This window comes from Escherichia sp. E1130 (genome assembly GCF_005781065.1).
In the GTDB taxonomy this organism is placed as follows: Bacteria; Pseudomonadota; Gammaproteobacteria; order Enterobacterales; family Enterobacteriaceae; genus Escherichia.
Genome location: NZ_VATL01000006.1, coordinates 1 through 56495, shown reverse-complemented (window position 1 = coordinate 56495; position 56495 = coordinate 1). Strand labels below are relative to the sequence as shown.

Below are 56495 nucleotides of genomic sequence, written 5' to 3'. Positions count from 1 at the left end.
GCGCATATCGCGGGTCAGGATCGCATCGGAGTGTTGTGTGCCGTGTTCACGAATATGGGCGATGGCATCGTCAAGATCGCTGACGATTTTGACGTTCAAATCTAATGACAGAAACTCATCGTCATACTCTTCGGCTTTAACAGCCACCACCTTCGCAGGGCCTGGCTGCAACTGTGCCATTGCGGCAGCATCTGCGTGTAATGTCACGCTGCTTTCCGCCATTTGTTTGCTTAATGCGGGCAGGAAGCTATCAGCGATGTTTTTATTCACCAGCAACGTTTCTACCGTATTACACGTGCTCGGACGCTGAGTTTTCGCGTTGACGATCACTTTCAATGCTTCAGCGATCTCTGCACTTTCATCAACGTAAATATGGCATACGCCTATACCGCCTGTGATCACCGGGATTGTCGACTGTTCGCGGCATAGCTTATGCAGACCAGCGCCGCCGCGCGGGATCAGCATGTCGATGTATTTATCCATACGCAGCATTTCACTGACCAACGCACGGTCAGGATTATCAATTGCCTGTACTGCACCTGCCGGTAAACCGCAGGATTTCAGGGCGTCCTGAATCACCGCCACCGTTGCAGCGTTAGTGCGGCAGGTTTCTTTGCCGCCACGCAGGATCACCGCGTTACCCGTTTTCAGGCACAGCGAAGCAACATCGACCGTCACGTTCGGGCGCGCTTCATAAATCACGCCAATCACCCCCAGCGGCACGCGACGACGCTCCAGACGCAAGCCGCTGTCCAGCACGCCGCCATCGACTACCTGCCCCACCGGATCGGCGAGGTTACACACCTGGCGCACATCATCGGCAATGCCTTTCAGCCGTGCGGGCGTCAGTGCCAGACGGTCAAGCATCGCTTCGCTGAGGCCATTAGCACGCGCGTCAGCAACATCCTGGGCGTTAGCGTTGAGGATGCTTTCGCTTTGTGCTTCCAGTTCATCAGCAATCTTCTCCAGCACGCGATTTTTTTCGCGGCTGGAGAGTTGCGCTAATTTATACGAGGCTTGCTTCGCGGCAATGCCCATTTGTTCCAGCATCGGCCTGCTCCTTAACGGGTAATCATGTCATCACGGTGAACGGCTACCGGGCCGTATTCATATCCCAGTATTGCATCAATTTCTTGCGAGTGGTGTCCGGCAATGCGGCGCAATGCATCGCTATTATAGCGACTGACGCCGTGGGCAATATCACGACCTTCGAGGTTACAAATACGGATCACTTCACCACGCGAGAAGTTGCCGGTTACGCTCTTAATGCCTTTCGGCAACAGGGAGCTGCCGCGTTCAAGAATGGCGGCGGTTGCCCCTTCATCTACCGTGATTTCACCCGCCGGTGGCGCACCGAAAATCCAGCGTTTACGGTTTTCAAGCGGAGTCGCCTGGGCATGGAACAGCGTACCGACGGAAATACCTTCCATCACATCACCAATGACGCCCGGCTTGCTGCCCGCGGCAATAATGGTGTCGATACCCGCACGGCAAGCCACGTCAGCGGCCTGCAATTTGGTGCTCATGCCGCCGGTTCCAAGACCTGAAACGCTATCACCGGCAATCGCGCGCAGTGCGTCATCAATGCCGTAAACATCTTTAATCAGTTCTGCCTGCGGATTGCTGCGCGGGTCAGCGGTATACAAACCTTTTTGATCGGTCAGCAGCAACAGTTTATCGGCACCCGCCAGAATCGCCGCCAGAGCAGAAAGGTTGTCGTTGTCACCAACTTTAATTTCTGCCGTAGCGACAGCATCGTTCTCATTAATTACTGGAACGATGTTGTTATCGAGCAGCGCACGCAGGGTGTCGCGGGCGTTCAGGAAGCGTTCACGGTCTTCCATATCAGCACGAGTCAGCAGCATCTGCCCGACGTGAATGCCATAAATCGAAAACAGCTGTTCCCACAGTTGAATCAGTCGACTCTGCCCTACCGCCGCCAGCAGTTGTTTTGAGGCAATAGTCGCTGGCAGTTCCGGGTAACCCAGGTGCTCACGTCCGGCGGCAATCGCGCCCGACGTCACAATGACTATCCGATGCCCGGCGGCATGTAACTGCGCGCACTGGCGAACAAGTTCAACGATATGGGCACGGTTCAGGCGGCGCGATCCACCTGTTAGCACACTGGTGCCGAGTTTTACCACCAGCGTCTGGCTGTCACTCATGATTCTCTGCCATTCAATTTTAGGAAAAATGATATCAAACGAACGTTTTAGCAGGACTGTCGTCGGTTGCCAACCATCTGCGAGCAAAGCATAGCGTTTTGTTGCGCGGGATCAGCAAGCGTAACGGCAGTTGTTTACGCTTTTATTACAGATTTAATAAATTAGCACATTTTAAGAATATTATTAAGCTGTAATATATCTTTAACAATCTCAGGTTAAAAACTTTCCTGTTTTCAACGGGACTCTCCCGCTGAATATTCGCGCGTAAATTAAAATCAGGAAAGAAAATGAAAAAGAGCACTCTGGCATTAGTGGTGATGGGTATTGTGGCATCTGCATCCGTACAGGCCGCAGAAGTATATAACAAAGACGGTAATAAACTGGATGTCTATGGCAAAGTTAAAGCCATGCATTATATGAGTGATAATGATAGTAAAGATGGCGACCAGAGTTATATCCGTTTTGGTTTTAAAGGCGAAACACAAATTAACGATCAACTGACTGGTTATGGGCGTTGGGAAGCAGAGTTTGCTGGTAATAAAGCAGAGAGCGATACCGCACAGCAAAAAACACGTCTCGCTTTTGCCGGATTGAAATATAAAGATTTGGGTTCTTTCGATTATGGTCGTAACCTGGGCGCGTTGTATGACGTGGAAGCCTGGACCGATATGTTCCCGGAATTTGGTGGCGACTCCTCCGCACAGACCGATAACTTTATGACCAAACGCGCCAGCGGGCTGGCGACTTATCGTAACACCGACTTTTTCGGCGTTATCGATGGCTTGAATTTAACCTTGCAATATCAAGGAAAAAACGAAAACCGCGATGTGAAAAAGCAGAATGGCGATGGCTTCGGCACCTCGTTAACCTATGACTTTGGCGGTAGTGATTTCGCCATCAGTGGGGCCTATACCAACTCAGATCGCACCAACGAGCAGAACCTGCAAAGCCGTGGCACAGGCAAGCGTGCAGAAGCATGGGCAACAGGTCTGAAATATGATGCTAATAATATTTATCTGGCAACTTTCTATTCTGAAACGCGCAAAATGACGCCAATCTCTGGCGGCTTTGCCAATAAGACGCAGAACTTTGAAGCGGTCGCACAATATCAATTCGACTTTGGTCTGCGTCCATCACTGGGTTACGTCTTATCGAAAGGGAAAGATATTGAAGGCATCGGCGATGAAGATCTGGTCAATTACATCGATGTCGGTGCTACGTATTATTTCAACAAAAATATGTCAGCGTTTGTTGATTATAAAATCAATCAGCTGGATAGCGATAATAAGCTGAATATCAACAATGATGATATTGTCGCGGTTGGCATGACCTATCAGTTTTAATGAATATTGCCGGATGCGGCGTGAACGCCTTATCCGGCCTACGAAAACCAATATTTCAGGCCGGAATAGATGCGTAAACATCACATCCGGCACATTTCATTCACGCCGTTAACTTCACCGGCTCGTCACGAAAATCATCCGCCGGTTCCAGTTTCAGATTCAACGTCACCAACAGTTCACGCAGCTTCTCGTGAAACTCACGCAAGGTATACTCCAGCCGCTCTACCACTTCGGCATCTTTTACCGGAACACTCGTCCAGTCGCCTGCTTTATCGAACAGACCAAACTGATAGCTGTATGTAAAACGGGATTCCTGCGCTTCCAGTTCCATCCACCAGCCCCAGAACTCACGCACTTCCGGCGCGGGTTTCACGTTGACGCATACAGCCAGACAATCGAAAAAGAATCGATTATCTTCGCACTTACCTTCACGAATATACGGGCCTAGTGCGGTAAATTTTTTGATCAATCTGCTTTTCGGGTGTCCACTCGGTAACGTCATTGCGATCTCCTGTTGTGATGCAACTGTTTTACCAAATTGACAAAATTTAGCAAATTTTTAACACAATCGCTTTTCGATCCAGTTGGTGATTTCCTGAAGCGCCTTGCCAAAATTCCGATACACGGGGTTAAGCGGAATCTCTAACAATTTACCATCCGCAGATGACGACGTGATTAAGCGTGAATCCTCTTCCGGGCTGAACGGATCGTTCTTCCAATACCCTGATAACATTGGCGTTGGGCAACGACGTCCCAGCAATCCTTGCACTTTTAATGAATAGCGATTCAGCTCAACACGCAACGCTTCATCAGAAGCATCATGCATTCCCAGTCGGCTCGCCAGAACGTCAAGATACATTTCCGGCACTTGTTGCTGGCACTTAAAATCACTCAGCAAGGTGTGAACCACCGGGCCAAGACAGGCCACCGCTTTCAAACGTGATGCCTCGAGATAAGCCAGGCGTACAGCAACGTTAGCACCGAAACGAAAACCAAAGGCGGCAACGCGAGTGTGATCTACCCATGGAACGTTAGGCAGCGCCTTTAAGACATGTTGGTGCAGCAGGCTGGAATCCTGGGTGAGTTTCCATTTTGAGGAAAAACCGACTGAAGGCATATCAATAGTCAGCATCGCAATGCCGCGCGGTGCAAAATAGCGCTCATAAAGGGAGTAATAGTCGGTTTGCATCGCATCCAGACCACCACACATTAATACTGTCGGGAATGGACCATCACCTTTTGGCATATGCAAAAAGCCAGTGATGGGCGCGCCCCCCGGAACGGTAAACTCCATTTGCCGCATTGTTCCAGGCAGACGTTGCGCAGCTTCTTCATACGCGCGATTTGACAACGCCTGTACCTGTTCAGCCAGATCATCGCCCTTCAAGTGCGGATAGGCGGCAATATTGTACAACGTAGCTGCGTGCAGCCAGTGACGCCCGCTGAGTTGCGGATCTTCTTCCGCACAGGCTTTCTGTTGCCACACCATCGCCTGGGTGGCCCACTCGTAAATCCAGTTGCCGCCACGGTAGCCAATCACCGTATCGTATAAATCATTGTCGGTGCGTTCAGCATCGCTCATCACAATGCGCGCCTGAACGTCGAGGATTTCACGCGGATCAACACCGCGCCAGATCCACATCAGGCGGTTAATCATGCGATACCAATGAGGAATATTTTTGCCATCGAGGGCCGACTGCACCGACGGTTGCGCACCGTGGTTAAAACGGCGGACTAGCGTCGAGGTTTCAGGATGTTTAAAGCGGGGTTTGAACAGGGTTTCGCTCAGATTAGCCTGTGTCATGGATGCAACCTCCAGGAATACTTACTGGAAGCTATTGTAACCTGCCTGACGTTAAAAAGAACAACGCCCGGCAGTGCCAGGCGTTGAAAAGATTAGCGACCGGAGATTGGCGGGACGAATACGACGCCCATATCCCACGGTTGCTCAATCCAGGTATCTTGTGGGATATCAACCACATAATCATCAACCAGCGGGCGACCAGCCGGTTTCGCGAAGATAGTCACAAAGTGTGCTTTAGGATACATTTCACGAATCGCAACCGCAGTACCACCGGTATCTACCAGGTCATCAATGACGATAAAGCCTTCACCGTCACCTTCTGCGCGTTTCAGTACTTTCAGTTCGCGCTGGTTGTCGTGATCGTAGCTGGAAATACATACGGTATCGACATGACGAATACCCAGTTCACGCGCCAGTAACGCACCCGGTACCAGACCGCCACGGCTTACGGCAATAATGCCTTTCCATTGTTCAGAAGGCATCAGTCGGCTTGCGAGTTTACGTGCATGGATCTGCAACATGTCCCAGGTGACGATGTATTTTTCGCTCATGTGAAGTGTCCCAGCCTGTTTATCTACGGCTTAAAAAGTGTTCGAGGGGAAAATAGGTTGCGCGAGATTATAGAGATCTGGCGCACTAAAAACCAGTATTTCACATAAGTCCGCGTCTTTTTACGCACTGCTACTACCTGTCGCTAGATAAAGTGGTATTCTCAAACATATCTCGCAAGCCTGACTTGTGCTGACAACATTTTCTGCTAACCCTGTGACCTGCAATACTGTTTTGCGGGTGATCGACAAGGAGACTTAACGTGTCTGAACTGTCTCAATTATCTCCACAGCCGCTGTGGGATATTTTTGCAAAAATCTGTTCTATTCCTCACCCGTCCTATCATGAAGAGCAACTCGCTGAATACATTGTAGGTTGGGCAAAAGAAAAAGGTTTCCACGTCGAACGCGATCAAGTGGGGAATATCCTGATTCGTAAACCTGCCACCGCAGGTATGGAAAACCGTAAACCGGTTGTCCTGCAGGCTCACCTCGATATGGTGCCGCAAAAAAACAACGACACCGTGCACGACTTCACCAAAGATCCTATCCAGCCTTATATTGATGGCGAATGGGTTAAAGCGCGCGGCACCACGCTGGGTGCAGATAACGGCATTGGTATGGCGTCTGCGCTGGCGGTTCTGGCTGACGAAAACGTGGTTCACGGCCCGCTGGAAGTGCTGCTGACTATGACCGAAGAAGCCGGTATGGACGGCGCATTCGGTTTACAAAGCAACTGGTTGCAGGCTGACATTCTGATTAACACCGACTCCGAAGAAGAAGGTGAAATCTACATGGGATGTGCGGGGGGTATCGACTTCACCTCCAACCTGCATTTAGATCGTGAAGCGGTTCCAGCTGGCTTTGAAACCTTCAAGTTAACCTTAAAAGGTCTGAAAGGCGGTCACTCCGGCGGTGAAATCCACGTTGGCCTGGGTAACGCGAACAAACTGCTGGTTCGCTTCCTGGCGGGTCATGCAGAAGAACTGGATCTGCGTCTTATTGATTTCAACGGCGGCACACTGCGTAACGCCATCCCGCGTGAAGCCTTTGCGACCATTGCTGTCGCAGCTGATAAAGTCGACGCACTGAAATCTCTGGTGAATACCTATCAGGACATCCTGAAAAACGAACTGGCAGAAAAAGAGAAGAATCTGGCCTTGTTGCTGGACTCTGTAGCGAACGATAAAGCTGCCCTGATTGCGAAATCTCGCGATACCTTTATTCGTCTGCTGAACGCCACCCCGAACGGTGTGATTCGTAACTCCGATGTAGCCAAAGGCGTGGTTGAAACCTCCCTGAACGTCGGTGTGGTGACCATGACCGACAACAACGTAGAAATTCACTGCCTGATCCGTTCTCTGATCGACAGCGGTAAAGACTACGTGGTGAGCATGCTGGATTCGCTGGGTAAACTGGCAGGCGCGAAAACCGAAGCGAAAGGCGCATATCCTGGCTGGCAGCCGGACGCTAATTCTCCGGTAATGCATCTGGTACGTGAAACCTATCAGCGTCTGTTCAACAAGACGCCGAACATCCAGATTATCCATGCGGGCCTGGAATGTGGTCTGTTCAAAAAACCGTATCCGGAAATGGACATGGTTTCTATCGGGCCAACAATCACCGGCCCACACTCTCCGGATGAGCAAGTTCACATCGAAAGCGTAGGTCACTACTGGCGGCTTCTGACTGAACTGCTGAAAGAAATTCCGGCGAAGTAATTATTTGATTTGCTGCCGGATGGCGTTTAATCGCCTTCCGGCAGTTTCATCCTTCATTATCCTTCGATAAAAGCCATCCCTGTGAACGTTCGTCGCGGGTTGCCACGTTTAATCTGGTGATGGAACATTCGCCGCTGCGATTTCAGCACCGCGCTATTTTCCTGTTGCTGTTGTTCTAGCTTCCAGGCGATCAGCAATCGCGCCAGCCGTTTGTTCGCATGCTGCAAATGCTGACGGCAGGTTTTCCTCCAGCCAGCTTTCTTCAGCAACGTCATCCAAAGCTGATAATCGCTTTTCAAATTTATCGGCGTTGTATTTGCGAGCGAGAATATCTGTTTGCCATAGCGCCATGCCGCAGCCGATATCATTGCCGACCAGTGCCGGGTAAAAACGGCCTGCGGAGAAGAACGCTGCGCCAATCGGGTAGCCGCGTCCGGGGTGTAAATCTGGCATCCCCACAACGCGCTGCATGTTGGGTAAATTTGCCGTGGTGTGTAATTGTTGGATCGCTGAACTCTCGATCCACAGGTCATCAGATGCGATGGTAAATACCGCATCGGATAAGGGACGAATATATTTGCCCATGTACCATTCCATTTATGAATAAAAATCAGGAAATGGCAGACGAATCCAGGGCAAGAAAAAAAGGATTAATCCTGGAAAGGTCTGCAAAGAGTCATTGATAAAGGATTTGTCATGATTTACCTCCTTGCAGTTTGTGGAATAAGAAAACGCGCACATACTAGGCAGGCGTTATTTTCATTGCAAGCTGGATTTAATGTTGCGGTTTATATCGCATATAAAAATTAGTAAACCACGCTCCCCGGCATTCAACTCGCTGCTGCTTAACTGTCTGAAAACCATAACGTTCAAAAAAGGGTTTTGCGGTTATGCTGGCATCCACCGTAAGTTCGGATTCAGACTTAATCAAAGGTTTTAACAAGGCGCTGGCGACACCGCGGCGGGTGTATTCCGGGTCAACAAATAACATATCGATATAATGTTCAATGCGGGAAATAAAACCAACCGGTTGTGCATTAATGACTGCAACCCGCACTTGTGATTTCGCGAGTTTCTCCTTCCAGCGAGATTCGTCAATCTGCGCCCAGGCGGCAATTTGTTGTGGAGAATAATGCTGACTGGCGGTCATCGTAACCGCTCTAATGAAAATAGCGCATAGTTGCTGAAAATCGCCAGGCTGATAGTTTCTTATTTGTATGTTATTCATAATCCCAACACCAGTTGTCTTTCCATTTGAGGGTCAAGCAACGTCACATGCAGCCCCACCAGCCGCACACCGCGCCCGCCGCGGCGTTCATCCCAGGTTTTACGCGCGGTGGCGATTAAGTCAGCTTTATTCAGCCGCGGCCAGACGTGCTCCTGAGTGGTTTGCTGAAAATCGTCGAACTTTAATTTCACCCCCTGGCGAGCAATCAGTAAATCAGGTTTTACCTTTGCCAGACGGCGTTCAAGTTCCGGATACAACCGCTCGATAATTGCTTCACATTCAGACCAGTGATGAATATCTTCCGCCATCGTGCGTTCCACGCCGACGGATTTTCGCAACCGTTCGCTGTTAACGTCGCGCTCGTCAATCCCCTGACTACGCTCCCACAAAATGCGGCCAAATTTGCCAAAGCGTTTAAGCAACGTCACCAAATCACACTTTTGCACATCACCGCAGGTTCGTAGCCCCATCGCTTCCAGCTTTGCTGCCGAGACTTTGCCAACACCGGGAATTTTTGCCAGCGGCAAGGTTTGTAAAAATGCCGAAACTTCTGCCGGAGTAATCACAAACTGGCCGTTGGGTTTATTCATGTCGGAGGCGATTTTGGCGAGAAACTTAACTGGCGCAACGCCCGCAGACGCCGTCAGGTGCAGCTCGTTGAAAATCGTCTGGCGGATTTCCTGGGCGATGAGGGTCGCAGAACCGTGGCAATGGACACTATCGGTGACGTCGAGATAGGCTTCATCCAGCGACAGTGGTTCAATGCGCGAAGTGTAACGCGAGAAAATTTCGCGGATATGATTCGAGGCTTCTTTGTAGGCGTCAAAGCGCCCCGGAAGCAAGGTGAGATGTGGGCATAATTTGAGCGCCATCCCAGTAGGCATAGCGCTACGTACGCCAAATTTACGCGCGGGATAATTGGCGGTGCTGATCACCCCCCGACGTTCGCGGCTGCCGCCAATAGCAATAGGGATATCGCGCAGGGCGGGATTGTCGCGCATCTCCACCGCTGCGAAAAAGCAGTCCATATCCACATGAATGATTTTACGCATTGCTCACCTCTCAACACTGGTAAAGTATACAGTGATTTCAGGGTTTGAGAAATGCGTAAAGATTCACCGTTTAACGCGTTCGCTGCGAAAGCACCTGCTGCTTATCCAGCTTTTGCACCAGCGGCTGCACCACTTTATCCCCATGCTGACCAAAGTATTGATACAGCGTATCGGACGCGCTTTTAGTCAGCACCATAATCTCGATGCGCCGATTACCCGCGCTTTGCGGATTTTTGGCGTCCAGCAGCATCTGGTCCGCCATTGCGCTCACCTGCATCACTTTATCTTCCGGCATTCCGGCCTCTTCCAGCACCCGACGAGCCGAAAGCGCGCGATCGCCCGAAAGGTTCCAGTTGTTGTAGATATTGTTTTTGTAGGCCATCGCATCGGTATGCCCGGTAATAATAATTTTGTTATCGAGCGAGTCGAAAACTGGCGCGAGCTCCACCAGCAGCGTTTTAAAGAACGGCATAATCTGCGCGCTGCCGCGCTCAAACATATTGCGGTTCTGGTCGTCTTTAATCAGCACGCGTAATCCCTGCGGGACAATCTCCATCTCCAGATTCGCTTCCATATGCGCATCACGGGCAATAGTGTTAATACTGGTTGCCAGCTCGCCAAGCTCGGTGGCGGATTTCTTCTTCAGCAGCGCCGTTTTCTCGTTGACGTCACGCACTTTTTTCTCCGTCTCTTCCGGCACCGCCACGGTGGCAGGTTTTGGCGGATGAGACGGGCTGATTTTATTTAACGGCGACAGCCCGCCACCGTTAAAAATCGACTGTCCGTGCAGCGCGGCGATAATGCTTTCACGCTCGGATTTACTGACGCTGTTGACAATCCACAGCGTCATAAATAGCGCCATCATTGCCAAAGTAAAGTCGGCGAACGCCACCTTCCACGCCCCGCCGTGGTGCCCGGCATGATTCTTTTTGATCTGCCGCCGAACGATGGTCGTTTTTGCCCCACGATCGCGGCGGTTGCCCGTCTTTCTCATGCTTATTCTTGCTCCAGCATCGCATTCACCCACGCGTCGAGGTTGGCGAAGGTCGGTTTAGATGCCAGATGCAGCAGCTTACGCCCGGCGTCCACCGCCAGCAGCGTCGGTTTGCCGCCTGCCTGCGCCACCAGCACGGTACGCACGCATTCCAGCAAAGAATGTTCCGCCCGCGCCTGTTGTTCCATCGCGTTAGCGAGCGGGTCCATCAGGCAGTAGCAGATAAACACGCCTAAAAACGTCCCCACCAGCGCCGCCGCCACTTTCAGGCCGATCAGGGCGATAGATCCGTCAATTGACTGCATGGTAATGATGATGCCCAGCACCGCCGCGCAAATGCCAAATCCCGGCATCGCTTCGGCGGTACGTTGCAGCGAGCGCGACGGCGTTAACAGCGCCTCTTCGGCGGTGTCCAGCTCCTGATCGAGAATGCCTTCCAGTTCATGAGCGTCAATCTTGCCCATCGCCATCAGGCGAAAGTTATCGGCAATAAAGGTCACCAGCCGTTTCTGAGTTAACACCAGCGGGTATTTCTGGAAAACGGTGCTCTCTTCCGGCTGCTCAATATGCTGATCCAACATCCGCAGGCCACCGTTTTGTACCATTTCGAGCAACTCATACAGGCACATTAATAGCTGGCGCTGAAACTCCGGTCCGAGCTGTTTTTTACTGATTACGCCTTTAATTTGATGGGCGATCTCTTTCAGCACATGCTTCGGGTTACCAATAATCATCGCCCCGAAACCAGCACCTAAAATAATAACTATCTCTGCAGGCTGCCAGATAGCAATTAATTGGCCGCCCGCTTCAAAATACCCGCCGAATACACAGCCGAGCACCACCAGTAAACCTAATATTTTTTGCATGATTTTTTCACTTTAATTCGGATAGACAAAATCACGAATTTTCTGCGCGATCTGTTTATTCAATTGACAAATTCGGGCCTCGGTTAGCCCTAATACCAGCGCAATCTCTTTGAGATTCATCTCATGCTGGTAATACATAGAGAGGATCAGTTGCTCTTTTTCGCTTAATTGTGAAAGCGCCTGTTGCAACATTTGCTGGGTGACAAACTGATCTTCCAGCTCCCTGCCAGCAAGCGGAATGCCAGGCCCTTCACCGTTCAGTAATTCGTCGAGACTGGCGAGCGTTTCCGCCCCTTCCAGTTGCTGATATTCGAGGTAATCTCCATGCGAGATCCCTTCCACGGCCAGTTCTGACCACTCCGGCTCATGTCCCAGTTTTTTACGCGTTTCGCGAATCAGGTCTTTCATCTGATGATATTTCTGTCGCAGCTGGCGTGGTCGCCAGTCGAGAGCGCGCAGCTCATCAAGGATCGCGCCGCGAATACGGTGCACGGCATAGCCCGCAAAACCTTCGTCCGGCAGCCCGTAGCGGCGAATGGCGTTAAGCAGCCCTATTAACGCCGTCTGTTCCATATCCTGACGGTCAATAATGCAATTACACTGCGGCGCAAGGTGCCGCACCACTTTACGCACCAGCGGTAAATAAGCCTGTAAATAGTGGCTCTCCTGCTGCGGGGTTAATACCGGCGCAGCAGCAAATTCTTCTGACTCGAATACGTCCTGTAGCATGTTTATATCCGCCTGGTGATTATTGGAAGACCACTTTTTTCACCAGCAAATCCTTATACGGTGCGCTCATTTTGCGACGCTGAAGATCTTTCTTTAACGCGTCAGAAATCAGTTTGCGGATGGCAGATATTTTCATGCCGCGCAAATCTTCAAATTTCATTTCCGTCAGGCATTCAACCGCAATACTTTGATACAGCGGCTCCTGATGTTTTATTTTTTCCGCTTCTTTATCACTGGCGACCACCATCACTAATTCCGCCGACAAATAATGGTCCGCGCCGTTGTTGTCATGCAGCGTGACAATGGTTTCCGGTAGCGTCACAAATACGCTTTTGCTTTCATCCAGGGTTGCCACCGTTTCCGTCTGCGCGGCGGCCGTCGGTTTTCCTTTTCCAGCATAATGATGCCAGACACCCCATCCAGCTCCGGCCCCCACCACCAACGCCAGAACGGCGCTGACCACGCCCGCCACCACGATTTTCTTCATATTGCCTTTACACTTTGATCAAAACGGATTCGTTCTGTTGAAATTGAGGCGCATCATCAAGCTGTAAGGCGGCACTCACCTCTTCCTGCTGATGGCCCGACTGTTGTTGTTGCTGCGACTGCCCTTCGGAGGAAACCTGTACGTTCACCTCCATAAAATTTTGCGCCGTCAGATGCTGGCGGAGATCGTCGCTAAACTGCTGTAACGCGCGGCAAACTTCACTTTGGTTCGCGCCGATGTGCACCATCAGTTTGCCGTTGTCGAGTTGTACGGCGATCTCGAGCTTGCCAAGCGACGGTGGATCGAGACGGATGGTGGAGATCTGTTGTTGTTTGTTGAGCTGAAAGTGGATCTGATCTTTCAACAGCGTCGTCAGTTTTTCGCCCAGTTCGTCCATCGAAAGCGTGACAGGTTTGGCGACAATCTCCTGATGATCGCTGACCAGCTCCGGCGTCTTAACCTGCAACACCGCACGCGCAATAACCGGTTCGCTGTCCGGCACTTTTTCCGTTTTACGCTCGACCTGCGGTCGCGCGGTCACACGGGTTAGTTCAGGTTTCGGGCGAGCGGGCTGTGCCGATACGCGCGGCTGCGTCGGCGCAATGGCATGTAAATCTTCACTGGCGTAAGTCGCCAGTCTGGCCTGCTGTTCGGGTTTCGCCTGCGGCAACTGACTGATCAGTTCCTGCAGCTGCGGCGGCAACGGCGTGAGTTCCTGCTGTTGCGGCGCGTTTTGCACCACCGCTTTCGTCAATTGCTGGATAACCGGCGATGTTGCGACGTTTCGCGGCTGCGGCGAGTCCTGATGCGGTGTGGCAGGTTGCGGAAGTAACAGCGCCATTAGCGCCTGCATCGCCACTGGATCGTTCTCCTGCGGGCGCGTCGCCTGTTGCTGACTGGTTTTAGCGCTATGAACGCGCTCCGCCACCGCCGCGACCGCCATTTTCGGCAGGGTAAACGCGGGCGCGTTTTCACCGCTCACCGGCGGTAAAATATTCGCTTTCAGCGACGCCGTTTCCGCAAGCGTTCCGAGCGTGGCAAGCAATGCCGGATTCATGACTTCTCCGAAAGTAAATTAACAATTGAGTAGGCCAGTACGCCTTCCTGATGCCGCTGATGCTGTTCCATACGCGCCTTCAACACTTCTGCGCGCTGCTCGCGCCGTTTAATCAGGGCATTAAACGCGCCGTACAGTTGCGCCTTCACCACACATAACTGCGCCGCGTCGGTTTCCACCGCCGCGTAATCGTGAAACTGGCGCATCAACTGCTGATGCAGTGCCGGAAGGCGTCGCCAGCGTTGCTTGTCGAGGGCTTCATTCATCGCCTCAACCAGCGCGAAAAGTTGCCTGCGTTGTTTTTCCATCGTCTTAACCCAGCTTGCCCGAAAGCCCTTCCCAGCCTTCGCGCAGGTTGCTTAAAATCAGCATCACTTCATCGATTTTCTCTGCCGACAGTTCGCCGCTGGCTTCATACAAGCGATACACACAGTGGTCATAGAGGCGCGAAAGGTTGACCACCAGCTCGCCGCCAGTTTCAAACTCCAGCGAACTGGTGAGCGCATTGAGAATGTCGATGCATTTATTGATGCTCTGGGCTTTCTTCTCGAAACGCCGCCCTTCAATATGGCTTTTGGCGCGTTCCAGCTCGTCCATCAGGCCAGAAAACAGCACCAGCACCAGTTCAAGCGGAGATGCCGCCGCAGTACGCGCCGCGAGATCGATCTCTTTGTATTGCGAATAGCCGTCCTGTACTTGGTACATCTTTAGGGATATTCCTTCTGAGTTACGCGAATGCCGCCATGCTGGCTTTCATGGTGTATACCTCGACCAACGTGTTGGTGTACTCCTCGAGATAACGGTCGTAGTTGGCGTTATAGGTATCGGTAAGCTGGTCGCCTTCGTCCTGAATTTTGCTCATCTGATCGTCAATGTTCTGCTGGCGCAGGGTGATGATGCCGTTGCTGGAGTCCGTGTAGGTGTTAATCAGGTCGTCCATCTGCGCCACCATGCTGTTATCACCAACGAAAATAGACGTCAGGCCGTCAGGATTTTTCTTCATTTCATCGTTGAACTGGTCAGAATCAATTTGTAAGTGGCCGTGAGAATCGAGGGTGATGCCATAGTCAACAATCGACACGCCGTTGTAGCTGGCATGGGCGATGTCATCGAGCTGGTTCGCCAGTGAACTGAGTCCGGCGTCGCCCGCAAATACCCCGGCGCTGGTACTGTCATCACCGTGAGTGGTCAGCGAATCAACCGTATCAATCAAGGTGTTATAGGCATCGACAAAGGTCTGTACTTTCTCCTGGCTGGCGCTGGAATCTTCGCTGATGTTAAAGGTGGTGAGATCGCTGTCAGAATCGCTGACTTCGGTGAAAGTCATGGTGACGCCGGGGATCACATCATCAAACGTATTGCTGCTGTTGGTGATCTCAGGCCCTGTGGCGCTGCCGAGATGAATAATCGCGTCCTGGGCTGAGGAAACATCCGTGGCAACGGGCGCGCTGGCGCTATCGTTGCTGGCGTCATGCCCCGTTACGCTCACCGAAAACGCGCTCTGTGCCCCGGTGCTATCGGAGGTGAGCATAATCGTGGTGGTGCCATCGGTTTTTACCAGTGCTGCGAGACGCCCGGATTGTCATCGGAGTCGTTAATCGCATTCACCAGCTCGCTGGCGTCGATAAAACCGTCGCCGTCACCGTTCTGATCCGCCGCCGCCAGGTCGATATCCATGGTGCTGTCGCCCATGGTCAGTTCAAAAGTGCCCGTCGCAGAAAAGGTGTCATCGCCCATACTGAACGTGGTCTGCTGCCCCTGCGCCAGTTGCTCAACGAAAAATGAGTAGCTTCCCGCCTGCGCCTGCGAGTTAGCGGAAACGGTCGCCGAGTCATTATTGCTGCTAGCGGCGAAGGTCACCGGGCCGTCGGTATCGCTGTTCAGCGCGTCGACGGCGCTCTGGAAATCGCTCAACGCCGAGCTGAGCGAGTCCAGGCCGCTGCTTTCAGCATCCAGCTCCGTTTGCTTCTCCTGCAAATTTGCTGCCTGAGTGGCGACATCTGCATAAGCGATTTCTTGCGCAATGGTTCTTGGGTTGATCATTGATGACTCCGGATAACGATGTCAGGTTATTGGCAAAAGGCGTGCCAATATTTTTTATGTGAATAATCAATAGATTGAAAAACAGGCGGAAATGGCGTTTCCGGCCAGGCGGAAGAGTGTCTGCCGCAGAAAGCACAACACCGCCCACAGGCGGTGTTGTGACTGATGACAAACGCAACACTGCCTGATGCGCTGCGCTTATCAGGCCTACAAGGTTTCTGCAATATATTGAATTTGCAATATTTTGTAGGCCGGATAAGGCGTTCACGCCGCATCCGGCAATCCCGCACTACTGCAGCAGGCTGGAAACCATGCTGGACATGCTGTTGGACTGTTTCAGCATGGTGATACCAGTCTGCATCAGCACCTGCTGTTTGGTCATGTTGGACGCTTCCGTCGCGTAGTCGGTATCCATGATGTTACCGATAGCGACTTCGGTGTTGTCCTGCATGCTGGTCAGGTTATTGGCGGTATCGTTCAGACGGTTGATAGAGGCACCCAGCTTGGACTGGATCTGCGAAACATCATCCATCGCAGTAGAAATGCTGGTGATCATCTGGTTAGCCGAGCCAGACGCAGTCAGTTCAGTACCGCCAGACACGCCTGCGGTGCCAGTGGTGTCAGCCTGATCCGCGCTAAAAGAGTTGCTGATTGCAGAAAGGTCAGTCACCAGCGTGTTCAGCTGGCTTGAAATATTCACAGTCATGGTGTCGGAAGATTCCGCGCCCACCTGGAAAGTCACCGCGCTCTGGAACAGACCGTCAGTGCCGGTGTTGCTGGTACCGGAAACACCGAACAGGTTGGTGCCGCCGTAAGTGGTGTTTTGCAGCATGTCAGACATCTGCTGACCCAGTTCGTCGTATTCGTCCTGCATCGCCTGCAGATCGTCGTCGCTGTAGGTGCCGTTCGCTGCCTGAGTTGACAGGTCTTTCATACGGCCCAGCACATCAGACATTTCGTCAAACATGCTGTCGGCGGTTTGCAGCATCGCGGTGGCATCATTGATGTTGCTCAGCGCCACACCCATACCGCTGGACTGTGCAGTCAGACGGTTAGCAATTTGTTTGCCCGCTGCGTCATCGGCAGAAGAGTTAATCCGGTTACCTGTCGCCAGGCGTTCCATAGATGTAGACAGAGAAGAGCTGCTTTTGCTGATGGCATTAACGGCGGCCATTGAGGCGTTATTGGTGTTAATAGATAACATGATACTGCTCCTTGGGATTAATCGTTTTCGTTTCGATACCCTGTAAAAACGACACCTCAGGAGCAAACTTAAAATCGATTTAAAAAATTTTCACGATGCTTTATCTGATGCCACTTTTAGCTAAAAAAAGCAGAAGTTAAATTCAGATAAAAAGATTATTAGCAATATCTGCCACATGGCCAGGTGTCAAAATATGTCGTTATCAATTGCTTGATATGATTAAGATTACTTTCAGTAAAATCGTTTTTTTCTCAATGTACTGATGCCAAAACTTACATTGCGTTGCAAATAGTACACATTTTACTATTGTGACGGACCCGCCATTTCGTTACATTCCACCACATAGTGATTAGGAATAATCCTATTACCATAAAATATTAATTATCACGTAAACAAATCATCTTCTCAGGGACGCATAAAACACTGTTCTATGCAGTGTGCTATCAGGAAACATTTATCCCTTGCTAAGGTAAACTCAACCATGAGTATTATTATCAACAACTGGCGAATGGACTCGTCGCTTAATGCCTTAATACATTGTGAAACGGGTGAAACACGTCGTCTCGGCGAATACCATTTTATTTTGCTGGAAACATTAGCAAAAAATGCCGAGACGGTTTTATCGCGATCTTATTTATGTGCCGAAGTGTGGAAAAACCGTATTGTCGGCGGTAACAGTCTGCCGACGGCAATCCATGCGCTGCGCGTTGCTATTGACGATGATGGCAAGCAACAGAACATTATTAAAACCATCCCCAAAAAAGGTTACTTGTGCAATAAAGAGTATGTGTCTTTGCCGGAGTCATCGCCTGCGGAAGCGATAATTATTACCGATCACGTACAGGAAACTGTGCCGCCTGTTCCGGAAGAAATACAGCCAACCGCACCACCTGTGACGGGAAGAAAAAAACATAAAGGAATGATGGGACTGGCGTTAATTGCGGCAGTTATATTTATTGGTTCGACCGTGGGCTATTCTCATATAAAAAATACGCCTGACGCCCCGCAACTGGTAAAAGAATCCGTTAATAGCCCAAGAATAAAAATATTTCATCTTAGTTCCGGAAAAGAAAATAATTCCATACCGTTACTGTCACAAACCCTCGCACCAGGAAAAGACAAACTCGATAATTTATTGTCAGCGCATAATATGACCATGACAACCTATTATAAATATGTTCGTAACCGACTGGAGAGTGATATCGTTCTGCGTAACCAGTGCAACGGCAGTTGGCAATTAACGTTTAATGTGGAAAGCTGGCAGAATAGTGATATTAATAGCGCGATGTATCAGAATTTAGAGAAGTTGTTAAATACTGTGCAGAAATGCTGATGAGTGCCAATATATGCCGGATGCGACGCTAAACGCGTCTTATCCGGCCTACGAAAATCCCGAATGAAATCAATCGGAATTGCTGATAGTTTTAGTTATTGGTAACTCTAGCTTTTTATTAATGACAGTTTGCCGGATTCGTTCTGTTTTTTTTATTATTCGCCTACGACTTTCAGGGCTTTGCTTATCCATCAGTTGCTTGAGAGTGGCCATTTCATTCCTTTTTTAACCCGCAGAGTTATAGCATATTCTGCACTGAAATGATTTTTTACGACAGCCTCATTTGATAGATTTTCAATAACCCTAACCCAATAAACTCCTCACCGTCTGGCTGGAAATTCGCGCCTGACCGTTCACCGCCTGCAATAAAACCTGATAGTTATGATTGGCGCTATCGAGCACGCCGCCGAGGTTTTCCGATGCCTGCACGGCGTTTTCCGTTTGCGGGAAGCGGGACATACCGTCGATCAGCTGCCGCGCCTTTTCCTGCTGCACCGCCATTTGCGCGCGCTGCTGATTAATGTTTTCCAGCATTTGAGAAATCCCCGCTCCACCCTGTTGCAGGCTTTGCGCTAAACGCTCGGCCTGTGATGGTTCGGCAAAGGTTTTTAGCGGCATAAACGCCGACTTATCGCCATCGGTGCGCACGCTTAAGGTGCGTTCGATATGGGACCACTGTTTTTCGGTGGTGGAGAAGCTGATGCCATCCGCTTGCTGATGTACCTGCACGCCCACGCGGCGCAGAGCGTTGGTCAGCCGCGTCTGATACTGCCCGGCGTTGTCATCCTCAGATAACATTACCGCCGAAAGCTGAGTCTGCCGCCCGTCAGAAACGCTGAACATACGCGTTCCCGGCGTGGGATTGTGCACGAGATTCGCCAGTTCCGGCGAGTGAAAGGTCACCCGCGCTTCCCCCTGCAACACCGGCTGCAACTGGCGGTCCACCGCACCGCCAGAAAGAGTAGTGCGCTTGTCCAGCATCTGCATCAGCGCTGAATTCTGCGCCTGCCCGCCCTTACGCTGGCTATGACGATAATCGAGCAACTGCTGCTCCAGTTGCCCGAGGTAGTGATCCGCCTGCTGCAGCGTGGTGAGCTGATCGTTAAGCTGCACGCTGTAACGCTGCGGGCGAGTGGTAATCAGCGGCGAGGCCGGATATTCACTCGCCGTCGCCGGGAGCTTTTGCCGCACCGCCTGAGTGGGCGCAACGGTTGACGACGATACCGCAGCGTTATGCGCGCCGCCGGTGGCGAGTGACGAAGAAGTAAGTCCGACCTGCATACTGTTCCTGAAAGAGTTAGAGAACGCTGAACAAATTCAACTCACTCACTTTCGAGTAAGTCTTGAGGGTAGCTTCCATTGCCACTTCCAGTCCGGTAAAGGTGATCGACGCCGGGCCGTAATCGAGATCCTGCAATGAACCAATCAACTCATCATTAGAGGTAGAGATATCGGTCTGCGCATCGCTCAGCATCGACATGGTGTTTTGCGTCTCGCCGAGCGATGCAATCGAGGCGTTGAGGTCGTCCGAGGCGGTATCCACCACATCAACGGCGTTCTGAATATCGCTCTGCACTTGTGGATCTGCCGGGTCAACGTTGGGGTCTTGCAACTCCTGAGAGAGCGAATTGAGCGTGTTGAGCACGTCTAAATTGCTGCCGAAGAAATCGCTCGCCGCCACGTTGGTGTCCACTTCCACGCCGTTCGACACGGTAGTCTGGCGATGGTCGCTGTTGCCCTGATAGCTGTAGCTGTCGGTCACGCCATCGCCGTCATCGTCCACGGCCACAATCGGCGGCTGATCGTTGATAGTGCCGCCAAACACGTAGTGCCCGTCTTCATCCTGATAGTTCAGCTCCGCGACCATTGATTCGGTGAGCGACTCAATATCCTGGCCGAGGCTTGCGAGCGAATCAGCAGTATTGGTGCCGTTCGCCGCTTCCAGCAGGTCGTCGCGCACCGCCAGCAGGCTGTTGTTGACGCCATCGAGAATCGACTCCTGCTGGCTTAAGCCCGCCGACGCGGAGTCGATATTGCTCTGATACTGCTCAATCGCCGACTGCTGGCGGCTCAGTTGGGTGATGCGCGTGGCGGCAATGGGATCGTCCGACGGCTGCAAAATCTGCTTGCCGGTTGCCATCTGCTCGACCACATGCGCCAGATCGCCGGAGAGATCATTAAAACTTTGCGTCATCGAGACGTAGGTTTGTTGGGTGGTTACTCGCATTTTCGCGCTCCCGCTTAGCTGCACATTTCCAGCACCGAATCGAAAATCTCGGCCCCGGCGGAAATGACTTTCAGATTGGCTTCATAAATTTGTTGATAGGTGATGAGGTTCACCGCCTCTTCGTCCATGCTGACGCCGCTGACGCTGCTCTGCTGATTTTGCGCTTCCGAATAGACATTGGACGCGGCATCGACTTCTGTCTGATTTTGCTGACTGTAAATGCCGATATTGCTGATGATTGACGAGCACGCCTGCCCGACCGTCACGCTGCCAAGATTGTCGATTTCCAGCGGTTCGGTGGAGATGTTGATCAGTGCCTGCAGGTTGTCGCTGTTACCGCTTTCGTCCGGCGAACTGGAGAACGCCAGCTCATCGGCGGTGATATCCGGGTTCACGCTCAGCGGGCTATCGGCATTGCTGGCGTCATAAATAAACAGCGGCTCGCCGGGGTTACCGTTGAGATCGTAGCCCTGCGCCAGCTGGTTGTTGACCGCATCGGCAAACTGCGACGCCATGCTGTTGATGGTGTCGGTCAGCGGAGTCAGGACGTCGTTTTGATAATCAAACAGTGCGCCTAATGAACCGCCGGTGTCGGTGGTCATCGTCGAGGTGGTTCCGGCGAAGGTCAGCGACATGGTCGGCGTGCCATCGGCGTTGGTTTCCAGCGCGATGGTCGAGCTTTGCTGCCCGCTCACCAGCGGCTGACCGTTTTGCAGGGTGACGTTGTAGTTACCCTGGTCGTCGATATTGACCTGCACATCCATCATCCCGCTGAGTTCTTCCACCATCTGATCGCGAGCGTCGTAAAGCGCGGAGGCGTTATCACCGTTGGCTTCGGCTTGGGCGATTTGCTGGTTATAGCTGGCGATGCCGCTGGTGAGCGTGTTGATTTGCGACACCATCGCCTGCTGCTGGCTGATGATTTCCGTGCTTTGCGAGTCGATGTAATCCAGCGTGTTGTCGATACGCAACGACAGCGCCCCGGCTTCGCTGATCACCTGCTCGCGCAGGGCGGAATCATCGGGGCTGGTGGTGGCTTCGTTAAGGGCGGCGAAGAAGTTATCGAAGCCGCCGCTCAGGCTGCTGTTATCGTCGCTAAGTACCGCTTCCAGCTGGCTAAGATACCCCTGCTGGGTGCTGTAATAGCCGTAATCGCTGGCGGCATACCACACCTGATTCACCTGATACTGGTTGGAAACGCGGCGAATGCTGTCGACCTGCACGCCGTTACCGGCGCTGTTCGGCGAACCACCGCTGGCGCCGATGGTGCTGATCTCCGCCACCTGGCGGGTATAGCCCGTGGTCATGGCGTTAGCGGTGTTTTGCGCCGTGACGTTCAGCTCCACCTGCGCGGTTGATGCGCCGCTGTAGCCGATGTTAATCATGTCCATGTTGGATCCTTACCGGTAAATCGTGCCGGTTAAAAGCGGCGTTAGGTTGGGGATTCTTAAGTGGGTGATGGTGCGCGCTGATGCCCCCTCACCCTAACCCTCTCCCTGAGGGAGAGGGGACCGATCGAGCACGGTATTGGACAGGGTGCCGGTTTTCTCCCTCTCCCTGTGGGAGAGGGCCGGGGTGAGGGCATCAGCGCGCACCTCATTTCCCCTTCGGCGACAGCTGCTTCACAATCATCGCCGCAATGCCAATCCCATGCTGCTGCGCCAGGGTGTTACACAACTCATCGTCATAAAACCCCTGCATCATGCGCACCGAATCGCTGTTAAACGGGTTATCTTTCGAATCGAACAGCTCGTTGGTTTTACGCATCTCTTTCAGCATGTTGCGTAAAAAAATCGCCTCAAACTGCTCCGCGGCCTGCTTGATATCATTGGCCTGAACCTTCGGCCCCATTAACGCATCGCTGCCGTCAATCCCACCGCTGGCGTTCACTTTCATCAGATCACCTCCAGGTCGGCATCCAGCGCGCCCGCCTCATGCAGCGCCTGCAAAATCGACATAATGTCATCCGGCGTCGCGCCTAAACTGTTCAGCGCATTGACCAGCGTTTTCAGGCTGCTCGACTCCGGCAAACTCACCACCCCAGGGCGCGCATGATTCACCGCGATATTGCTCTGCGGCGTCACCGCCGTGCGCCCGCCCGCAAAGGCATTCGGCTGGCTGACGTTGCTGGTTTCGTTAATCGAGACGGTCAAACTGCCGTGCGACACCGCCGCCGCATGCAGCGCGATGCCATCGCCCATCACCACCGTGCCGGTGCGCGAGTTAAACACCACGCGGGCGCGGATTTTCTCCGCCTGCACTTGTACATCGTCCAGTTGCGACATAAACGCCACCCGCGCGCCAGGGCTGGTGGGCGCGCGCACGGTGACGTTGGTGGAACTCTGTGCGGTGGCAATACCACCAAACGAGGCGTTGATCGCTGCCGCAATGTTGTTGGCATCCTTAAATGACGGGCGTTTCAGGTTGAGCGTGATGGTGTCGCCCATCTGAAAATCGCTGGGGATCTCGCGCTCCACCGTCGCGCCGTTGGGAATTAACCCGGCGGTCGGCGTATTAACCGTTACGCTCGAGCCACTTGCCCCGGTGGCATTCATCCCGCCCACCACCACGCTTCCCTGCGCCAGGGCATAAACTTCACCATCTGCGCCGTGCAACTGGGTCAGCAGTAAGGTGCCGCCACGAATACTTTTCGCATCGCCAATCGACGAAACGGTGACATCAATGGTCTGCCCGCGCGAGTACATCGGCGGCAATGTGGCGCTCACCGCCACCGCCGCGACGTTTTTCACCTTCGGGTCGATTTTATTCGGCAATTGCACGCCAAACTGGCGCAGCATATTGGTGATGGTCTGGTTGGTGAATTTGACCTGATTTTTATCGCCAGTGCCGTCAAGGCCCACCACCAGGCTGTAGCCGACCAGTTGGTTTTCCCGCACGCCCTGTACATTGACCAGCGACTCCAGCGATTGCGCCAGCGCCACGCCGGGCAGCGTCAGGCTTACGGCTACCACCACCGTTTTTATCCAGTTTTGCATTGCACTCTCCGGCATTAAATCGGGAACAGAGGATGGTTAAACAGCCGCGTCAGCCAGCCTGCGGCGTTGGCGTCGCTTAACGCGCCGCGTCCGGCATAGGAGATGCGGGCATCGGCAATCCGCTGGGAGGAAACCGAGTTGTCGTTCTGGATGTCGTCGGCGCGCACCAGGCCGCTTAAACGGATGTACTCATCGCCCTGGTTGAGGGTCAGCCATTTCTCGCCGCGAATTTCCAGGATGCCGTTGGGCTGCACACCATGTACAGAAACAGTGATCTCCCCGCGCAAGCTGTTCTGCTGCTGGGAAGTGGCGCTGCCGTCAAAGTCGCGGTTGGCGTCGATAGAGCCGGAAAGCTTATCTTTGGTGTGTCCAAAAATGGTCGGCGCGCCAATATCGACGGTGTTGCTTTTGCCGAAGTTGGTTTTCGCCTGTTTGCTCGACTGGGTGGATTCTTCAAGGATCACCGTCAGGATATCGCCCACGCGGTAAGCCCGCCGATCGGCGGTTAGCGACCAGTTGTAGCCGGTTTCAAACACACCACCAGCACGCCCGTCTGCCGGAGGTGGCGCTTCGGTTTTCGGTGGCGCAAAGTATGCGTCGTCTTTTTTGACCAGAATGGCCTGCGATTCACACCCGCTAAGGAGGGGAAGCAGCGCCACCAGCCAGAGATAATTTTTCACGTTCTGCCTGTTTTAAATACAGTGAGTAATGCACTTTTGTAGGTCGGATAAGACGCGTCAGCGTCGCATCCGACATTTCGCCTTACAGCGTCTGACTGATGTACTGCAACATATCGTCTGCTGCCGACACCATTTTGGCGTTCATCTCGTACGCGCGTTGCACCGTAATCATCGCCACCATTTCGTTGACGATATCCACGTTTGAACCTTCCAGCGCGTTGTCCTGCAAGGTGCCAAGCCCATCTTCGCCCGGCACGCCTTCGGTCGGCTGACCGCTGGCGGCGGTTTCCAGATAAAGGTTGTCGCCCTCAGCGGAAAGCCCCGCCGGGTTAGCGAAGTTCACCAGCGTCAGTTGCCCCAGTTCGGTCGCATCGCTGTCGCCGGGTAAGATCGCCGTCACCGTGCCATCCTCACCAAACGCGACGCTGGTCGCCCCCGCCGGAACGTCGATTTCAGGCTGCAACGGCAAGCCCTGCGAGTTGGTCAGCACACCGTCGGCGTTCACCTGCAAATTGCCGTCGCGGGTATAGGCGATATCGCCGTTGGCCTTTTGCACCTGCAAAAATCCCTGCCCCATAATGGCGACATTCATGGCGTTGTCGGTGGTTTCGACGTTGCCTTCGGTAAAGGTTTTTTGGGTGCCGACAATGCGCACGCCGCTACCGAATTGCAGCCCGGTCGGCATAATGTTGTTCTGATCGAGCATCGCGCCCGGTGCTTCCTGGGTCTGGTAAAACAGATCCTGAAACATCACCCGGTCGCGCTTGAAGCCGGTGGTGTTAACGTTGGCGATGTTGTTGGCAATCGCGCTCATTTCAGCATCCTGCGCCGAGAGGCCGGTTTTGCTGATCCATAATGCTGCGTTCATGGTGGTAAATTCCGTGTTATTTTTGGGCCGCGGTTGCCGGATGCGGCGTAAACGCCTTATCCGGCCTACGATGTGCGGTTACGAGCCGCGCAATAAGCGGTTGCCCGCGTCGCTGATATCTTCGGCGGTTTTCATCATTTTGATCTGCGCTTCAAACTGGCGGTTCATGGCGATGGACGACATCATCTCGCTCACCGCCGAGACGTTGCTGCCTTCGAGAAAACCGCCGCTGACTTTGATATTTTCATCGCGCTGGGCCGGAACGCCGTCTGCCGTTATCAGCATCCCTTCGCCGTTTTTCGCCAGGTCAGCAACCGGAATATCCACCAGCTTCAGGCGATCGATATCCATCGTTGCGGTCACGTCGCCGTCATCGGGCGTCACCGAGAGCGTGCCGTCGGTACCAAACGAGGCGATGGCGTTCGGCGGCAGAATGATCGGCCCGTTATCCCCCAGCACCAGATTGCCGTCGATGGTCAGTTGCCCCTGGTCGTCCTGCTGAATGTTGCCGTTGCGGGTATAGACTTCGTTGCCGTTTTTATCCTGCACCGCAATGTAACCCGCGCCCTGAATCGCCACGTCCAGCGGGCGTTCAGTTTTCTCCGCCACGCCAGTACTGTCGTTCACGCCGCTGGCCCCTTCCTGCGCCATATAGCGCGTGTCGAAGCCGCCGCCTTTCACCTTGTCGTTGGTCGCCATCGCCATATCGGCGCGAAAACCGTTGGTGTTGACGTTCGCCAGGTTGTTGGCGCTAATCTGCTGCTCGTACAGGGTCTGAGAAGCACCGCTCAGGGCGGTATAAATCAGGCGGTCCATTACATTGCCTGGAACAGCGCGTCATCGAGCTGCGTGCTGGTAGCGATAACTTTGGTGTTGGCCTGATAGTTACGCTGGGCGGTCATCAGGTTGACCAGTTCGCTGGTGATATCGACGTTAGAGCTTTCGAGCACGCCGGACGTGAGCGTGCCGCAGGTGCCGGAGCCGGGAACGCCAATCAGCGGGGTGCCGGATTCGCCCGTTTGTACCCACGCGGTGCCGCTCACCGCTTCGAGACCGTTTTCATTCGGGAAGGTCGCCAGCACCACCTGCCCCTGCAACATGCGCTCGCCGTTGCTGTAGGTAGCGTAAACTTTGCCATCGTCATCAACCTGCACACCGTTCTGAGTCGCGGAGGCGTAGCCGTTGGCGGCGTTGGTGGTGACAGAAAATTCAGAGCCGTATTGCGTACAGGTGGAGTAATCAACGGTTAAGTCGATGGGCGCGGCGGCGTCGGTCTGAAACTCAATGGTCTGCGGCGTGGTTGGCGAAGTCAGCTTCCCGGTGTTCGGGTCGAAGGTTAACGTCGTCGCCGGAACACCAGTCTGCTGCTGACCGTCGAAGGTGTACTGCACTTCCCAGGTGTTATCGCTGGTTTTGGTGAAGTACTGGCATACCGAGTGTTCGTTGCCTAATGAGTCATATACCGTGGTGGTGTAACTGTCGGTATAGGAGCTGCTGTTGGTCGCGTCGAACGGTACGGTTGTACGGTCTATAGCCGCGTCGCTGGCATCGAAGTTGGCGGTAAAAGTCAGGCTGCTGCTGGCCTGCGCCGGAATATTGCCGGTTTTGATCTGGATATCTGTGACTGTACCGGTTTGCAGGGTGCCGCTGTCATCGACCGGATAGCCCTGCAAATAAGCGCCTGAGGCGTTAACGATATAGCCGTTTTTGTCGGTTTCAAACGATCCGGCGCGGGTATAAGAAATGTTGCCCGCGCTGTCGCAGGTAACAAAAAAGCCGTCGTCGTTAATCGCCAGATCCAGCGCATTGCCGGTGGAAACCAGCGAACCACCGCGCGAAATACTCTGTGCGGTACCTGCCACGCTGACGCCCATCGCCTGGCTTCCGGCATACATCGCTGAAAACTGGGTCGTCATCGACTTATAGCCCACCGTTCCGGCGTTGGCGATGTTGTTACTGATCCCGTCCAGCTGTTCGTTAACGGCATTCAGCCCCGTTGCGGCAATTTCATAACTCATTGTTTCTTCCTGTTAATTCAAATTTTTGACAGCGTGCCCGTTGTTTTGCCGGATGCGGCGTGAACGCCTTATCCGGCCTACAAAACCATGCAGATTCATGTAGGCCTGATAAGCGAAGCGCATCAGGCAATTTGGCACCGGACATCACGCCACATCACTGTCGGCATCGGGTACGCCAAACTGGCTAATCATGGTGAACGGTACTTCGCCCACGCCTGCAACGTTGAGCACCGGAGAGCTGCCGTCGAGCGGGATGCGCACATCTTCCACTTCGCCGGAGACTTCAATCGGCACCTCCTCTTCCCCGGTGTTAGTGACCACCGAAACGTCGTAATCCCCCGGCGGGATACCGTAATCGGCAGGGTTCACCGAGAAATCGACCTGCCCTGGCCCGACGGACGAACTCCCTTGCGGGATCAGCGAGACGGTGTAGTCATCGCCTGCGGCATCGGTAAAGTGGAGATCGGCGGTAGTACAGGCGTCGTCAAGCGTGGCGCGACCGTTAATGGTCTGGTCGCTCACCTGCAGGGCGGTGGTCTGCACCATAATGTCGTCGCCCACCAGGTTGCCGAGCGCCATCACCTGAATGTTGCTCATCAGCACCGCGTTGGTGTTGGCCTGCACGCTCATCTCTTCCATCATCGCCACCTGCGCCATCGACGAAAGCTGGTCGATGTATTCGGTGGCGTCGGTCGGGTCGGTCGGGTCCTGGTTTTGGATCTCGGCGACAAACAGCGTCAGGAAAGTATCGACGGGCGAGCTATCGCTGCTGCTTGTTGTGTCGCTGGCCGCCACATTATTGTTTTCCGCCGTGGCGGTCGGCTGCGGCGATTGCGCATTAAGCGCCAGGGTATTCATCAGGCTTCTCCCAGTTTCAGCAGGCTTTGCTGCATACTTTTCACGTTGTTGAGCACATCGACGTTGGTTTCGAAATCGCGCGAGGCCGACATCATGTCCGCCATCTGTTCCACCACGTTGACGTCGGGATACCAGACGTCACCGTTGGCATCCGCCAGCGGAGAATGCGGTTCATAGCGTTTCACCGCCCCGCCGGTTTGCAGCACGTCCTGCACCTGCACGCTGGCGCCGTCGATCGCATGACGATGCGTTCCCGCCAGCAAGCTGTGGTGATACACCGCCGCAAACACCGGGCTGCGCGCTTTATACGCCTGCGCCTCACTGCTGGCGGGCGCATTGGCATTCGCCAGGTTACTGGCAACGGTATTCAGACGTAGCGTTTGCGCCGTCATCGCCGAGCCGGAAATCTGATAGATATCAGTAAATGACATGCTTATTTCCCTTCAATGGCCTCTCTGATGCCGCTGATTTGCAGATTCAGAAAGGTCAGACTGCTTTGATAATCCATACTATTTTGTGAAAACCGCGCCTGTTCGCTGTTCAGTTCCACGGTGTTGCCATCTTCCGACGGCTGCATTGGCACGCGATACTGAACATCCACCGCCGCGTTATTTGCCCGTTGCATCTCCCTGGCAAAATCAATATCTTTAGCCTTGAAATTTGGCGTATCGACATTCGCCAAATTCGCAGTCAGTAGCTCGGTCCTCTCAAGACGTAACTTCACTGCCTGCGGATGCACTCCCAATGCCTGTTGAAAACTGATCCCCATTTCCTGCGTCACTCCTGCTTCAATCCGCATACGCTAAGCAATCGCCGTGCCATTTTTTAAGTGACTGATGAGAAAGGGTTTATGAGTTTTCAATTTTGCAGGCGGAAGATGTTCTTCCTCCTGGCGCTGGCCTTACCGGGCTACGCCGCCGTCCATCCCGTGCAGCACAGCGCGCGGGAACAAGTCAACGCCCAGGTGCTGAATGCCGCGAGCCAAGAAATTGAATCGCTGGCGCAACAGCAACAGTGGCATGACTATCGCTACACTTTTAACGTCTACATTCCCTCGCAGATTGCGACCACCGCGCCCTGTGCTACAGCACCCGCCGTAACACTGACGTCGCCTGCGGAAATCGCCCTCAACCGGATGAACTTCACCGCCAGTTGCCCGCAAAGCTGGCAGATGAACGTGGCGGTGCGCCCGGATGTTCTGGTGCCGGTGGTAATGGCGAAGTCACTGGTTGCCCGCGACACGCCGCTCACGGCGAATGATGTGGAGTTGAAGCCCTACAACGTCAGCGCCCAGCGCCGCGATGTGTTGATGGATCTCGATGATGCGATTGGTTTAAGCAGTAAGCACGCGCTGCAACCGGGCAGGCCGCTCACCAAAGAAGAGCTGGTTTCGCCTGTGCTGGTCGAACGCGATCAGCCGGTGATGATTGTTTACCAGAACGCGGGGATCACCGCCTCGATGCCCGGCGTGGCGCTGAAAAATGGCCGCAAAGGCGAGATGGTGAAAGTGCGCAATGCCAGTAGCCAGCGGGTCATCAGCGCAATGGTGGCAGAAAGCGGCGTGGTGACGACGGTAAGCGCGGAGTAATTTGCGCTGGCGATTAAAGTTTTTCCGCCTGTTAACCGCTTTACCGGAGTAACCCACCCCAATATCGAGACGAGGTTGCGATGAAAATCACCCCGACTATGCCAGGCAATCGCCCGACAGCCATAACGGCAGGCTCCAGCCAGCCGCGTAAAAGCACGGCGGCCACCACCACGACGCTGAGCGCCGACGACATTACTCAGGCGGGATTACAGTCCGCCCAGCAAACGCTGAACGACCAGCAAGAGAGCGATATCAACAGCGACAACGTGGCGAAAATGCAGGCGATGCTGGCCTCCGGCAGCCTGCAAGTGGACACCGAACAGTTAGCCAGCGACATGCTGAGCTTTTTCCAGAACTAAGAGGCCGATGAAGTGAGTATCCGGTTACAACAGGTGAAGGCGCTGCTGCAGGGAATTCGTGACGATGACACGCTGTATGATTGCCTGCGCGAACGTCTCCAGCGCCAGCGGATCTGCATGATTCGCCGCGCCAGCGAGGAGCTGCTGGCAGTAAACGAGGAGATAACGCATCACTATGAGCAGTTGCATAGACATAGCCATCAACGGCACAACCTGCTGAAAATGCTCAACGTTAGCGTCAATCGTGACGGTCTGGCGCAGGTTTTTGCCTGGCTTCCGGCAGTCCAAAAAGCGGCAGCACAACAGTTGTGGCAACGCCTTGAGCAAAAGGCGGAACGATGCAAAGCCTACAACGATAAAAACGGCGAGCTGTTGATTCGCCAGTATGAATTTATTCAGTCGTTTTTAGGCAGCGAAGCAGATTTTCTCTATCAGGAATAACGACAATTCCTTCCCCCATCGCGGAAACGGATTTTCCGCCTGATTCTCAATCCTTTGTTTTTGATTACAAAAATTCCCGGCACACTTATTGCACATTCCGCGAAGTAATAAAGACTGGAAGCCACCTATGAGTTTTATTGAATGTTACGAGCCGGAATTTGTACGCAATTTTTTGGCGCAGCACCCCGGTTCGCCTTTATACGTCCGTAAGGTCTGGAAGAATGAGATTCGTCAGAGCCTGATACTGACAGAGCCAGAAAGCTGCGAAGCGGTGCTCAACGATGCCAGAGCCTTTGATTTACAGCTTACCTATCGCCCTGTGGAAGAAAATGCCGCAGCGCTATCCGCGCGCGATGCGATAGTAAACCAGATAATTTTGAGCACCCTTACGCTCCCCGATTTAACACCAGACCTGTCATTGTATGCCGTCGGTATCCTGCTCTCCCGCGCCAGTAAAATGCCAGGCAGGGATGGCGACACTCTGGCCCGTTTGACGACGCTGCCACAGGCGCTGGGCAATCATGCGAAAAAAGGCACGCTGCAGGCACAGTTCGCCCAGCTGCCGCCCGTACCACTGCTGGCACGGCAGCTGGTGACGCTGCTCGGCAGTTGTGCATTTGACTGGTCGATTCTGCCGGAAAGCCCACGCAAAGCCTCGCTGCCGTTGCAGGTGACTTTGCTGACGCTGCATGACGCCAATAGCGAAGCCCTGTTGCAACAGCAGCTTCAGGCGCAGTGGCAAACCACGTGGCAACAGCATTTTGCCGCCGCACCGTGGATGATGCGCAACTGGCTGATTTACCGGGTTTACCACGATGTGATTGGCCAGGCTGACGGGGCGGATTTTTTCTTGCTGGTGTGCGATTTTTATCTCATCCGCACGTTAATCAGTTTGTGGACGCTGGATGATTCACCGCTACGACAGGAGGATATTTTCGCCCTCTTCGCAGTGTTTGAACGCTGGCGAGAGAGTGAAAATGCGCTGCTGATTCGCCAACAAATTCAGGCTGAATGTTGTGCAGAGCCGCTGCTTTATGCGTTTTCGCTGCTACCTTGCTAACGCTTTCAGGCCGGTTTTTCCCGGCCTTATCTACTTCGTAAACATATCATGCAAACCATCATCAAAACGCTCGCCACTCACCGCGAAAAACCGTTTGTCAGCGTCGTTACACCAACCTGGAATCGCGGCGCATTTCTGCCGTACCTGCTTTACATGTACCGCTATCAGGATTACCCGGCAGACCGCCGCGAACTGGTCATCCTCGACGACTCGCCACAAAGCCATCAACACATCATCGACCGCCTGACCAATGGCACGCCAGAGTCCTTCAACATTCGCTACATCCATCACCCGGAAAAACTGCCGCTGGGCAAAAAACGTAACATGCTCAACGAACTGGCGTGCGGCGAATACATCCTCTGCATGGATGACGACGACTACTACCCGGCAGATAAAATCTCCTGGACTATCGCCATGATGCAAAAACACCGGGCGCTCATCTCCGGCTCCGACCAGATCCCTATCTGGTACAGCCATATCAACCGCATCTTTCAAAGCCGCAGCTTTGGCCCACATAACATCCTCAACGGCACCTTTTGCTATCACCGTAACTACCTGAAAAGGCACCGTTACGACGATGATTGCACTTTAGGCGAAGAGAAAAGTTTCACCGACAATTTCAGTGTAAACCCGCTGCAACTGCCCGGCGAGCGCACAATTCTGTGTATCTCGCACAGCCACAACACCTTTGATAAAGACTTTATTCTCGGGGCCAGCACGCCAGTAAACGCGGCGCTTGCAGATATCGTCCGCGATCCGCTGCTGCGCAATGCTTATCTGAGTCTGCATAACGCCACTCATCACCAGGCGATCAATCATCAGGCTGTCGATCAGATCGTTCTGCTGAATCTGGATAAACGCCCGGATCGCTTACAACAGATCCGTGAAGAACTGGCACTGCTGCATATTCCGCCTGAAAAGATCACCCGCCTTGCCGCCAGTGAAGATGAAAACGGTCAACGGGGTCGCCGTCAGTCACACTTGCAGGCGCTGCGCCTGGCGCAACAGCACGGCTGGCAAAACTACCTGCTGCTGGAAGATGACGCGGTTATTCTCAAGCAGGAGAAACATATTCAGGTGCTGAACACGCTGCTCACGAGCCTGGCGAAAATTCCCTGGCAGGTGATGATCCTCGGCGGCGAAATTTCGCAGGGAACGATGCTAAAAAGTTTGCCTGGGCTGGTGCACACGCGGGACTGCCGCAAAGTGTGCGCTTATCTGGTGAACAGCCGCTACTACCCGCAACTGGCGCAGCAGATGAGCAACGGTGAGCACTCGCTGGAAACCTGCTGGCAGCCGCTGCTGCGCGCCGACAAATGGCTGGCCTGTTACCCGAGTCTTAGTTATCAGCGACCGGGCTTTAGTGATATCGAGAAAAAAGTGACCGACAACATTAGTCACTATTTCAATAAGTTACCCATAGCCACAAAGCCATCCGCGTTACCCATCGCCGACACCATCGGCTTTTTTATGGAAACCTCATTCCACTACGCGCTCTACCGCCCCATCATCACCGCCCTACAGGCGCAGGGGCAGAGCTGCACGCTGGTGATCAACGACCGCGTGTTTAAACCGTTTCTTGATGAAATGCTGGCGACGCTAAAAAACATCGACGATCAGCAGCTTAAAGGAATGCGCTTATCTGAAATGCAGGCATATGGTCAGCGGGTAAAATGCCTGGTCAGCCCCTACCATACGCCCGCGCTCAATGGCCTGGCGGCGGTGAACGTCCGCTCTATGTACGGCTTAGCCAAAGAAACGTGGAACCACGCCGACTGGAACCGTTTTTACCAACGCATTTTGTGTTATAGCCACTACAGCCAGCAGGCGCTGGAACATTTCGGCAGTGCGAAAGTGGTCGGCAACCCGCGCTTCGACGCCTGGCATAACGGCACGTTCGACCGTGCGTTGCCGGAAAATATCCAACCCGATTCCCATAAACCTACGGTGCTCTACGCCCCCACGTTTGGCGCATTAAGCTCCCTGCCCCACTGGGCAGAAAAATTGGGCCGCTTAAGCGGCGATGTGAACCTGATGTGCAAACTGCACCACGGCACCTGCTCGCGCCCGGAAGAAGCCGCATCGCTGGCCCTGGCGCGCAGGCATTTAAAACAGCGCACCGACTCCGCCCGCCATACGCTTTCGCTACTGGCAAAGGCCGATTACGTGCTCACCGATAACAGCGGCTTTATTTTCGATGCTATCCACGTTGATAAGCGGGTAATCCTGCTTGATTTTCCTGGCATGGTAACGTTGCTCGACGGTGAGAAAAGTTACTCCACGCCGGAGAGCGCAGACCAGCGAATCCGCGAAATATTGCCGGTGGCTCATGACATGGCAGAGCTGCGTTACTTGTTGTCAGAGGCGTTTGAATGGGGCACGGTGCAGGCGAAGCTTACGGAGATTCGTCATCATTATTGCGATGCGTTTATGGATGGCAAGGCGGGAGAACGGGCGGCGATGGTGATAGTGGAGGCGTTGGCGGGCAAGGAACCGTCAGGGATATGTCGATAAAATTCGATTTTTTAAACATGTCGTTGGAATACGTTTATGCCATCGACATGTTTTGGCGATATGTCGAAAAAACGCGATTTTTTAAACATATTTAACATAGCCAAACGGCATCATCTTCTCTCACTGCGGGAATTAAATTAGTAGGTGGCTGATTTACCCCTAATCACCTCAATAATCCCCGTCGTCGACACCGACGGCGTGCGGGGGAAATAGACCACCTCACAAATATACGCGAAGCTGTCAAACTTCCCTGCCCAGTCATCGCCCATCACCAAAATATCCGCACTGTACCCGCGCAAATACTCCGCTTTCTGCTCCAGCGATTCCTCCAGAAATACGCCATCCACGCACGACAGCCCGGCGATGATCGCCATGCGGTCATCCTGATGGTAAACCGGCGCCCTGCCCTTTTTGGCAATATTTAAGGCGTCGGATGATACGCCGACCAGCAGCCTTTCGCCCAGCGAGCGGGCGCGTTGTAAAAGGCGCAGATGACCGACATGGAACACATCAAAGGTGCCGAAGGTGATGACCGTTTTCATGGCTACTCCGCTAATTTATGCCGCAGCCAGCACTGCACGGCGATATCGTCCACCGCTTTTTGCGCTTTCGCCGTGGCGCTTTCTTGTTGCTCGCGGCGTTTGTCGTCCAGCGTCAGGGCCACCACTTTCTCTTCGCACGCCGCCGCCGTCAGGTTTTTCTGCATTCGCGTGGCTTTGATGTTAGCCAGCGTTTTTTCCTGCTCCTGCCAGGCGATTACCCTGCGCAAAGTGCCTTTGTAGCCGCTGACGTTTTTCAGCGATTCCACCGACGCCGCCGCGCCCGCAGACGTTTTCTCCACCAGGTAGCCTAACGCCTTGATATTGTTGTCATAGCCTGCGCAGATCTGTTTTTGCTTTGCCAGCTCGACGGTTTTGTCTTTGACCGATTTATCCCGCAGGCGCTGCAATTGCGCCAGGGTGTCAATGATTTGTCGCATAGTTACTGTTCTGCCTTTTTGGCACCAGGAAAGAGAATTTGCAGGCGGCTTTGCACCAGTTCGAGGGAGGCGGGTTCGCGCATCTCCTGGCGCAAAAATCGCTCGATTGCCGGGAACATTTTTACCGCTTTGTCGACGCTGGCATCCGCGCCTGCCACGTAGCCGCCGAGCGGGATCAGCGGTTTGATCTCCATATAGGCGGCGTAGTTTTGCTTTAACGCGCGGGCGGATTGCTGATGTTCCGGGCGGGTGACCTGATTCATGCAGCGGCTGATCGACTGGCCGATATCAATGGCCGGATAGTGCCCCGCTTCCGCCAGTTTGCGGGTTAATACGATATGCCCGTCCAGCACCGCACGGGCGCAGTCGACAATCGGATCTTGCTGGTCGTCGCCTTCCGCCAGCACGGTGTAGATGGCGGTCATCGATCCCGCGCTTTCGCTGTTGCCTGCGCTTTCGACCAGTTTGGGGATCATGCCGAATGCCGATGGCGGATAGCCTTTGGTGGCGGGCGGTTCGCCGAGCGAGAGGGCGATTTCCCGCTGGGCCATCGCGTAGCGCGTGAGGGAATCAACCAGCAGTAAAACGTGATGCCCGCGGTCGCGAAACCAGGCGGCGATGGAGTGGCACAGTTCGGTGGCTTTCAGGCGCATCAGCGGCGATTCATCGGCGGGCGCGACAACAACGATAGACTTTGCCAGCCCATCCTCGCCCAGCGAGTGGTCGATAAACTCTTTCACTTCGCGCCCGCGTTCGCCAATCAGCCCGACCACCACGATGTCGGCTTTGGTCTGGCGGGTGATCATCCCCAACAGCACGCTTTTCCCGACGCCGCTGCCCGCCATTAGCCCGACGCGCTGGCCTTTGCCGATGGTCAGCAGGCCGTTGATCGCTTTCACGCCCACGTCTAACGGTTCGTCCACCGAACGGCGGGTTAAGGGATTGACCGAGGGTGGCAACGGCGGCAGAAGGTCGTTGCCGTTCAGGCGGCCTTTACCATCCAGCGGTTCGCCGAGGCCGTTAACCACGCGGCCTAACCAGCTTTCGCCTATCAAAATATCGTGGGCTTTTTCTTCCGGGAAGACGCGCGCCCCCGCCATCAGGCCGACCGGCTGTTTAAACGGCATTAGGTAGGTGATGTCGCGATTAAAGCCCACGGCCTGCGCGTCAATCAGCGTGTGATTGGCGCTTTCAATGCGGCACAGCTGCCCGGTCATTAGCGGGCAGCCGACGCTCTCCAGCAGGATGCCGTTTAGGCGCACCAGCCGCCCGGCGACACGGGCTAATGGGATCGACTCCAGTGAGCGCAGGGCGTTATCGAAAGCGGAAAAATCACTCACCCTGCGACTCCGGTGTGAGTGTTTCTTTCAGCGCGGTCATGCATTGTTCCAGGCGGTGCTCGCAGCCGATATCCAGTTCTGATTTATCGGTAATCACCCGGCATTCCCCCGGCGGTAGATCCGGCGAAGGCGTCAGCCCCCATTCGCTGACCTTTTCCGGCACCGCGTCGCGCAGGCGGTTAAACTCTTCCGTGCTCAGCATCACCTGTAATGTTTCCGGCATTGCCGGGAAGGCCGCCAGCGCCTCTTCCACCAGCGCCAGCAACTGCGTCGGTTGCAGCGCCAGTTCGCAGCGGATCACCTGGCGGGTGACTTTTTCCACCAGTTGCAGCAAATCTTCCCGCTGTTTACGTTCGATATGAGCGAGGAAGTCGTTCACTTTTCCGGTGATGGTTTCCAGCGGCTGCGCCGCCTCAACAAACTGTTTGCGCCCTTCCTGCTGCCCGGCGAGGCTGCCTTCGGTGTAGCCCTGGCGTCGCCCCTCGGCAAAACCTTGTTGATGACCTTCGCTAAAGCCCTGTTCCTGGCCTTCGGTCATTCCCTGAGCAAACCCTTTTTGCAGCCCTTCCTGAAAACCGTCCATCAACTGGCGCTGGTAATCGGCGGCGCTAATGCTGGCGATGAGCGGTTCTCCGGTCACCGCACGCTGGCGTGGCGGAAAACGGTGCAGGCGATAGCGCCCGCGCAGTGTTTCAATGGTCATGGTTACTCCGCCGTCTGTTCCGCAAAGAGCTGTAGCTGAAACTCTCCAGCCTCTTCCAGTTCACGGGCGATACCCATGATTTCGCGGCGGATCTGTTCGATACGGCTGACCGGCACCGGCCCCAGGCGCGCGGTGATCGCTTCCAGTTGCTGCGCCTGACGTTTTGGCATTACCGCGTAAATGGAGCGGCGCAGCAGGGCTTCGGTGCCTTTCAGTGCCACCGCCCAGTCTTCCATCGGCACTTCGTCGAGCAGGCGTCGGCGCACCTCTTCGTTCTGGCGGCTGAGGATAAAGAAGTCGTACATCTCATCCTGCAACTGCTCCAGCACGTTTTCGTCGCGCTCGCGCATCTGGTCGAGGATCACCTGCTGGTTACCCTGGAAACGGTTGACGATATCCGCCGCCTGTTTGATGCCTTTCACTTTCGAGCCGTGCTCCGAGAGCACCGACAGGCCGCGTTCGATCAGCCTGTCCAGTTCATCCACCACGTCGCGGTTGACGTCGTTGAGTTTCGCCACCCGGTAGAGAATTTCGTTTTGCACCGATTCGTTGAGATACGAGAGCACCGCCGCCGAGATTTCCGGCGTCAGAAACGCGAGGAACACCGCCTGTAATTGCAGATGTTCTTCGGAGATCAGCATCGCCAACTGGCGTGGTTCCACCCATTGCAGGCGCGCCATCCGCGAGCGGATCTCATCGCCGTAGATGCCGTTGATCACGCTGCTGGCGATCTCGGTGCCGAGGGCTTTGTTGAGAATGCCCTGCAACATGGATCGCGATGCGCCGTTGATCCCGCTCTGTTCGCGGAATTCATCAAAGAAGTTATTGATCACTTTGCGCGCCATGCTGGTTTTGACGCCGGAAAGCCGCGCCATGTTTTCGCTCAGGCGCACCACTTCTTCGCGGCTGAGTTTTTGCATCACCGTCGCCGCTGCCTCTTCGCCCAGACACAGCAGCAGGATCGCCGCCTGTTCCAGGTAGCTGTTGCTCTTATTTATTGTCAATTCGCTCATTGCTGGTAATCCATTGTCTGAGAACTTCGGCAACGCGATCGGTGTCGCTCATGGCCAGTTTTTGCAGGAACTCGAGTTTTACTTCGAGGCCGGAACTCTGCGAAGGCAGGCTGTCATCGCCGGGCAGCGACGGCAGATCGACGTTTTTACGCTCCTCTTCCGGCATGGCGATCCACGGTTCGCTGACGGCTTCCGGTTCTGGTGTGATAACCGGTGCACGCACCGCCGTCAGGCGTTTCATTACCGGGCGCACCACGAAGAACAGCAACAACAGCGCCAGCAGGCCGCAGCCAATCAGCCGCACCCAGGCCAGCACGCTGTCATCTTTCCACAGCGGGATCACCGGTTCGACCGGGGCCACCTGCGGGACAAAGTTGAGCAGCGATAAGGTGAGATTGTCGCCGCGCTGGGCGTCGATACCGGCGGCATTGTTCAGCAACGCGGTCAGTTGCGTGGTCTGCTCCGGCTTCCAGTTTTTCAGCGCCGGGGCGTTTTGATTGAGCACCACCGCCACGTTGAGGCGTTTCACCGCAAAGCCGGGATGCTGAATATGCTGGACGCTGCGGTCGTAAGAGTAATCGCGCTTGCTTTCGCTGTGTTTGGATAACGCTTCCGGCGAGCGATTTTCTTCCGTACCGTTGGTCATCTGATTCGCCGCAACCGGCGGACGGTTGCTGAGCGAACCGGGCACGCCCATCGCCACCTGATTGGTGTCGCTGTCCAGCACGCTCTCTTCGCGGTTAATTTTCGGCGCGTCGCCGTAGTGTTCCTGGGTTTCGTCGATGGTACTGAGGTCGAGATCCGGCATCACGCTGACGCGGTAATTCCCGCTACCGACCAGCGAATCCAGCACGTTCGCCACGCTGGCGCGGGTTTTGTCCTGGATATCTTTGAGGATCTGATCGCGTTTACGGGTAGCGGCAGAAACCGCTTCGCCTGCGCCGATGCCGTCGGTCAGCAGATTTCCCGCCTGATCGACGACGCTAACTTTACTGGCGTGCAGCCCCGGAATGCTGCCGGAAACCAGATGCACGATGGCGTTCACCTGGTCCATATTCAGCTTCGCGCCGTAGTGCAGACGCACCACCACCGAGGCGCTGTTTTGCGGCTCATCGCTGACCACAAACGAGCTTTCCTCGTTGAGCGCCAGATGTACCCGCGCGCTCTCCACCGCGTCCAGCGACATAATGCTCTGCGCCAACTCCCCTTCGAGGCTGCGTTTATAGCGCACGTTCTGCACGAACTGGCTACTGCCGAGCACTTCGTCTTTGTCCATCAGCTCGTAGCCGCTGGGCAATATCGCCTGCACGCCTTTGGCGGCAAGGGTCATGCGCGTTTTCGACAGTGCATCTTCCGGCACCAGTATCTGTCCGCTTTGAGGATCGATGCGATAGGTGAGCTTTTCGCCATCCAGCACGGTGACAATCTGCGACACGGGCAGATTTTCCTGGCGTCCGTAGAGCGAGACGTAGCCGCGATTACCGGTCCACAGCACGCTGACGATAATCGCCGTCGCCGCAACGGCAAGCCCCACACCCGCCATCAGCGCCCAGCGTTTGTTATCTGCGAGACGCAGTCGAAACGCCGGAAACGCCTGGGTCAACTTTTTGATCAGTTCATTCATAGTGTTAGATCGACATGCTCATCAGATCGTTAAATCCGGTGGCGATTTTGTTGCGCACCTGCACCAGCGCGGAAAAAGAGAGCGACGCCTGCTGGCTGGCGATCATCGCACCTGCCAAATCATCACTTTTGCCCGTGTCGACAGCCGTTTGCTGCTGCTCCGCCACCTGCTGGAACTGATCAACGTGACCAAGCGCGCCGTACATAATGCGGTTAAATGAAACGTCCGGGTCGGTGGAACTGAAGGTCATAGCGGGCAGCACCGGCGCCTGGGCGTTGGCCTGCATCCGCTGCACGTCCTGCATGATTTGCGCCTGCATGGTGCTGTTGATTGTGGTAATGCTCATTTTTAACTTCCGGGTCAGGAGAAAACTTCGAAACCTTGCTTGCGCATGGAGGCCAGTCGATAGCGCAGTGCGCGCGGGGTAATGCCTAACAGGTCGGCGATTTTGCTGCGATTGCCCTGATATTTACGCATCAGGTCGGCGATATATTGATATTGCGCGCTTCGTCCGTGCTGGCCCAAATCGCTGGTTTCGGCAATGTGGACCGCGGGCTGAACAGGCCATTGCAGTTCGCTGCAGTCGGCAACGTCCGTTTCCGGCAAGCCTAAGGCGTCGGGGTAAATCACGCCGTCGCGGTTTAAGATCATTCCCCGCTGAATGGCGTTCTCCAGCTGGCGAACGTTGCCGGGCCAGCGGTAATTGAGCAGCGCACGGCGGGTAGATTCTGAAAGGGTGATATTTTTCACCAGCACCGTTGAGTATTTTTTAATAAATGACTCTGCCAGCGGAATAATATCGTTCAGGCGTTCACGTAGCGGTGGCATAGTAATAGGAATAACCGCCAGTCGATAATAGAGATCTTCGCGAAAACGCCCTTCGGCGACCTCCTGCTCAAGGTTTTTATTGGTGCAGGCAATCAGGCGAAAATTGAGTTTATTTTGTCGGTTGCTGCCTAATCGCTCAACCTGTTGTTCCTGCAATACGCGTAATATTTTGGCCTGTAACGCCAGCGGCATATCGCCAATTTCATCGAGCAATAAGGTACCGTTATTCGCCAGTTCCATTTTTCCTGGCACGCTGGTAATTGCGCCGGTAAATGCGCCTTTGTCGTAGCCAAATAGCGTGGCTTCCAGCATGTTTTCCGGGATAGCCGCGCAGTTCACGCCGATATAGGGCGCGCTATCATTTTCACCAAAGGCGACGGTGTGAATATATTTCGCCACGCATTCTTTGCCCGCGCCAGTTTCGCCCTGAATCAGCACCGGCACGTTAAAGGCGGCGACGCGCTTTGCCAGAGTAAAAGCGTTAATGCTGGAAGCGGCAGTTGCAATAAGTTCAGACATAGGGTGAACGATATAAGTAGCGACAGAAAACAGGATGTTCTGAAGCGTATCACCGGTGGGATTAACAAGTTTGAATTAAACGATAATAAAAATATTATTTGTTTACAAACAACGAGTTATCCATGTAGGCCGGATAAGGCGTTTACGCCGCATCCGGCAATTGTGCACCGATGCCTACGACAGAACGGTACGCCGCATCCGGCAATTGTGCGCCAATGCCTGATGCGACGCTGCGCGTCTTATCAGGCCTACAGTTTGTGCAATGTTTTACGACGATGCCCGATATCTCGCCCTTTAATAATTTAATTATTATTTCACCCTATTAATAATTTGCCCCTTTCACTCCCCCTCTATTTAATACCTCACCTTGTGTCACTGCCGGAATTGCGTGCACAAAAACGCCCATACCATTACAGCAGAGAAAGTAAGCCATGCTGAAGTACAGTAAAACGCCAGGCATCTTTAAATTAGAAGGTAATCGGCTCGGACGCCCCTACCATCGCCTGCCGACCCTATTTACGGGGAATTTTGACGTGATTGATTCGCATCTTGGCAGTTACTTTCTCAAAAAGCATCGCAGCAATATCACCTTAAAAAAGATTGGCTGCGAAATGGATATTATCAATAAAAACGCCGAACTGATGGTTTCCCAGGTCGGGCATCTGGCGTTTGATATTGATCGCTCCTTATTGTTAATGCTGCTGGGCAATTTTTATGGTCTGGAATCATCTCTGGAAGAAGCGAAAGCACATAATGGACTGCCGACCAAAACCGAAACGCGATTAAAGAATCGTCTGGCGCTGGATATCTGCACGCTGATTTTTAATCTGCAAACCTCCGGTATTGCGCTGAAATTAAAGCTGGACAGCAGCACGGTGATGACCCACTGGGCGTATCAATTAACCTTTACCCTCGCGGGCGATGAAGAGAGCAGTTTTCGTATTTTGCTCGACGACGCCCATACCGATTTTATTTTGAATCTGATCCGCCACAGCGAGCACAGTAAACCGCAGCAGGTGGCGAAATCCGTTAATAAACCGGCCCTGATTAAAGAAATCATCCGCTCCCTGCCGCTGACTCTGAACGTCAAAATCGCCGAGTTGTCGCTGAATGTCGCGGATCTCACGCAGATAAAAGCCGGGGATATTTTACCCATATCACTGGGAGAAACGTTCCCGGTGGCGATTGGGCAATCTGAATTATTTAGCGCCCTGATTGTGGAAGACAAAGACAAACTGTTTTTGTCGGAGCTGGCGGGCAAAAATGAGAATAACCATGAGTAAGCAAGAAGATATTTTAGCCGGGGATTTTGGCCTCACTGATGAAGTTGCGCCTGTCGCGAAATCCGCCGATGCCAAAACGCTGGTCACCCGCCTGGAGGACCGTTTTTCCGACTCTATGACGCTGCTGAAACGCATTCCGGTGACCTTAACGCTGGAAGTGTCGTCGGTGGAGATCATGTTAGCCGACCTGCTTAACATCGACGACGACACGGTGATTGAGCTGGATAAACTCGCCGGGGAGCCGCTGGATATCAAAGTGAACAATATCCTGCTGGGCAAAGCGGAAGTGGTGGTGGTCAACGAGAAGTACGGCCTGCGCGTGCTGGAATTTAACACCCGCTATATCAACGACCTGGCACCATGAAACGCCGCACTCAACTGACGCTGGGCCTTGGGCTGCTGGCGCTTGCGCCGCTGGCAATCGCCCAGGGCGGCGATATTGCGCTGCTAAACGTGGTGACCCACGGCAACACTCAGGAGTACAGCGTCAAAATTCAGGTACTGATTCTGATGACCCTCGTCGGTTTGCTGCCGACGATGGTGCTGATGATGACCTGTTTCACACGCTTTATTATCGTGCTGTCGCTGCTGCGCCAGGCGCTGGGGCTGCAACAAACGCCGCCGAACCGCATTCTGATTGGCATTGCGCTCTCCCTCACCATGCTGGTGATGCGCCCTATCTGGCTCAATATTTACGACCACGCGGTGGTGCCGTTTGAAAACGATCAGATTACCCTAACCGATGCGTTAAACACCGCCGCGACGCCGCTGAAACGCTTTATGCTGGCGCAGACCGACAAAAAAGCGATGGCGCAAATCATGACCATCGGCGGCGCGAAGGGCAATGCCGCCGACCAGGATCTCTCTATCGTGGTGCCTGCCTATGTGTTGAGCGAGCTGAAAACCGCTTTCCAGATTGGCTTTATGATTTACATCCCGTTTCTGGTTATCGACCTGATTGTCGCAAGCGTATTGATGGCGATGGGGATGATGATGCTGTCGCCACTGATTGTTTCACTGCCCTTTAAGCTGATGCTGTTTGTGCTGATCGACGGCTGGTCGCTGACCATCGGCACGCTCACCACCAGCATTCGCGGGCTGGGGCTGGGCTGATTATGTTGACCGTAGACGTAGCCGCCGACATTGTCGCCAGCGGCATTAAGGTAGTGATTTTACTGGTTTCCGTGCTGGTGGTGCCGAGTTTACTGGTCGGCCTGCTGGTGAGCGTGTTCCAGGCGGTGACGCAGATTAACGAACAGACCCTGAGCTTTTTGCCGAGGCTGATTGTCACGCTGGTGGTGCTGGGCGTGTGCGGCAAATGGATGATTATCCAGTTGCATGATCTCTGCATTCACCTGTTTACCCAGGCCGCGTTGCTGGTGCATTGAGATGCGCACAAGCGACGTTACGCAACTGATGGATCTGGCGCTGGGGCTGTGGTTTCCCTTCGTGCGCATTATGGCGTTTCTGCGCTATGTGCCGGTGCTGGATAACAGCGCCCTGACCGTACGCGTGCGGATTATTTTGTCGCTGGCGCTGGCAATCATCATCACGCCGTTGATCCCCCATCCCATTCCCCACGACCTACTTTCGCTCAACAGCCTGATCCTGACGGTGGAGCAAATTTTATGGGGCATGTTATTCGGGCTGATGTTTCAGTTTCTGTTTCTCGCGCTGCAACTCGCCGGGCAAATTCTCTCGTTCAATATGGGGATGAGCATGGCGGTGATGAATGATCCGAGCAGCGGCGCATCGACCACGGTGCTGGCGGAGTTAATTAACGTCTATGCGATCCTGCTGTTTTTTGCCATGGACGGGCATCTGCTGCTGGTGAGCGTGTTGTACAAGGGCTTCACCTACTGGCCAATTGGCAACGCGCTGCATCCGCAAACCCTGCGAACCATCGCGCTGGCCTTTAGCTGGGTGCTGGCGTCCGCATCGCTGCTGGCGCTGCCGACCACCTTCATCATGCTGATTGTGCAGGGCTGCTTTGGCCTGCTCAATCGCATCGCGCCGCCGCTGAACCTCTTTTCACTCGGCTTTCCCATCAACATGTTGGCGGGGCTGGTCTGTTTCGCCACCCTGCTCTACAACCTGCCGGATCACTATCTGCATCTGGCGAATTTTGTGTTGCAGCAACTCGACGCGCTGAAAGGTCACTATGGCGGATAGCAGCAGCGAAGAAAAAACAGAGAAACCCTCGGCGCAAAAGCTGCGTAAAGCGCGTGAAGAGGGGCAACTGCCGCGCTCGAAGGATATGGGGCTGGCGGCGAGCCTGTTTGCGGCGTTTGTGGTGATTTCCAGCAGCTTCCCGTGGTATGCCGATTTTGTGCGCGAGAGTTTTATTAGCGTGCATCAGTACGCGCAGGAGATTAATAACCCGGAAGTGATCGGCCAGTTTCTGCGCCATCACCTGTTAATTCTCGGCAAGTTTATTCTCACACTGCTGCCGATGCCCGCCGCCGCGCTGCTCTCTTCGCTGGTGCCCGGCGGCTGGCTGTTCTTACCGAAAAAAATCCTCCCGGACTTCAGCAAAATCAGCCCGTTAAAAGGCATTGGGCGGCTGTTTTCCAGCGAGCATCTGGCGGAAACGGGAAAGATGACGGTGAAGTCGGTGGTGGTACTGGTAATGCTGTGGATTAGCCTGCGCAATAACTTTGCCGCCTTTCTTGGCCTGCAGGCGCTGCCGTTCAAACTGGCGATGAATGAGGGTTTGTCGCTCTACGCCAGCGTGATGCGCAACTTTGTCATTCTGTTTATTTTCTTCGCGCTTGTCGACGTGCCGCTGGCGAAAGCCCTGTTTACCAAAGGGCTGAAGATGACTAAGCAGGAGCTGAAAGAAGAGTACAAAAATCAGGAAGGTAAGCCGGAAGTGAAGGCGCGCGTGCGGCGGCTGCAACGGCAGCTGGCGATGGGGCAAATCCGCAAAGTGGTGCCAAAAGCCAACGTGGTAATCACCAACCCGACCCACTACGCCGTGGCGTTGCAGTATGACCAGTCGCGCGCCGCCGCGCCGTTTGTGGTAGCGAAAGGCACTGATGAAATCGCCCTCTATATTCGCCAGGTCGCCACGGAGAATCAGGTGGAAGTGGTCGAGTTCCCGCGGTTGGCGCGCTCGGTTTACTACACCACCCAGGTGAACCAGCAAATTCCGTTTCAACTTTACCGGGCCATCGCCCACGTTCTGACCTACGTCCTGCAAATGAAACACTGGCGCGAGGGCGCACAGCCGCGCCCGGCCCTGAACAGACATATTTCCATTCCCAAAGAGGTGCTTAAACTGGATGGCGAAAACAACTAAATCGTTCCTCGCGCTGCTGCGCGGCGGCAATCTCGGCGTGCCGCTGGTGATCCTGTGTATTCTGGCGATGGTTATTCTGCCGCTGCCGCCTGCGCTGCTGGATATTCTGTTCACCTTCAACATTGTGCTGGCGGTGATGGTGCTGCTGGTGGCGGTGTCGGCGAAACGACCGCTGGAATTCAGCCTGTTCCCGACCATTTTGCTGATCACCACCTTAATGCGCCTGACGCTTAACGTTGCTTCTACGCGCGTGGTGCTGCTGCACGGGCATCTTGGCGCGGGCGCGGCGGGTAAGGTGATTGAGTCGTTTGGTCAGGTGGTGATTGGCGGCAACTTTGTCGTCGGCTTCGTGGTGTTTATCATCCTGATGATCATCAACTTTATCGTCGTCACCAAAGGGGCCGAGCGTATTTCCGAGGTTTCTGCCCGCTTTACTCTGGACGCGATGCCCGGCAAACAGATGGCGATTGACGCCGATCTTAACGCCGGATTGATCAACCAGGCGCAGGCGCAAACCCGGCGTAAAGATGTTGCCAGCGAGGCCGATTTCTACGGCGCGATGGACGGGGCGTCGAAGTTTGTGCGCGGGGATGCCATCGCCGGGATGATGATTCTGGCGATCAACCTGATCGGCGGCGTCTGTATCGGGATCTTTAAATACAACCTGAGCGCCGATGCCGCCTTCCAGCAATATGTGCTGATGACCATCGGGGACGGCCTGGTGGCGCAGATCCCTTCCCTGCTGCTCTCCACCGCGGCGGCGATAATCGTCACCCGCGTCAGCGACAACGGCGATATTGCCCATGACGTGCGCCACCAGCTGCTGGCAAGCCCGTCTGTGCTCTTCACCGCTACCGGAATTATGTTCGTGCTGGCGGTGGTGCCGGGAATGCCGCACCTGCCGTTTTTGCTGTTCAGCGCCCTGCTGGGCTTTACCGGCTGGCGAATGAGCAAACGCCCGCAGGCGGCGGAGGCGGAAGAGAAAAGCCTCGAAACGCTGACCCGCACCATCACCGAAACCAGCGAGCAACTGGTCAGTTGGGAAACCATTCCGCTGATCGAGCCCATCAGCTTAAGCCTCGGCTACAAGCTGGTGGCGCTGGTGGATAAAGCGCAGGGTAACCCGCTCACCCAGCGGATTCGCGGCGTGCGGCAGGTGATTTCCGACGGCAACGGCGTGCTGCTGCCGGAGATCCGCATTCGGGAAAACTTCCGTCTCAAGCCCAGCCAGTACGCTATTTTCATCAACGGCATTAAGGCTGATGAAGCGGATATTCCGGCGGATAAACTGATGGCCCTGCCCTCCAGCGAAACCTACGGTGAAATTGACGGCGTGCTGGGGAACGACCCGGCGTACGGGATGCCGGTGACCTGGATCCAGCCTGCGCAGAAAGCGAAGGCGCTGAATATGGGGTATCAGGTGATCGACAGCGCCAGCGTGATTGCTACCCATGTGAACAAGATTGTGCGCAGCTATATTCCTGATCTGTTTAACTATGACGATATTACGCAGCTGCATAACCGTTTGTCGTCGATGGCACCGCGCCTGGCGGAAGATTTGAGCGCGGCGCTCAATTACAGCCAGTTGCTGAAAGTGTACCGGGCGCTGCTGACCGAAGGCGTTTCCCTGCGTGATATCGTCACCATCGCCACCGTGCTGGTCGCCAGTAGCACGGTGACCAAAGATCATATTCTGCTGGCAGCTGATGTGCGCCTGGCGCTGCGGCGTAGCATCACCCATCCATTCGTTCGCAAGCAGGAGCTGACGGTGTATACGCTGAATAATGAGCTGGAAAATCTGCTGACCAACGTGGTGAATCAGGCGCAACAGGGCGGCAAAGTGATGCTTGATAGCGTGCCAGTGGACCCGAATATGCTCAACCAGTTCCAGAGCACGATGCCGCAGGTAAAAGAGCAGATGAAAGCGGCGGGGAAAGACCCGGTACTGTTGGTGCCGCCGCAGCTGCGCCCTTTGCTGGCGCGTTATGCAAGGTTGTTTGCGCCGGGGCTGTATGTGCTGTCGTATAACGAAGTGCCGGACGAGCTGGAGTTGAAGATTATGGGGGCGTTGAGTTGATGGCTTTTAAGAAACGCAATACGATGACATCAATTTATGACGTCAGGGATTGATAAGATGATGAAAACGCGTTCATTAATATCTCAAGCATCGAACATTATCACCATTAAAGGTCAACCGGCTGCAGTAACATTTGAAGCTGATATCAACGCATTTCGCGGCAAATTCCTCAATGTAAATGGTTATTGCGACTTTGTGGCGACAAGCATTGAGGCATTGTACCGGGAAGGTGAAAGTGCGCTGGATGAGTGGATGGCGGATTGTGAAGAGGACGGCATTGCCCCTTTTCGTGAAGAAGAAGAGCAAAAACGCCTGACGCTTCGTGTTCCTCATCACATCGATTCACGGCTGACCATTGTCGCCAGACAACATTCCATTTCAAAAAATCAGCTTATTGTTGATGTATTAGAACGTGAGTTTTCATCCCAGATGTAAACAGGTCGGATGCCATATGGCATCCGATTTTTTGCCTGATCGTCAGTATTCTCCATTTACAAAATCGTCTCTTCCGTCAAAATCCGCCGCGCGCCCAAAAAATGGTTCTGCCAGAAAGGTTCGGCTAACCGGCTTATCCGAATGGTTTCGCCGGTACGTGGCGACTCGATAAATTGCCCATCGCCCAAATACACGCCCATATGATCGGCTATCTCGCGGCTGTGGATATGGAAAAACAGCAAATCTCCCCGGCGCAGGTCGTTGTTCGCCACAATCGTTGCCCGATGGTAGTGATACATCTCATTGGCCGTGCGCGGGAGCTTCGCCTCGAGGATCTTGTTGTAGGCATAAAAAACCAACCCGCTACAGTCGAAGCCTTGATCGGGCCGCGTACCGCCCCAGACGTAAGGCTTGCCAATCTGCTGCTCCAGGCGGTGAATCGCCACTTCGGTAATATTGTGCAGATGGTCGCTGCTTAAGAAGTGGTTGTTTTCCGCCAGCGCCTGCCAGCGTCGGTCGCTCAGCTTCAGTGGGCCTGGGAACCACTCCGGGTGCTGTTTTATCTGTTCACGGTTGTGCTGGCGCAGCGCCCTTCTGCTTTCGGCATTGCCTTCCACAATGTAGCTGGCCTGTTTTTTCAGATGTGCCTGGTACAGTTTGAGTACCCGCGCACGGTTTTGCATCCGCTGGCGGGCGGCGTAGCTGAAAGAGATATGTGATGTGGTGGCGCTGGCAAGTAAAGGAAGCAAAAGGGACAAAGAAAACACGCCCAGGCGCAGCAATCTGTCGTGAGAGAACAAATACATGGAGGATATAAACCGGCTGAATGAAGATGAGAATATTAGAGGAAAGGAAGGAGAGGCGGGATTATTAATTGCTTATTTGCATATTACTATCGAGGTTTCATAACCTTAGGAAATAAGAAATAAACCGCTTTACATGCGCTTTTCGGACTTTTGAAAATCGCCACTTATGCTAAATTTGTAAACCCAGCGCCGACAGACTTGCGTAAAACTCTTTTGGTGATAATGTGAGCCTTCCAAATCCAGACTATTCCGATTTGGGATCTATTTTGCCGTCCTGGCGTGTGTAACCGTTTTATCAAGGAATAAGCAGTATGCGTAAAATCGCATTAATTCTTGCGATGTTGTTGATCCCGTGCGTTTCATTCGCCGGTTTGCTGGGCAGCAGTAGCTCTACCACGCCAGTGAGCAAAGAGTATAAGCAGCAGTTGATGGGATCCCCTGTCTACATCCAGATCTTCAAGGAAGAACGTACGCTCGATCTCTACGTCAAAATGGGCGAGCAATATCAACTGCTCGACAGTTATAAAATCTGTAAATATTCCGGCGGGTTAGGACCCAAACAGCGTCAGGGCGATTTTAAAAGTCCGGAAGGGTTTTATAGCGTTCAGCGTAATCAGTTAAAACCAGACAGCCGTTACTACAAAGCGATTAATATTGGTTTCCCCAATGCCTATGACCGTGCGCATGGTTATGAAGGGAAATACCTGATGATCCACGGCGATTGTGTTTCCATCGGCTGCTACGCAATGACCAATCAGGGTATTGATGAGATCTTCCAGTTCGTTACTGGCGCGCTGGTATTTGGTCAGCCGAGCGTGCAGGTGAGTATTTACCCGTTCCGCATGACCGACGCTAATATGAAGCGCCATAAATATTCCAACTTTAAGGACTTCTGGGAGCAACTGAAGCCAGGCTATGACTACTTTGAACAGACCCGTAAGCCACCGACCGTTTCTGTGGTCAATGGTCGTTACGTGGTCAGCAAGCCGTTGAGCCACGAAGTGGTGCAACCACAGCTGGCATCAAACTACACGCTCCCCGAGGCAAAATAAGCGCCATTCGCCTGGCATAATCTTTTGCCAGGTTTCATTGCCCGTCAGCGGCTGTGTCGCAATCACCGTGACCACATCATTCGGTGTGGTCTGCGAGCTGAAGTCGATTTCCACATCCTGATCCAGCAACGTTGCCACGCCAAACGGCGCGCGGCGGGTGATCCAGTGTAAATTAGTCGAGCAATACGCCATTACATAGCGCCCATCCGAAAGCAGCATGTTGAAAACGCCCTTCTGCCGCAGTTCGTCCGCCAGTGAGGCGATATATTTAAACACTGCTGCCATGTTGCCCGGCGTGCGCGGGTAACGCTGCGTTAATTTATGCAGCAGCCAGCAGAAGGCTTTTTCGCTGTCGGTTTCACCTACTGGGCGGAAGTTGCCGGTTTCCAGTGATTTGTAGCCCGTCAGTTGCCCGTTATGGGCGTACGTCCAGTTGCGTCCCCATAACTCGCGGGTAAACGGGTGAGTATTTTCCAGTGCCACCTCGCCCCGATTGGCCTGGCGAATATGAGCCACAACCGAACAGGATTTTATCGGATAGTCCTGGACCAGTTTGGCGATGGGGGAATTAAAGCTGGGTTGTGGATCTTTAAATGTGCGACAGCCTTTACCTTCGTAAAAGGTGATGCCCCAGCCATCTTTATGTGGCCCGGTTCCACCACCACGCTGCACAAGCCCGGTGAAACTAAAGCAGATATCGGTAGGGACGTTGGCGCTCATCCCGAGCAATTCGCACATCGGTAACCTCCACAACAGCGGGAGCACATGGCCCCCGGCGAAGATTGATTTAAGAATTTTCAGGTCGGATGCGGCGTAAACGCCTTATCCGGCCTACGCCAGACTTACTTAACCATCTCTTTTTCAATCAACTGGATCAGGATATGGATCACTTTAATGTGGATCTCCTGAATGCGGTCGGCATAACCAAAGTGCGGAACGCGAATTTCGATATCCGCTGTGCCAGCCATTTTACCGCCGTCTTTACCGGTCAGGGTGATCACTTTCATCCCCTTCTCACGCGCCGCCGCAATCGCTTTGATCACGTTTGCTGAGTTACCGGAGGTGGAGATCCCCAGCAGCACATCGCCTTCGCGTCCTACGGCTTCAACGTAGCGGGAGAAAATATCGTTGAAACCAAAATCGTTGCCAACACAGGTGATGTGGCTGACATCTGAAATGGCAATCGCCGGATAGCCCGGACGGTTTTCACGGTAACGACCGGTCAGTTCTTCTGCAAAGTGCATGGCGTCGCAATGGGAGCCGCCGTTGCCACAGGAAAGCACCTTGCCACCGGCTTTAAAGCTGTCTGCTAACAGGACCGCCGCGCGCTGAATGGCGTGAATATTGGCGTCATCTTTTAAAAAGTTAGCCAGCGTTTCCGCCGCTTCGTTCAGTTCGTTACGAATAAGATCCTGGTACATGAGGATATCCTTCAGCATAAATGAATTAGACAAAATGCAGTGTACCGGATACCACCAAAAGCGAGAAGACCAGTGCGGTGGAATGACCAGGACTTTTTGACCCAAAGTGCGGATAAAAACAGCAACAATGTGAGCTTCGTTGTAATTATATTGTAAACACATTGCTAAATGCTTTTACATCCACTACAACCATATCATCACAAGTGGTCGGACCTCCTACAAGCAAGGGGCTTTTCGTTATGATGATTTTGAGTATTCTCGCTACGGTTGTCCTGCTCGGCGCGTTGTTCTATCACCGCGTGAGCTTATTTATCAGCAGTCTGATTTTGCTCGCCTGGACAGCCGCCCTCGGCGTTGCTGGTCTGTGGTCGGCGTGGGTACTGGTGCCTCTGGCCATTATCCTTGTGCCGTTTAACTTTGCGCCTATGCGTAAGTCGATGATTTCCGCGCCGGTATTTCGCGGTTTCCGTAAAGTGATGCCGCCAATGTCGCGCACTGAGAAAGAAGCGATCGACGCAGGCACCACATGGTGGGAAGGCGATTTGTTCCAGGGCAAGCCAGACTGGAAAAAGCTGCATAACTATCCGCAGCCGCGCCTGACTGCCGAAGAGCAAGCGTTTCTCGACGGCCCGGTAGAAGAAGCCTGCCGGATGGCGAATGATTTCCAGATTACTCATGAGCTGGCGGATCTGCCGCCGGAGTTGTGGGCGTATCTGAAAGAGCATCGTTTCTTCGCGATGATCATCAAAAAAGAGTACGGCGGACTGGAGTTCTCGGCTTATGCCCAGTCTCGCGTGCTGCAAAAACTCTCCGGCGTGAGCGGGATCCTGGCGATTACCGTCGGCGTGCCGAACTCATTAGGCCCGGGCGAGCTGCTGCAACATTACGGCACTGATGAGCAGAAAGATCACTATCTGCCACGTCTGGCGCGTGGTCAGGAGATCCCTTGCTTTGCGCTAACCAGCCCGGAAGCGGGTTCCGATGCGGGCGCGATTCCGGACACCGGGATTGTCTGCATGGGCGAGTGGCAGGGCCAGCAGGTGCTGGGGATGCGTCTGACCTGGAACAAACGCTACATTACGCTGGCCCCCATTGCGACCGTGCTTGGTCTGGCGTTTAAGCTCTCCGACCCGGAAAAACTGCTGGGTGGCGCAGAAGATTTAGGTATTACCTGTGCGCTGATCCCGACCACCACGCCGGGCGTGGAAATTGGTCGTCGCCACTTCCCGCTGAACGTACCGTTCCAGAACGGACCGACGCGCGGTAAAGATGTCTTCGTACCGATCGATTACATTATCGGCGGGCCGAAAATGGCCGGGCAAGGCTGGCGGATGCTGGTGGAGTGTCTCTCGGTAGGCCGCGGCATCACCCTGCCTTCCAATTCAACCGGCGGCGTGAAATCAGTAGCGCTGGCAACGGGCGCGTATGCGCACATCCGCCGTCAGTTCAAAATCTCTATTGGTAAGATGGAAGGGATTGAAGAGCCGCTGGCGCGTATTGCCGGTAATGCCTACGTGATGGATGCTGCGGCGTCGCTGATTACCTACGGCATTATGCTCGGTGAAAAACCTGCCGTGCTGTCAGCTATCGTCAAGTATCACTGTACCCACCGCGGGCAGCAGTCGATTATTGATGCGATGGATATTACCGGCGGTAAAGGCATTATGCTCGGGCAAAGCAACTTCCTGGCCCGTGCTTACCAGGGCGCACCGATTGCCATCACCGTTGAAGGGGCTAACATTCTGACCCGCAGCATGATGATCTTCGGCCAGGGGGCGATTCGTTGCCATCCGTACGTGCTGGAAGAGATGGAAGCAGCGAAGAACAATGACGTTAACGCGTTCGATAAACTGCTGTTCAAACATATCGGTCACGTCGGTAGCAACAAAGTTCGCAGCTTCTGGCTGGGCCTGACGCGCGGTTTAACCAGCAGCACGCCAACCGGCGATGCCACTAAACGCTACTATCAACACCTGAACCGCCTGAGCGCCAACCTCGCCCTGCTTTCTGATGTCTCGATGGCGGTGCTGGGCGGCAGCCTGAAACGTCGCGAACGTATCTCGGCACGTCTGGGTGATATTTTAAGTCAGCTTTACCTTGCCTCTGCCGTTCTGAAGCGTTATGACGATGAAGGCCGCAATGAAGCTGACCTGCCGCTGGTGCACTGGGGCGTACAGGATGCGCTGTATCAGGCTGAACAGGCGATGGATGATTTACTGCAAAACTTCCCGAACCGCGTGGTTGCCGGACTGCTGAATGTGGTGATCTTCCCGACCGGACGTCATTATCTGGCACCTTCTGACAAGCTGGATCATAAGGTGGCGAAGATTTTACAAGTGCCGAACGCCACCCGTTCCCGCATTGGGCGCGGTCAGTACCTGACGCCGAGCGAGCATAACCCGGTAGGTTTACTGGAAGAGGCGCTGGTGGATGTGATTGCCGCCGACCCGATTCATCAGCGGATCTGTAAAGAGCTGGGTAAAAACCTGCCGTTTACCCGTCTGGATGAACTGGCACACAACGCGCTGGCGAAGGGGCTGATTGATAAAGATGAAGCCGCCATTCTGGTGAAAGCGGAAGAAAGCCGTCTGCGCAGTATTAACGTTGATGACTTTGAGCCGGAAGAGCTGGCGACGAAGCCGGTAAAGTTACCGGAGAAAGTGCGGAAAGTTGAAGCCGCGTAATTGAATAACGGAGCCGAAAGGCTCCGTTTCTTTATCCGCTAATTATTTAAAATTAAAGCCATCCGGATGGTTTTCCAGGCTGCCGGTCAACGCCGCGAACAGCACCGTTTTACCATCAATCGAAAGCGCATCGTTCACATTCAGCCAGGTGAGTTTCTCTTGCGACGTTTTCTCATCAATAGTCGAGAACAGCCCCGTCATCTGATTAGATTTCTCGGACCACATCACAGCGATACGTTGCGAGCCACAGTCATGCAGTTTGCACGCGCTCATCACCTGATACGTCTCATCTCCCAATGTCACGGTTTGTGCGGGAGTATAAGTACCGCCTTTCACCACCCAGGCAGGCAGCTTATGCCCTTGCACCATCTGATTAAACGCAGCTTTGGTGGTTTCGCCCTTTGCCAGGCTGCTAATAGTTAAATCATCCTGCGCCATTGCACTGGTGGCGATGACCAGAGCGGCGACTGTCGTTATTGCCTTAAACATCATTCCTCCCGAGCTTATCCTGCCCATGTTATTAACCTCCTAAAGCCTGGCGATAACACGATAATTTGCAAATCAGATATTTCCAATATCAGCATTTGTTATCAATTTATTCCGCAGTAAGGTAATAGCCTGATAAGGTGTTAAAGTTATAAAACCCTTCGCATAAAGGAGTTGTACACCGTGCCTGGTTTGAAGATTACGCTTTTGCAGCAACCGTTGGTGTGGATGGATGGTCCTGCCAACCTGCGCCATTTTGATCGTCAACTGGAAGGTATTACCGGGCGCGATGTGATCGTTCTACCGGAGATGTTTACCAGCGGCTTTGCCATGGAAGCGGCAGCTTCGTCGCTAGCACAAGATGACGTAGTGAACTGGATGACAGCCAAAGCGCAGCAGTGCAATGCGCTGATTGCAGGCAGTGTTGCATTACAAACGGAGTCTGGTTCGGTTAATCGATTTTTGCTGGTTGAGCCTGACGGCAAGGTGCATTTTTATGACAAGCGTCATCTGTTCCGAATGGCAGATGAGCATCTGCATTATAAAGCGGGCAATGCGCGAGTGATTGTGGAATGGCGCGGCTGGCGTATTTTACCGCTGGTGTGCTACGACTTACGTTTTCCGGTGTGGTCGCGCAATCTCAACGATTACGACCTCGCCCTGTACGTCGCCAACTGGCCTGCTCCGCGCTCTCTGCACTGGCAGGCATTGCTGACGGCCCGCGCGATTGAGAATCAGGCGTATGTGGCGGGATGTAATCGCGTCGGCAGTGATGGCAACGGCTGTCATTATCGCGGTGACAGCCGGGTGATTAATCCACAGGGCGAGATTATCGCTACTGCCGACGCGCATCAGGCAACGCGCATTGATGCGGAGCTGTCGATGGCTGTGTTAAGGGAATATAGAGAAAAGTTTCCGGCATGGCGGGATGCGGATGAGTTTAGGTTGTGGTGAGTGGGGGTTGTGTTTAGGGCCGGGGAGAGTCGGGGTAAGATTATGAAAGCCCCTGCAAGCAGCTAACTGAGGTAGTTAATGATGGCTGAACACGATATTACGCCAGAAGTCACCATTTCCAAAACATAGCGCCACTGTTCGGTAAGTTATCTGCCCAACCGCAGCAACACGCCGGTAATCAAAATCAGCGCCAAATGGCTGAGGAAAGCGGGATTTGGGAGCGACACGGGCGTTACCGTGAAGATCTCGGAGGGTTGCCTGATCCTGCTTGCAGATAACAATGAAGTACAGGTACTGCGCAGGGAGCTTTATCTGGTTAAACAGGCAGTTAAGGGGATGCGTGACGGAATGTTTAGTGTGCTGAACGAAAGCTAAATAATAAAAAGCCGGGAAGATTTAATTTCTTACCAGGCGTTATTACTATTTAACTAATCTTTTTAAATAAATAACAACATCATGTTCTAACAAATGATTGAAGATATTATTAAAAGTACATAGATGCTCATATTCACTCTTTGTTATAACAAGGTCATTTTCGCAGATATAATCACATAATATTTCAAAAGCTAATGGCTCTTCCCCAAAATCGATGTAACTCAGCGCATAATTCAGTTCATCTTCAGAAAGTCTGTCATGAAAATTTTCACCAAATTCTTTTAACTCGATACCAGTAGCAGTAGCAGTAGCAGTAGCAGTAGCAGTAGTCATCATTTTGCGCCCGGTAAAGGTGGAATCGGTCCACTATCAGGAAATGCAGTAACTATTCAGGGCAAGATTACGAAAGGCTGCTCCCCGCAAGGACTGACG

59 protein-coding genes and 4 pseudogenes (1 of these 63 running past the window's edge) are annotated in these 56495 nt (G+C 53.7%); 20 read left to right on the top strand and 43 right to left on the bottom strand.

All coding sequences use genetic code 11. From position 1 onward, the window contains the following. Both proA and proB read right to left on the bottom strand, forming a co-directional pair. On the bottom strand, positions 1-1050 hold the 5' portion of the coding sequence (proA, locus tag FEK66_RS07360) for a glutamate-5-semialdehyde dehydrogenase (protein ID WP_135406111.1). Its footprint begins 204 nt before the window's first position; the window shows 1050 of its 1254 coding nt (coding positions 1-1050); the start codon lies at positions 1048-1050; its stop codon lies beyond the left edge, outside the window. Between the two features lie 11 nt (positions 1051-1061). Next, positions 1062-2165, bottom strand: a complete 1104-nt coding sequence (gene proB, locus FEK66_RS07355; protein WP_001285288.1) for a glutamate 5-kinase — start codon at positions 2163-2165, stop codon at positions 1062-1064. Between the two features lie 287 nt (positions 2166-2452). Here proB and phoE point away from each other — a divergent pair, with 287 nt between their 5' ends. Beyond that, positions 2453-3508 carry a phosphoporin PhoE gene (phoE, locus tag FEK66_RS07350; RefSeq protein WP_062883175.1) on the top strand — a complete coding sequence of 352 codons (1056 nt, stop codon included), beginning with the start codon at positions 2453-2455 and terminating at the stop codon, positions 3506-3508. Between the two features lie 100 nt (positions 3509-3608). Here phoE and crl read toward each other — a convergent pair whose 3' ends face one another. The 3 genes from crl to gpt form a co-directional block, all read right to left on the bottom strand. Beyond that, entirely contained in the window at positions 3609-4010 is a 402-nt protein-coding gene (gene crl, locus FEK66_RS07345; RefSeq protein WP_130209675.1) for a sigma factor-binding protein Crl, read from the bottom strand. A gap of 57 nt (positions 4011-4067) precedes the next feature. Further along, the gene (gene frsA, locus FEK66_RS07340) at positions 4068-5312 is read right to left on the bottom strand and encodes an esterase FrsA (protein WP_135494369.1); all 1245 of its coding nucleotides are present in this window, start codon (positions 5310-5312) and stop codon (positions 4068-4070) included. A gap of 92 nt (positions 5313-5404) precedes the next feature. Beyond that, a complete protein-coding gene (gene gpt, locus FEK66_RS07335) occupies positions 5405-5863 on the bottom strand; it encodes a xanthine phosphoribosyltransferase (RefSeq protein ID WP_001291990.1) in 459 nt (152 codons plus the stop codon). Between the two features lie 260 nt (positions 5864-6123). Between gpt and pepD the strand changes: the two genes are divergently transcribed. Continuing rightward, positions 6124-7581: a cytosol nonspecific dipeptidase gene (pepD, locus tag FEK66_RS07330; protein WP_135409524.1), complete on the top strand. Its 1458-nt coding sequence runs from the start codon at positions 6124-6126 to the stop codon at positions 7579-7581. A gap of 56 nt (positions 7582-7637) precedes the next feature. On the opposite strand, the pseudogene prfH reads toward pepD, so the two are convergent. The 13 genes and pseudogenes from prfH to lafA form a co-directional block, all read right to left on the bottom strand. Next, positions 7638-7805 (bottom strand): annotated as a pseudogene (prfH, locus tag FEK66_RS25625) (peptide chain release factor H); the annotation flags it as partial. Beyond that, positions 7804-8166 (bottom strand): annotated as a pseudogene (locus tag FEK66_RS07320) (RtcB family protein); the annotation flags it as partial. The pseudogenes prfH and FEK66_RS07320, both read right to left, overlap by 2 nt. Before the next feature lie 190 nt (positions 8167-8356). Continuing rightward, a complete protein-coding gene (locus FEK66_RS07315; protein WP_130209683.1) occupies positions 8357-8809 on the bottom strand; it encodes a GNAT family N-acetyltransferase in 453 nt (150 codons plus the stop codon). Then, positions 8806-9861 (bottom strand): DNA polymerase IV, encoded by a 1056-nt coding sequence (gene dinB, locus FEK66_RS07310; RefSeq protein WP_130209685.1) that lies wholly within the window; start codon positions 9859-9861, stop codon positions 8806-8808. The genes FEK66_RS07315 and dinB overlap by 4 nt, the downstream gene beginning before the upstream one ends. A gap of 70 nt (positions 9862-9931) precedes the next feature. After that, positions 9932-10855: a putative lateral flagellar export/assembly protein LafU gene (lafU, locus tag FEK66_RS07305; protein WP_135494371.1), complete on the bottom strand. Its 924-nt coding sequence runs from the start codon at positions 10853-10855 to the stop codon at positions 9932-9934. Between the two features lie 2 nt (positions 10856-10857). Further along, positions 10858-11721, bottom strand: coding sequence for a flagellar motor stator protein MotA (gene motA / locus FEK66_RS07300; RefSeq protein WP_131161619.1), 864 nt, complete (start codon positions 11719-11721; stop codon positions 10858-10860). A gap of 12 nt (positions 11722-11733) precedes the next feature. Beyond that, on the bottom strand, positions 11734-12450 hold the full coding sequence (locus tag FEK66_RS07295; protein ID WP_130218408.1) for a FliA/WhiG family RNA polymerase sigma factor: 717 nt from the start codon (positions 12448-12450) through the stop codon (positions 11734-11736). Positions 12451-12469: 19 nt separating this feature from the next. Then, entirely contained in the window at positions 12470-12937 is a 468-nt protein-coding gene (locus FEK66_RS07290; protein ID WP_135491981.1) for a flagellar basal body-associated FliL family protein, read from the bottom strand. Positions 12938-12944: 7 nt separating this feature from the next. Continuing rightward, positions 12945-13994, bottom strand: coding sequence for a flagellar hook-length control protein FliK (locus FEK66_RS07285; RefSeq protein ID WP_135494374.1), 1050 nt, complete (start codon positions 13992-13994; stop codon positions 12945-12947). Next, positions 13991-14302, bottom strand: a complete 312-nt coding sequence (locus FEK66_RS07280; RefSeq protein ID WP_135409518.1) for a flagellar protein FliT — start codon at positions 14300-14302, stop codon at positions 13991-13993. The genes FEK66_RS07285 and FEK66_RS07280 overlap by 4 nt, the downstream gene beginning before the upstream one ends. Positions 14303-14306: 4 nt before the next feature. Beyond that, complete coding sequence (gene fliS / locus FEK66_RS07275) at positions 14307-14699, bottom strand: flagellar export chaperone FliS (protein ID WP_000285319.1); 393 nt, start codon at positions 14697-14699, stop codon at positions 14307-14309. 22 nt (positions 14700-14721) lie between these two features. After that, positions 14722-16037 (bottom strand): annotated as a pseudogene (gene fliD, locus FEK66_RS07270) (flagellar filament capping protein FliD). A 289-nt stretch (positions 16038-16326) separates the two neighbouring features. Then, entirely contained in the window at positions 16327-17241 is a 915-nt protein-coding gene (gene lafA, locus FEK66_RS07260) for a lateral flagellin LafA (RefSeq protein WP_000949083.1), read from the bottom strand. A gap of 481 nt (positions 17242-17722) precedes the next feature. On the opposite strand from lafA, the gene FEK66_RS07255 reads away from it, so the two are divergent. Then, positions 17723-18574 (top strand): winged helix-turn-helix domain-containing protein, encoded by an 852-nt coding sequence (locus tag FEK66_RS07255; RefSeq protein ID WP_135494589.1) that lies wholly within the window; start codon positions 17723-17725, stop codon positions 18572-18574. A 303-nt stretch (positions 18575-18877) separates the two neighbouring features. Here the strand turns inward: FEK66_RS07255 and FEK66_RS07250 are convergent, their stop codons facing one another. The 12 genes from FEK66_RS07250 to FEK66_RS07195 form a co-directional block, all read right to left on the bottom strand. Beyond that, positions 18878-19855: a flagellar hook-associated protein gene (locus tag FEK66_RS07250; RefSeq protein ID WP_135494378.1), complete on the bottom strand. Its 978-nt coding sequence runs from the start codon at positions 19853-19855 to the stop codon at positions 18878-18880. A 16-nt stretch (positions 19856-19871) separates the two neighbouring features. Beyond that, complete coding sequence (gene flgL, locus FEK66_RS07245) at positions 19872-20801, bottom strand: flagellar hook-associated protein FlgL (protein ID WP_135494380.1); 930 nt, start codon at positions 20799-20801, stop codon at positions 19872-19874. 14 nt (positions 20802-20815) lie between these two features. Beyond that, complete coding sequence (flgK, locus tag FEK66_RS07240; protein WP_135494382.1) at positions 20816-22192, bottom strand: flagellar hook-associated protein FlgK; 1377 nt, start codon at positions 22190-22192, stop codon at positions 20816-20818. A 205-nt stretch (positions 22193-22397) separates the two neighbouring features. After that, on the bottom strand, positions 22398-22697 hold the full coding sequence (locus FEK66_RS07235; RefSeq protein ID WP_000867178.1) for a rod-binding protein: 300 nt from the start codon (positions 22695-22697) through the stop codon (positions 22398-22400). Further along, positions 22697-23797, bottom strand: a complete 1101-nt coding sequence (locus FEK66_RS07230; protein WP_138211432.1) for a flagellar basal body P-ring protein FlgI — start codon at positions 23795-23797, stop codon at positions 22697-22699. Before FEK66_RS07230 ends, FEK66_RS07235 begins: the two co-directional genes overlap by 1 nt. Positions 23798-23811: 14 nt before the next feature. Continuing rightward, a complete protein-coding gene (gene flgH / locus FEK66_RS07225) occupies positions 23812-24477 on the bottom strand; it encodes a flagellar basal body L-ring protein FlgH (RefSeq protein WP_135494384.1) in 666 nt (221 codons plus the stop codon). Between the two features lie 82 nt (positions 24478-24559). Beyond that, on the bottom strand, positions 24560-25345 hold the full coding sequence (gene flgG / locus FEK66_RS07220) for a flagellar basal-body rod protein FlgG (RefSeq protein ID WP_000990541.1): 786 nt from the start codon (positions 25343-25345) through the stop codon (positions 24560-24562). 78 nt (positions 25346-25423) lie between these two features. Beyond that, positions 25424-26161, bottom strand: a complete 738-nt coding sequence (locus FEK66_RS07215; protein ID WP_135494386.1) for a flagellar basal body rod protein FlgF — start codon at positions 26159-26161, stop codon at positions 25424-25426. Continuing rightward, positions 26161-27363 carry a flagellar hook protein FlgE gene (gene flgE, locus FEK66_RS07210; RefSeq protein WP_135494388.1) on the bottom strand — a complete coding sequence of 401 codons (1203 nt, stop codon included), beginning with the start codon at positions 27361-27363 and terminating at the stop codon, positions 26161-26163. The genes FEK66_RS07215 and flgE overlap by 1 nt, the downstream gene beginning before the upstream one ends. A gap of 144 nt (positions 27364-27507) precedes the next feature. After that, complete coding sequence (locus FEK66_RS07205) at positions 27508-28221, bottom strand: flagellar hook capping FlgD N-terminal domain-containing protein (RefSeq protein ID WP_135494390.1); 714 nt, start codon at positions 28219-28221, stop codon at positions 27508-27510. Continuing rightward, positions 28221-28652 (bottom strand): flagellar basal body rod protein FlgC, encoded by a 432-nt coding sequence (gene flgC / locus FEK66_RS07200; RefSeq protein WP_000010949.1) that lies wholly within the window; start codon positions 28650-28652, stop codon positions 28221-28223. Before flgC ends, FEK66_RS07205 begins: the two co-directional genes overlap by 1 nt. A gap of 2 nt (positions 28653-28654) precedes the next feature. Beyond that, complete coding sequence (locus FEK66_RS07195) at positions 28655-28990, bottom strand: flagellar basal body protein (protein WP_000512950.1); 336 nt, start codon at positions 28988-28990, stop codon at positions 28655-28657. Between the two features lie 81 nt (positions 28991-29071). On the opposite strand from FEK66_RS07195, the gene flgA reads away from it, so the two are divergent. The 5 genes from flgA (at position 29072) to FEK66_RS07170 (ending at position 34183) form a co-directional block, all read left to right on the top strand. After that, positions 29072-29809, top strand: coding sequence for a flagellar basal body P-ring formation chaperone FlgA (gene flgA / locus FEK66_RS07190; protein ID WP_138211431.1), 738 nt, complete (start codon positions 29072-29074; stop codon positions 29807-29809). An 80-nt stretch (positions 29810-29889) separates the two neighbouring features. After that, on the top strand, positions 29890-30168 hold the full coding sequence (gene flgM, locus FEK66_RS07185) for a flagellar biosynthesis anti-sigma factor FlgM (RefSeq protein WP_135494392.1): 279 nt from the start codon (positions 29890-29892) through the stop codon (positions 30166-30168). A gap of 12 nt (positions 30169-30180) precedes the next feature. After that, a complete protein-coding gene (locus FEK66_RS07180) occupies positions 30181-30609 on the top strand; it encodes a flagellar protein FlgN (protein ID WP_135494394.1) in 429 nt (142 codons plus the stop codon). Positions 30610-30736: 127 nt separating this feature from the next. Further along, positions 30737-31669 carry a lysine-N-methylase gene (locus FEK66_RS07175; RefSeq protein WP_135494396.1) on the top strand — a complete coding sequence of 311 codons (933 nt, stop codon included), beginning with the start codon at positions 30737-30739 and terminating at the stop codon, positions 31667-31669. A 48-nt stretch (positions 31670-31717) separates the two neighbouring features. Then, complete coding sequence (locus tag FEK66_RS07170; RefSeq protein ID WP_135494398.1) at positions 31718-34183, top strand: glycosyltransferase; 2466 nt, start codon at positions 31718-31720, stop codon at positions 34181-34183. Positions 34184-34320: 137 nt separating this feature from the next. Here FEK66_RS07170 and FEK66_RS07165 read toward each other — a convergent pair whose 3' ends face one another. From FEK66_RS07165 to FEK66_RS07130, 8 genes are read right to left on the bottom strand one after another with little or no spacing between them, the layout of a single operon-like run. Next, entirely contained in the window at positions 34321-34725 is a 405-nt protein-coding gene (locus FEK66_RS07165; protein ID WP_135494400.1) for an adenylyltransferase/cytidyltransferase family protein, read from the bottom strand. Positions 34726-34727: 2 nt separating this feature from the next. Further along, the gene (gene fliJ / locus FEK66_RS07160) at positions 34728-35162 is read right to left on the bottom strand and encodes a flagellar export protein FliJ (protein ID WP_135494402.1); all 435 of its coding nucleotides are present in this window, start codon (positions 35160-35162) and stop codon (positions 34728-34730) included. A 2-nt stretch (positions 35163-35164) separates the two neighbouring features. After that, the gene (fliI, locus tag FEK66_RS07155; protein ID WP_130218454.1) at positions 35165-36502 is read right to left on the bottom strand and encodes a flagellar protein export ATPase FliI; all 1338 of its coding nucleotides are present in this window, start codon (positions 36500-36502) and stop codon (positions 35165-35167) included. Continuing rightward, positions 36495-37205 carry a flagellar assembly protein FliH gene (fliH, locus tag FEK66_RS07150; RefSeq protein WP_135494404.1) on the bottom strand — a complete coding sequence of 237 codons (711 nt, stop codon included), beginning with the start codon at positions 37203-37205 and terminating at the stop codon, positions 36495-36497. The genes fliI and fliH overlap by 8 nt, the downstream gene beginning before the upstream one ends. A 2-nt stretch (positions 37206-37207) precedes the next feature. Continuing rightward, positions 37208-38218: a flagellar motor switch protein FliG gene (locus tag FEK66_RS07145; RefSeq protein WP_135410637.1), complete on the bottom strand. Its 1011-nt coding sequence runs from the start codon at positions 38216-38218 to the stop codon at positions 37208-37210. Continuing rightward, a complete protein-coding gene (gene fliF / locus FEK66_RS07140; protein ID WP_135494406.1) occupies positions 38196-39842 on the bottom strand; it encodes a flagellar basal-body MS-ring/collar protein FliF in 1647 nt (548 codons plus the stop codon). Before fliF ends, FEK66_RS07145 begins: the two co-directional genes overlap by 23 nt. A gap of 4 nt (positions 39843-39846) precedes the next feature. Continuing rightward, entirely contained in the window at positions 39847-40188 is a 342-nt protein-coding gene (locus FEK66_RS07135; RefSeq protein WP_000029089.1) for a flagellar hook-basal body complex protein FliE, read from the bottom strand. 14 nt (positions 40189-40202) lie between these two features. Next, a complete protein-coding gene (locus FEK66_RS07130) occupies positions 40203-41189 on the bottom strand; it encodes a sigma-54 dependent transcriptional regulator (protein WP_135494408.1) in 987 nt (328 codons plus the stop codon). A 431-nt stretch (positions 41190-41620) separates the two neighbouring features. Here FEK66_RS07130 and FEK66_RS07120 point away from each other — a divergent pair, with 431 nt between their 5' ends. The 8 genes from FEK66_RS07120 to FEK66_RS07085 all read left to right on the top strand — a co-directional run bounded on the left by FEK66_RS07120 (position 41621) and on the right by FEK66_RS07085 (position 48285). Beyond that, positions 41621-42472 carry a FliM/FliN family flagellar motor switch protein gene (locus FEK66_RS07120; protein ID WP_135494412.1) on the top strand — a complete coding sequence of 284 codons (852 nt, stop codon included), beginning with the start codon at positions 41621-41623 and terminating at the stop codon, positions 42470-42472. After that, positions 42465-42836 (top strand): FliM/FliN family flagellar motor switch protein, encoded by a 372-nt coding sequence (locus tag FEK66_RS07115; protein ID WP_135494414.1) that lies wholly within the window; start codon positions 42465-42467, stop codon positions 42834-42836. Before FEK66_RS07120 ends, FEK66_RS07115 begins: the two co-directional genes overlap by 8 nt. Next, positions 42833-43585, top strand: a complete 753-nt coding sequence (fliP, locus tag FEK66_RS07110; protein WP_135494416.1) for a flagellar type III secretion system pore protein FliP — start codon at positions 42833-42835, stop codon at positions 43583-43585. Before FEK66_RS07115 ends, fliP begins: the two co-directional genes overlap by 4 nt. Positions 43586-43587: 2 nt before the next feature. Beyond that, complete coding sequence (locus FEK66_RS07105; RefSeq protein WP_000958542.1) at positions 43588-43860, top strand: flagellar biosynthetic protein FliQ; 273 nt, start codon at positions 43588-43590, stop codon at positions 43858-43860. Between the two features lies 1 nt (position 43861). Next, positions 43862-44644, top strand: coding sequence for a flagellar biosynthetic protein FliR (fliR, locus tag FEK66_RS07100; RefSeq protein WP_001260503.1), 783 nt, complete (start codon positions 43862-43864; stop codon positions 44642-44644). Then, positions 44634-45773, top strand: a complete 1140-nt coding sequence (locus FEK66_RS07095) for a flagellar type III secretion system protein FlhB (protein ID WP_135494418.1) — start codon at positions 44634-44636, stop codon at positions 45771-45773. The genes fliR and FEK66_RS07095 overlap by 11 nt, the downstream gene beginning before the upstream one ends. Then, complete coding sequence (locus FEK66_RS07090; protein WP_135494420.1) at positions 45757-47850, top strand: flagellar biosynthesis protein FlhA; 2094 nt, start codon at positions 45757-45759, stop codon at positions 47848-47850. Before FEK66_RS07095 ends, FEK66_RS07090 begins: the two co-directional genes overlap by 17 nt. Positions 47851-47928: 78 nt before the next feature. Then, complete coding sequence (locus FEK66_RS07085; RefSeq protein ID WP_105278667.1) at positions 47929-48285, top strand: type II toxin-antitoxin system HicB family antitoxin; 357 nt, start codon at positions 47929-47931, stop codon at positions 48283-48285. A gap of 56 nt (positions 48286-48341) precedes the next feature. Here the strand turns inward: FEK66_RS07085 and FEK66_RS07080 are convergent, their stop codons facing one another. Then, positions 48342-49091: a C40 family peptidase gene (locus tag FEK66_RS07080; RefSeq protein WP_135494422.1), complete on the bottom strand. Its 750-nt coding sequence runs from the start codon at positions 49089-49091 to the stop codon at positions 48342-48344. A gap of 311 nt (positions 49092-49402) precedes the next feature. On the opposite strand from FEK66_RS07080, the gene dpaA reads away from it, so the two are divergent. Further along, the gene (gene dpaA, locus FEK66_RS07075; protein WP_001225679.1) at positions 49403-50143 is read left to right on the top strand and encodes a peptidoglycan meso-diaminopimelic acid protein amidase; all 741 of its coding nucleotides are present in this window, start codon (positions 49403-49405) and stop codon (positions 50141-50143) included. On the opposite strand, the gene FEK66_RS07070 is transcribed toward dpaA, so the two are convergent. After that, positions 50114-50881 carry a class II glutamine amidotransferase gene (locus tag FEK66_RS07070; protein WP_000333380.1) on the bottom strand — a complete coding sequence of 256 codons (768 nt, stop codon included), beginning with the start codon at positions 50879-50881 and terminating at the stop codon, positions 50114-50116. The two genes, dpaA and FEK66_RS07070, sit on opposite strands and share 30 nt — an antisense overlap. A 104-nt stretch (positions 50882-50985) precedes the next feature. Continuing rightward, positions 50986-51564, bottom strand: coding sequence for a D-sedoheptulose 7-phosphate isomerase (gene lpcA / locus FEK66_RS07065; protein ID WP_016159301.1), 579 nt, complete (start codon positions 51562-51564; stop codon positions 50986-50988). Between the two features lie 239 nt (positions 51565-51803). Between lpcA and fadE the strand changes: the two genes are divergently transcribed. Beyond that, positions 51804-54248 carry an acyl-CoA dehydrogenase FadE gene (gene fadE / locus FEK66_RS07060; RefSeq protein WP_088376517.1) on the top strand — a complete coding sequence of 815 codons (2445 nt, stop codon included), beginning with the start codon at positions 51804-51806 and terminating at the stop codon, positions 54246-54248. Between the two features lie 42 nt (positions 54249-54290). On the opposite strand, the gene ivy is transcribed toward fadE, so the two are convergent. Next, a complete protein-coding gene (gene ivy / locus FEK66_RS07055; protein WP_205714132.1) occupies positions 54291-54737 on the bottom strand; it encodes an Ivy family C-type lysozyme inhibitor in 447 nt (148 codons plus the stop codon). A gap of 180 nt (positions 54738-54917) precedes the next feature. Between ivy and yafV the strand changes: the two genes are divergently transcribed. Then, the gene (gene yafV / locus FEK66_RS07050; protein ID WP_135494426.1) at positions 54918-55688 is read left to right on the top strand and encodes a 2-oxoglutaramate amidase; all 771 of its coding nucleotides are present in this window, start codon (positions 54918-54920) and stop codon (positions 55686-55688) included. Positions 55689-55769: 81 nt separating this feature from the next. Beyond that, positions 55770-56063 (top strand): annotated as a pseudogene (locus FEK66_RS07045) (SymE family type I addiction module toxin). A gap of 45 nt (positions 56064-56108) precedes the next feature. Here the strand turns inward: FEK66_RS07045 and FEK66_RS07040 are convergent. Beyond that, positions 56109-56399: a MafI family immunity protein gene (locus FEK66_RS07040; protein WP_240780256.1), complete on the bottom strand. Its 291-nt coding sequence runs from the start codon at positions 56397-56399 to the stop codon at positions 56109-56111. Between the last annotated feature and the right edge of the window lie 96 nt (positions 56400-56495).

Bases quoted from the DNA above. Each gene is read 5' to 3' on its own strand.
- proB (WP_001285288.1), bottom strand. From the start codon at position 2,165: ATGAGTGACAGCCAGACGCTGGTGGTAAAACTCGGCACCAGTGTGCTA.
- phoE (WP_062883175.1), top strand. From the start codon at position 2,453: ATGAAAAAGAGCACTCTGGCATTAGTGGTGATGGGTATTGTGGCATCT.
- crl (WP_130209675.1), bottom strand. From the start codon at position 4,010: ATGACGTTACCGAGTGGACACCCGAAAAGCAGATTGATCAAAAAATTT.
- frsA (WP_135494369.1), bottom strand. From the start codon at position 5,312: ATGACACAGGCTAATCTGAGCGAAACCCTGTTCAAACCCCGCTTTAAA.
- gpt (WP_001291990.1), bottom strand. From the start codon at position 5,863: ATGAGCGAAAAATACATCGTCACCTGGGACATGTTGCAGATCCATGCA.
- FEK66_RS07315 (WP_130209683.1), bottom strand. From the start codon at position 8,809: ATGAATAACATACAAATAAGAAACTATCAGCCTGGCGATTTTCAGCAA.
- dinB (WP_130209685.1), bottom strand. From the start codon at position 9,861: ATGCGTAAAATCATTCATGTGGATATGGACTGCTTTTTCGCAGCGGTG.
- lafU (WP_135494371.1), bottom strand. From the start codon at position 10,855: ATGAGAAAGACGGGCAACCGCCGCGATCGTGGGGCAAAAACGACCATC.
- motA (WP_131161619.1), bottom strand. From the start codon at position 11,721: ATGCAAAAAATATTAGGTTTACTGGTGGTGCTCGGCTGTGTATTCGGC.
- FEK66_RS07295 (WP_130218408.1), bottom strand. From the start codon at position 12,450: ATGCTACAGGACGTATTCGAGTCAGAAGAATTTGCTGCTGCGCCGGTA.
- FEK66_RS07290 (WP_135491981.1), bottom strand. From the start codon at position 12,937: ATGAAGAAAATCGTGGTGGCGGGCGTGGTCAGCGCCGTTCTGGCGTTG.
- FEK66_RS07285 (WP_135494374.1), bottom strand. From the start codon at position 13,994: ATGAATCCGGCATTGCTTGCCACGCTCGGAACGCTTGCGGAAACGGCG.
- FEK66_RS07280 (WP_135409518.1), bottom strand. From the start codon at position 14,302: ATGGAAAAACAACGCAGGCAACTTTTCGCGCTGGTTGAGGCGATGAAT.
- fliS (WP_000285319.1), bottom strand. From the start codon at position 14,699: ATGTACCAAGTACAGGACGGCTATTCGCAATACAAAGAGATCGATCTC.
- lafA (WP_000949083.1), bottom strand. From the start codon at position 17,241: ATGTTATCTATTAACACCAATAACGCCTCAATGGCCGCCGTTAATGCC.
- FEK66_RS07255 (WP_135494589.1), top strand. From the start codon at position 17,723: ATGAGTATTATTATCAACAACTGGCGAATGGACTCGTCGCTTAATGCC.
- FEK66_RS07250 (WP_135494378.1), bottom strand. From the start codon at position 19,855: ATGCAGGTCGGACTTACTTCTTCGTCACTCGCCACCGGCGGCGCGCAT.
- flgL (WP_135494380.1), bottom strand. From the start codon at position 20,801: ATGCGAGTAACCACCCAACAAACCTACGTCTCGATGACGCAAAGTTTT.
- flgK (WP_135494382.1), bottom strand. From the start codon at position 22,192: ATGGACATGATTAACATCGGCTACAGCGGCGCATCAACCGCGCAGGTG.
- FEK66_RS07235 (WP_000867178.1), bottom strand. From the start codon at position 22,697: ATGAAAGTGAACGCCAGCGGTGGGATTGACGGCAGCGATGCGTTAATG.
- FEK66_RS07230 (WP_138211432.1), bottom strand. From the start codon at position 23,797: ATGCAAAACTGGATAAAAACGGTGGTGGTAGCCGTAAGCCTGACGCTG.
- flgG (WP_000990541.1), bottom strand. From the start codon at position 25,345: ATGAACGCAGCATTATGGATCAGCAAAACCGGCCTCTCGGCGCAGGAT.
- FEK66_RS07215 (WP_135494386.1), bottom strand. From the start codon at position 26,161: ATGGACCGCCTGATTTATACCGCCCTGAGCGGTGCTTCTCAGACCCTG.
- flgE (WP_135494388.1), bottom strand. From the start codon at position 27,363: ATGAGTTATGAAATTGCCGCAACGGGGCTGAATGCCGTTAACGAACAG.
- FEK66_RS07205 (WP_135494390.1), bottom strand. From the start codon at position 28,221: ATGAATACCCTGGCGCTTAATGCGCAATCGCCGCAGCCGACCGCCACG.
- flgC (WP_000010949.1), bottom strand. From the start codon at position 28,652: ATGTCATTTACTGATATCTATCAGATTTCCGGCTCGGCGATGACGGCG.
- FEK66_RS07195 (WP_000512950.1), bottom strand. From the start codon at position 28,990: ATGGGGATCAGTTTTCAACAGGCATTGGGAGTGCATCCGCAGGCAGTG.
- flgA (WP_138211431.1), top strand. From the start codon at position 29,072: ATGAGTTTTCAATTTTGCAGGCGGAAGATGTTCTTCCTCCTGGCGCTG.
- flgM (WP_135494392.1), top strand. From the start codon at position 29,890: ATGAAAATCACCCCGACTATGCCAGGCAATCGCCCGACAGCCATAACG.
- FEK66_RS07175 (WP_135494396.1), top strand. From the start codon at position 30,737: ATGAGTTTTATTGAATGTTACGAGCCGGAATTTGTACGCAATTTTTTG.
- FEK66_RS07170 (WP_135494398.1), top strand. From the start codon at position 31,718: ATGCAAACCATCATCAAAACGCTCGCCACTCACCGCGAAAAACCGTTT.
- FEK66_RS07165 (WP_135494400.1), bottom strand. From the start codon at position 34,725: ATGAAAACGGTCATCACCTTCGGCACCTTTGATGTGTTCCATGTCGGT.
- fliJ (WP_135494402.1), bottom strand. From the start codon at position 35,162: ATGCGACAAATCATTGACACCCTGGCGCAATTGCAGCGCCTGCGGGAT.
- fliH (WP_135494404.1), bottom strand. From the start codon at position 37,205: ATGACCATTGAAACACTGCGCGGGCGCTATCGCCTGCACCGTTTTCCG.
- FEK66_RS07145 (WP_135410637.1), bottom strand. From the start codon at position 38,218: ATGAGCGAATTGACAATAAATAAGAGCAACAGCTACCTGGAACAGGCG.
- fliF (WP_135494406.1), bottom strand. From the start codon at position 39,842: ATGAATGAACTGATCAAAAAGTTGACCCAGGCGTTTCCGGCGTTTCGA.
- FEK66_RS07135 (WP_000029089.1), bottom strand. From the start codon at position 40,188: ATGAGCATTACCACAATCAACAGCACCATGCAGGCGCAAATCATGCAG.
- FEK66_RS07130 (WP_135494408.1), bottom strand. From the start codon at position 41,189: ATGTCTGAACTTATTGCAACTGCCGCTTCCAGCATTAACGCTTTTACT.
- FEK66_RS07120 (WP_135494412.1), top strand. From the start codon at position 41,621: ATGCTGAAGTACAGTAAAACGCCAGGCATCTTTAAATTAGAAGGTAAT.
- FEK66_RS07115 (WP_135494414.1), top strand. From the start codon at position 42,465: ATGAGTAAGCAAGAAGATATTTTAGCCGGGGATTTTGGCCTCACTGAT.
- fliP (WP_135494416.1), top strand. From the start codon at position 42,833: ATGAAACGCCGCACTCAACTGACGCTGGGCCTTGGGCTGCTGGCGCTT.
- FEK66_RS07105 (WP_000958542.1), top strand. From the start codon at position 43,588: ATGTTGACCGTAGACGTAGCCGCCGACATTGTCGCCAGCGGCATTAAG.
- fliR (WP_001260503.1), top strand. From the start codon at position 43,862: ATGCGCACAAGCGACGTTACGCAACTGATGGATCTGGCGCTGGGGCTG.
- FEK66_RS07095 (WP_135494418.1), top strand. From the start codon at position 44,634: ATGGCGGATAGCAGCAGCGAAGAAAAAACAGAGAAACCCTCGGCGCAA.
- FEK66_RS07090 (WP_135494420.1), top strand. From the start codon at position 45,757: ATGGCGAAAACAACTAAATCGTTCCTCGCGCTGCTGCGCGGCGGCAAT.
- FEK66_RS07080 (WP_135494422.1), bottom strand. From the start codon at position 49,091: ATGTATTTGTTCTCTCACGACAGATTGCTGCGCCTGGGCGTGTTTTCT.
- dpaA (WP_001225679.1), top strand. From the start codon at position 49,403: ATGCGTAAAATCGCATTAATTCTTGCGATGTTGTTGATCCCGTGCGTT.
- FEK66_RS07070 (WP_000333380.1), bottom strand. From the start codon at position 50,881: ATGTGCGAATTGCTCGGGATGAGCGCCAACGTCCCTACCGATATCTGC.
- lpcA (WP_016159301.1), bottom strand. From the start codon at position 51,564: ATGTACCAGGATCTTATTCGTAACGAACTGAACGAAGCGGCGGAAACG.
- fadE (WP_088376517.1), top strand. From the start codon at position 51,804: ATGATGATTTTGAGTATTCTCGCTACGGTTGTCCTGCTCGGCGCGTTG.
- ivy (WP_205714132.1), bottom strand. From the start codon at position 54,737: ATGTTTAAGGCAATAACGACAGTCGCCGCTCTGGTCATCGCCACCAGT.
- FEK66_RS07040 (WP_240780256.1), bottom strand. From the start codon at position 56,399: ATGATGACTACTGCTACTGCTACTGCTACTGCTACTGCTACTGGTATC.